Annotated in this window: 40 protein-coding genes and 1 riboswitch; of the genes, 12 read left to right on the plus strand and 28 right to left on the minus strand. The window is 68.3% G+C overall.

Going from position 1 to position 42,059, the window contains the following annotated elements; translation table 11 throughout:
* On the plus strand, positions 1 to 346 hold a 346-nt coding region (locus tag ZRA01_RS13050; protein ID WP_174851616.1), incomplete at its 5' end, for an Hpt domain-containing protein.
* Positions 347 to 415: 69 nt separating this feature from the next.
* Here ZRA01_RS13050 and ZRA01_RS13055 read toward each other — a convergent pair.
* Positions 416 to 1,912 carry a carbonic anhydrase gene (locus ZRA01_RS13055; RefSeq protein ID WP_141352882.1) on the minus strand — a complete coding sequence of 499 codons (1,497 nt, stop codon included), beginning with the start codon at positions 1,910 to 1,912 and terminating at the stop codon, positions 416 to 418.
* A 149-nt stretch (positions 1,913 to 2,061) separates the two neighbouring features.
* Positions 2,062 to 2,161, plus strand: a riboswitch (TPP riboswitch).
* A 33-nt stretch (positions 2,162 to 2,194) separates the two neighbouring features.
* Here ZRA01_RS13055 and thiC point away from each other — a divergent pair.
* The gene (gene thiC, locus ZRA01_RS13060; protein WP_141352884.1) at positions 2,195 to 4,111 is read left to right on the plus strand and encodes a phosphomethylpyrimidine synthase ThiC; all 1,917 of its coding nucleotides are present in this window, start codon (positions 2,195 to 2,197) and stop codon (positions 4,109 to 4,111) included.
* 97 nt (positions 4,112 to 4,208) lie between these two features.
* On the opposite strand, the gene ZRA01_RS13065 is transcribed toward thiC, so the two are convergent.
* Together ZRA01_RS13065 and ZRA01_RS13070 are read right to left on the minus strand one after the other, a co-directional pair.
* Entirely contained in the window at positions 4,209 to 5,390 is a 1,182-nt protein-coding gene (locus tag ZRA01_RS13065; protein WP_174851618.1) for a glycosyltransferase, read from the minus strand.
* Between the two features lie 90 nt (positions 5,391 to 5,480).
* Positions 5,481 to 6,278, minus strand: coding sequence for a UDP-2,3-diacylglucosamine diphosphatase (locus ZRA01_RS13070; protein WP_141352888.1), 798 nt, complete (start codon positions 6,276 to 6,278; stop codon positions 5,481 to 5,483).
* A 161-nt stretch (positions 6,279 to 6,439) separates the two neighbouring features.
* Between ZRA01_RS13070 and ZRA01_RS13075 the strand changes: the two genes are divergently transcribed.
* From ZRA01_RS13075 to ZRA01_RS13085, 3 genes are all read left to right on the plus strand, one after another.
* Positions 6,440 to 6,823: a DUF6394 family protein gene (locus ZRA01_RS13075; RefSeq protein ID WP_141352890.1), complete on the plus strand. Its 384-nt coding sequence runs from the start codon at positions 6,440 to 6,442 to the stop codon at positions 6,821 to 6,823.
* 13 nt (positions 6,824 to 6,836) lie between these two features.
* Positions 6,837 to 8,564 (plus strand): potassium channel family protein, encoded by a 1,728-nt coding sequence (locus tag ZRA01_RS13080; RefSeq protein WP_246093669.1) that lies wholly within the window; start codon positions 6,837 to 6,839, stop codon positions 8,562 to 8,564.
* Between the two features lie 182 nt (positions 8,565 to 8,746).
* Positions 8,747 to 9,118 carry a VanZ family protein gene (locus ZRA01_RS13085; protein ID WP_141352892.1) on the plus strand — a complete coding sequence of 124 codons (372 nt, stop codon included), beginning with the start codon at positions 8,747 to 8,749 and terminating at the stop codon, positions 9,116 to 9,118.
* Positions 9,119 to 9,510: 392 nt separating this feature from the next.
* On the opposite strand, the gene ZRA01_RS13090 is transcribed toward ZRA01_RS13085, so the two are convergent.
* Together ZRA01_RS13090 and purB are read right to left on the minus strand one after the other, a co-directional pair.
* A complete protein-coding gene (locus ZRA01_RS13090; protein ID WP_141352894.1) occupies positions 9,511 to 9,828 on the minus strand; it encodes a DUF2322 family protein in 318 nt (105 codons plus the stop codon).
* 69 nt (positions 9,829 to 9,897) lie between these two features.
* The gene (gene purB, locus ZRA01_RS13095; protein WP_141352896.1) at positions 9,898 to 11,265 is read right to left on the minus strand and encodes an adenylosuccinate lyase; all 1,368 of its coding nucleotides are present in this window, start codon (positions 11,263 to 11,265) and stop codon (positions 9,898 to 9,900) included.
* A gap of 105 nt (positions 11,266 to 11,370) precedes the next feature.
* Here purB and ZRA01_RS13100 point away from each other — a divergent pair, with 105 nt between their 5' ends.
* From ZRA01_RS13100 to ZRA01_RS13115, 4 genes are read left to right on the plus strand one after another with little or no spacing between them, the layout of a single operon-like run.
* Positions 11,371 to 11,901: a TIGR00645 family protein gene (locus ZRA01_RS13100; RefSeq protein WP_141352898.1), complete on the plus strand. Its 531-nt coding sequence runs from the start codon at positions 11,371 to 11,373 to the stop codon at positions 11,899 to 11,901.
* An 18-nt stretch (positions 11,902 to 11,919) separates the two neighbouring features.
* Positions 11,920 to 13,467 (plus strand): fumarate hydratase, encoded by a 1,548-nt coding sequence (locus ZRA01_RS13105; RefSeq protein ID WP_141352900.1) that lies wholly within the window; start codon positions 11,920 to 11,922, stop codon positions 13,465 to 13,467.
* A 55-nt stretch (positions 13,468 to 13,522) separates the two neighbouring features.
* The gene (locus ZRA01_RS13110) at positions 13,523 to 14,566 is read left to right on the plus strand and encodes an NAD(P)H-dependent flavin oxidoreductase (RefSeq protein ID WP_141352902.1); all 1,044 of its coding nucleotides are present in this window, start codon (positions 13,523 to 13,525) and stop codon (positions 14,564 to 14,566) included.
* 11 nt (positions 14,567 to 14,577) lie between these two features.
* A complete protein-coding gene (locus ZRA01_RS13115) occupies positions 14,578 to 15,351 on the plus strand; it encodes a hypothetical protein (RefSeq protein WP_141352904.1) in 774 nt (257 codons plus the stop codon).
* An 81-nt stretch (positions 15,352 to 15,432) separates the two neighbouring features.
* Here ZRA01_RS13115 and ZRA01_RS13120 read toward each other — a convergent pair whose 3' ends face one another.
* The 13 genes from ZRA01_RS13120 to flgB form a co-directional block, all read right to left on the minus strand.
* Positions 15,433 to 15,738, minus strand: coding sequence for a PilZ domain-containing protein (locus ZRA01_RS13120; protein WP_141352906.1), 306 nt, complete (start codon positions 15,736 to 15,738; stop codon positions 15,433 to 15,435).
* 84 nt (positions 15,739 to 15,822) lie between these two features.
* Entirely contained in the window at positions 15,823 to 16,275 is a 453-nt protein-coding gene (locus tag ZRA01_RS13125) for a hypothetical protein (RefSeq protein ID WP_141352908.1), read from the minus strand.
* Between the two features lie 2 nt (positions 16,276 to 16,277).
* On the minus strand, positions 16,278 to 17,465 hold the full coding sequence (gene flgL, locus ZRA01_RS13130; protein ID WP_141352910.1) for a flagellar hook-associated protein FlgL: 1,188 nt from the start codon (positions 17,463 to 17,465) through the stop codon (positions 16,278 to 16,280).
* A gap of 35 nt (positions 17,466 to 17,500) precedes the next feature.
* Positions 17,501 to 19,459 carry a flagellar hook-associated protein FlgK gene (gene flgK, locus ZRA01_RS13135; RefSeq protein WP_141352912.1) on the minus strand — a complete coding sequence of 653 codons (1,959 nt, stop codon included), beginning with the start codon at positions 19,457 to 19,459 and terminating at the stop codon, positions 17,501 to 17,503.
* A gap of 84 nt (positions 19,460 to 19,543) precedes the next feature.
* The gene (gene flgJ / locus ZRA01_RS13140) at positions 19,544 to 20,584 is read right to left on the minus strand and encodes a flagellar assembly peptidoglycan hydrolase FlgJ (protein WP_141352914.1); all 1,041 of its coding nucleotides are present in this window, start codon (positions 20,582 to 20,584) and stop codon (positions 19,544 to 19,546) included.
* Entirely contained in the window at positions 20,584 to 21,696 is a 1,113-nt protein-coding gene (locus ZRA01_RS13145) for a flagellar basal body P-ring protein FlgI (protein ID WP_141352916.1), read from the minus strand. The genes flgJ and ZRA01_RS13145 overlap by 1 nt, the downstream gene beginning before the upstream one ends.
* Before the next feature lie 11 nt (positions 21,697 to 21,707).
* Positions 21,708 to 22,382 (minus strand): flagellar basal body L-ring protein FlgH, encoded by a 675-nt coding sequence (locus tag ZRA01_RS13150; RefSeq protein WP_141352918.1) that lies wholly within the window; start codon positions 22,380 to 22,382, stop codon positions 21,708 to 21,710.
* 20 nt (positions 22,383 to 22,402) lie between these two features.
* Positions 22,403 to 23,185, minus strand: a complete 783-nt coding sequence (gene flgG / locus ZRA01_RS13155; protein ID WP_141352920.1) for a flagellar basal-body rod protein FlgG — start codon at positions 23,183 to 23,185, stop codon at positions 22,403 to 22,405.
* A gap of 597 nt (positions 23,186 to 23,782) precedes the next feature.
* Positions 23,783 to 24,523, minus strand: a complete 741-nt coding sequence (gene flgF, locus ZRA01_RS13160) for a flagellar basal-body rod protein FlgF (protein ID WP_141352923.1) — start codon at positions 24,521 to 24,523, stop codon at positions 23,783 to 23,785.
* Between the two features lie 19 nt (positions 24,524 to 24,542).
* Entirely contained in the window at positions 24,543 to 26,471 is a 1,929-nt protein-coding gene (locus tag ZRA01_RS21270; protein ID WP_141352925.1) for a flagellar hook protein FlgE, read from the minus strand.
* 13 nt (positions 26,472 to 26,484) lie between these two features.
* Entirely contained in the window at positions 26,485 to 27,162 is a 678-nt protein-coding gene (locus ZRA01_RS13170) for a flagellar hook assembly protein FlgD (RefSeq protein WP_141352927.1), read from the minus strand.
* Positions 27,163 to 27,184: 22 nt separating this feature from the next.
* Entirely contained in the window at positions 27,185 to 27,589 is a 405-nt protein-coding gene (flgC, locus tag ZRA01_RS13175; RefSeq protein WP_141352929.1) for a flagellar basal body rod protein FlgC, read from the minus strand.
* 10 nt (positions 27,590 to 27,599) lie between these two features.
* Positions 27,600 to 28,004, minus strand: a complete 405-nt coding sequence (gene flgB / locus ZRA01_RS13180) for a flagellar basal body rod protein FlgB (protein ID WP_141352931.1) — start codon at positions 28,002 to 28,004, stop codon at positions 27,600 to 27,602.
* Between the two features lie 322 nt (positions 28,005 to 28,326).
* On the opposite strand from flgB, the gene flgA reads away from it, so the two are divergent.
* The 3 genes from flgA to ZRA01_RS13195 all read left to right on the plus strand — a co-directional run bounded on the left by flgA (position 28,327) and on the right by ZRA01_RS13195 (position 29,923).
* Complete coding sequence (flgA, locus tag ZRA01_RS13185; RefSeq protein ID WP_141352933.1) at positions 28,327 to 29,025, plus strand: flagellar basal body P-ring formation chaperone FlgA; 699 nt, start codon at positions 28,327 to 28,329, stop codon at positions 29,023 to 29,025.
* Between the two features lie 96 nt (positions 29,026 to 29,121).
* The gene (flgM, locus tag ZRA01_RS13190; protein WP_141352935.1) at positions 29,122 to 29,439 is read left to right on the plus strand and encodes a flagellar biosynthesis anti-sigma factor FlgM; all 318 of its coding nucleotides are present in this window, start codon (positions 29,122 to 29,124) and stop codon (positions 29,437 to 29,439) included.
* Positions 29,440 to 29,446: 7 nt separating this feature from the next.
* Positions 29,447 to 29,923: a flagella synthesis protein FlgN gene (locus ZRA01_RS13195; protein ID WP_141352937.1), complete on the plus strand. Its 477-nt coding sequence runs from the start codon at positions 29,447 to 29,449 to the stop codon at positions 29,921 to 29,923.
* Positions 29,924 to 29,993: 70 nt separating this feature from the next.
* On the opposite strand, the gene motD is transcribed toward ZRA01_RS13195, so the two are convergent.
* The 10 genes from motD to ZRA01_RS13245 all read right to left on the minus strand — a co-directional run bounded on the left by motD (position 29,994) and on the right by ZRA01_RS13245 (position 41,969).
* The gene (gene motD, locus ZRA01_RS13200) at positions 29,994 to 30,857 is read right to left on the minus strand and encodes a flagellar motor protein MotD (RefSeq protein WP_141352939.1); all 864 of its coding nucleotides are present in this window, start codon (positions 30,855 to 30,857) and stop codon (positions 29,994 to 29,996) included.
* 4 nt (positions 30,858 to 30,861) lie between these two features.
* A complete protein-coding gene (locus ZRA01_RS13205) occupies positions 30,862 to 31,602 on the minus strand; it encodes a flagellar motor protein (RefSeq protein ID WP_141352941.1) in 741 nt (246 codons plus the stop codon).
* A gap of 19 nt (positions 31,603 to 31,621) precedes the next feature.
* Entirely contained in the window at positions 31,622 to 32,395 is a 774-nt protein-coding gene (locus tag ZRA01_RS13210; protein ID WP_141352943.1) for an RNA polymerase sigma factor FliA, read from the minus strand.
* A gap of 114 nt (positions 32,396 to 32,509) precedes the next feature.
* A complete protein-coding gene (locus ZRA01_RS13215) occupies positions 32,510 to 33,295 on the minus strand; it encodes a MinD/ParA family ATP-binding protein (RefSeq protein ID WP_141352945.1) in 786 nt (261 codons plus the stop codon).
* On the minus strand, positions 33,295 to 34,836 hold the full coding sequence (gene flhF, locus ZRA01_RS13220; protein WP_141352947.1) for a flagellar biosynthesis GTPase FlhF: 1,542 nt from the start codon (positions 34,834 to 34,836) through the stop codon (positions 33,295 to 33,297). Before flhF ends, ZRA01_RS13215 begins: the two co-directional genes overlap by 1 nt.
* A 156-nt stretch (positions 34,837 to 34,992) precedes the next feature.
* Positions 34,993 to 37,071, minus strand: coding sequence for a flagellar biosynthesis protein FlhA (flhA, locus tag ZRA01_RS13225; protein ID WP_141352949.1), 2,079 nt, complete (start codon positions 37,069 to 37,071; stop codon positions 34,993 to 34,995).
* Positions 37,072 to 37,209: 138 nt separating this feature from the next.
* Positions 37,210 to 38,061 carry an EAL domain-containing protein gene (locus ZRA01_RS13230; RefSeq protein ID WP_141352951.1) on the minus strand — a complete coding sequence of 284 codons (852 nt, stop codon included), beginning with the start codon at positions 38,059 to 38,061 and terminating at the stop codon, positions 37,210 to 37,212.
* Between the two features lie 191 nt (positions 38,062 to 38,252).
* Positions 38,253 to 39,395 carry a flagellar biosynthesis protein FlhB gene (flhB, locus tag ZRA01_RS13235; protein WP_141352953.1) on the minus strand — a complete coding sequence of 381 codons (1,143 nt, stop codon included), beginning with the start codon at positions 39,393 to 39,395 and terminating at the stop codon, positions 38,253 to 38,255.
* Positions 39,396 to 39,521: 126 nt separating this feature from the next.
* A complete protein-coding gene (locus tag ZRA01_RS13240) occupies positions 39,522 to 39,827 on the minus strand; it encodes a DUF3135 domain-containing protein (protein WP_141352955.1) in 306 nt (101 codons plus the stop codon).
* A 162-nt stretch (positions 39,828 to 39,989) separates the two neighbouring features.
* Positions 39,990 to 41,969: a chemotaxis protein CheA gene (locus tag ZRA01_RS13245; protein WP_174851617.1), complete on the minus strand. Its 1,980-nt coding sequence runs from the start codon at positions 41,967 to 41,969 to the stop codon at positions 39,990 to 39,992.
* Between the last annotated feature and the right edge of the window lie 90 nt (positions 41,970 to 42,059).

The following is a 42,059-nucleotide window of genomic DNA, read 5'->3' on the forward strand; positions in this document are numbered from 1 at the left end:
GCTAGAAGCCCTGTTCAAGGGCCGGCCGCAGTTCGTCGAGCGGGTCGTGCACAAGGCGCTGGCCACCTACCAAAATGAACTCGTCCGGCTCCGCGAGCTCGCCGACGGCAAGGGCGAGCTGGCCGCCCTCGCCTTTCTCGCCCATGGCATCAAGGGCTCGGCCGGCGCACTCCACGCCACCAGCGTCCATCAGCTGGCCACCGAGGTGGATGCCGCAGCCCGCGCCGGGAGCGCCGACGCCCGCGAACTGGCGGGCAAACTCGCCGACCAGCTCGAGGCGCTGCTGGGTGAGCTCGAGATGCGTGTCGCCGCCGACAGCACGCGGCCCCACGACTTCAGCGTCTGACTACAAAAACAAAGGGCGCCGACGGCGCCCTTTGAAACTCGCTACCAGGTCACGACAGCAGGCACCCGATCAACGGGATTCCTTGATCATCCGCCCCCGGATCGACTGGATCGGGCGGGCATTCATCGGATACATCCGCGCAAAGATCGCGATCTGCTCAGACGACAGCTGGGCCGGCTGCTTCATCACCATCCACATCACCCCCTCGCTGCACGGCGGGGTGGTCAGCGAACCCATGTAGGTGTAGTAGCTCCGGTCGGACGGCAGCAGCTGGTTGAGGTCGATGGAGACGCCCTCGGGCGAGTAATCCACGTTCTTCTCGAGGGGCAGGTTGTTCCACAGGGTCTGCACCAGCGGGTGCATCTGCCCGCGCTCCAGGAGCACCGCCACCACTGCCAGGCGGCCGTCGAGGTCTTTGTGCACCAGGTGCACCACCATTTCGAAGCCCTTGCCGTTGATGCGCTCCTCCGACGGGCGGTGGAAGTGGAACTGCACCAGGTCGTAGTAGCGCCCCATCACCTGCAGGCTGCTACCCGGGCCCACCGTCACCTGGACGGTGTGGCCGTTGTCGACGATGCGGAACTGGGACAGCTTGTAGTCGAAGCGGATCGGCTCGAGCTCCACCTTGATGCCGTCGCGGATGTCGATCGGCGACTGGCGCTCGCCAGTGTTGCACAGCTGCCACTCGGGCTTCAGGGTGCCCCAGTTGGCCGGCGCGCCTTCGCCGTCGTAGCTCCAGTGGATCTCGTGGTGGGCCAGCGGCGTTCCGGCCGCGGCCGGGCCGTGGGCGGCGTGGGATTCGACCCTCACCGGCGCGGTGCGCACCACCCGCGGCCGCGGGCGCGGCGCCACGTAGGCCGGCACGCGATGCACCTCCGGCGGGGCCTCGGCGTGGGCCCGCTTCTCGGCGACGCGCGGCGGCTCGGGGGCCCTCTCGGCCGGCTCGGCCTTGGGCGGCGGCGCCGGCTTGTCGATGAAGCTCTTCTTGATTGGCTGGGGCGCCTCGGCGGCGTGCTCGCCCTTGGCCTCCGCCACCTGGGTCACCGCGGCCTTCTCTGCGCCCCGGGCGGGGCGGTAGTCGGCGGTGCGCACCTCCGGTTTGGCGGCCGGCGTCGCCGGCGCGGCCTGGGCGCTCTGGGCCGCGCGGGAGGCATTCTTGGCCAGCTGGGAGATGTCGGCCGGCTTGCACACGTCGCGCCACAGCTTCTCGTCAACGCTGCCGATGGCGATCGGCATGTCTTTCTCGACCTTGACCTTCTCGTCCTTCACGACGGTGGAGTCGGCATCCAGATAGACCCGCTTGATCGTCGCGAAGGTCTGGTTGCGGCAGTCGTAACGGTTGAGCGCCTTCACCGTCATGTAGCCGGCGGCGGCGGCCTCGCTCTCGGAGAGCACGATGCGGCCCCAGGCCACCTTGGTGCCCGGGTCGGACTGCAGGATGCTGGCGCGGTCCAGCTCTATCGTGCGTTTCTTGTCGGACGCGACGGTCTGCCAGTCGGCGGCCATGGCGGCGGTGGAGCCAGCCAGTATCAGCACGGCGGCCAGGGGGTGCATGCGGTGGCGCATGGAGCTTCTCCGGGGGAAAGAGGTGGGCCGACAGGCGGCCAGATGCCCTTTATTTCGGCCCACGGCGGACAAAGCTTTAGCGCCCCCGCCCAAAGCCACGATAATCCTGCCAAATCTTGCATTTACCGCCTGCTTCCAGTACTTTTGCGCACGAACGTTAGGGGTGCCGGCGCACACGCGCACGGCTGAGACTTACCCTCCGAACCTGATCCGGGTCGTGCCGGCGTAGGGAAACGTGGCTCCTGCCGCATCCCACGCCCGCGGCCCTCCCAAGGAGCCTTCATGAACGCCAACGAAAAATTCCTCGCCTCGTCCGCCCAGGTCGACGAAGCCGCCGTCGCCCCGCTGCCCAATTCCCGCAAGATCTACGTCGAAGGCTCCCGCCCGGACATCCGCGTGCCGATGCGCGAAGTCAGCCAGGCCGACACCCCCACCGGCTTCGGTGGCGAGAAGAATCCGCCGATCTTCGTCTACGACTGCTCCGGCCCCTACACCGACCCGCAGGCGAAAATCGACATCCGCTCCGGCCTGCCGGCCCTGCGCCAGCGCTGGATCGAGGAGCGCGGCGACACCGAGGTGCTGCCCGACCTCAGCTCCGAGTTCGGCCGCCAGCGCGCCGCCGACCCGTCGCTCGACGAGCTGCGCTTCCCCGGCCTGCACCGCAAGCCGCGCCGCGCGCTGCCGGGCAAGAACGTCTCGCAGATGCACTACGCCCGCCAGGGCATCATCACCCCCGAGATGGAATACGTGGCGATCCGCGAGAACGTGAACCGCCAGCAATACCTCGAGAACCTGCGCAACACCGGCCCGATGGGCGAGAAGATGGTCAAGCTGCTGGGCCGCCAGCACAAGGGCCAGGACTTCGGCGCCAGCATCCCGGCCGAGATCACCCCCGAGTTCGTGCGCGCCGAAGTCGCCCGCGGCCGCGCCATCATCCCCAACAACATCAACCACCCCGAGTCCGAGCCGATGATCATCGGCCGCAACTTCCTGGTGAAGATCAACGCCAACATCGGCAACTCGGCGCTGGGCTCCTCGATCAACGAGGAAGTCGACAAGATGACCTGGGCCACCCGCTGGGGCGGCGACACGGTGATGGACCTGTCCACCGGCAAGAACATCCACGAGACCCGCGAGTGGATCATCCGCAACTCGCCCGTGCCGATCGGCACCGTGCCGATCTACCAGGCCCTCGAGAAGGTGAACGGCAAGGCCGAGGAGCTCACCTGGGAGATCTTCCGCGACACCCTCATCGAGCAGGCCGAGCAAGGCGTCGACTACTTCACCATCCACGCCGGCGTGCTGCTGCGCTACGTGCCGATGACCGCCAACCGCATGACCGGCATCGTCAGCCGCGGCGGCTCGATCATGGCCAAGTGGTGCCTGGCGCACCATAAAGAGAGCTTCCTCTACACCCACTTCGAGGACATCTGCGAAATCATGAAGGCCTACGACGTGGCCTTCAGCCTCGGCGACGGCCTGCGCCCCGGCTCGATCTACGACGCCAACGACGAAGCCCAGCTGGGCGAGCTCGAGACCCTGGGCGAGCTCACCGACATCGCCTGGAAGCACGACGTGCAGACCATCATCGAAGGCCCGGGCCATGTGCCGATGCACATGATCAAGGAGAACATGGACCTGCAGTTGAAGCACTGCAAGGAAGCTCCGTTCTACACCCTGGGGCCCCTGACCACCGACATCGCCCCCGGCTACGACCACATCACCAGCGGCATCGGCGCCGCCATGATCGGCTGGTACGGCACCGCGATGCTGTGCTACGTCACCCCCAAGGAGCACCTCGGCCTGCCCGACAAGAATGATGTGAAGGAAGGCATCATCACCTACAAGCTGGCCGCCCACGCCGCCGACCTGGCCAAGGGCCACCCGGGCGCGCAGATCCGCGACAACGCGCTGAGTAAAGCCCGCTACGAGTTCCGCTGGGACGACCAGTTCAACCTCGGCCTCGACCCGGACAAGGCGAAGAGCTTCCACGACGAGACCCTGCCCAAGGAGTCCGCCAAGGTCGCCCACTTCTGCTCGATGTGCGGCCCGCACTTCTGCTCGATGAAGATCACCCAGGACGTCCGCGACTACGCCGCCGCCCAGGGCCTCGGCGAAACCGAGGCGCTCGAGAAGGGCATGGAGACCAAGGCCATCGAGTTCGTCAAGACCGGCGCCGAGATCTACCACAAGGTGTAAGGGCGGGTACAAGACCGCGCAGGCTGCCAGGCCTGCACGCCAAAACAAACCGGGCCGCGCAAGCGGCCCGATTCGTTTATGGGTGAAGTCTCGCCGCTCAGGCCCCGGCCGCCGCCGGCAATGCCGCCGGGGCGTGCCGTTCGAGCAAGTCCCGGTACAACCAGGCCAGGCGCGCCGCCATCGCGGTGTCCGACCACTCCGCCGCATACGCGGGCGCATCCGCCGCCAGGCGCTGGCGGGCCGATGCGTCGCCCAGCAGCCGGCCCACCGCCTCGCCGAAGGCTTCAGGCTCCGGCGGCGGTGCCAGCGAGGCCCGCCGCGGGCCAAGGATGTCCACGGTGCCCATCTCCGCCAGCGCCACCACCGGCAGGCCGGCGGCCATCGCCTCCAGCAGCACCAGGCCCTGGGTCTCGGTGCGCGACGCGAAGACGAACACATCGGCCGCCGCGTAACAGGCCGGCAGCGCGTCGGCCCGGTCGAGGTAGCCGATGAAGCGCACCGCCTCGCCCAGCCCCTCCCGCCTCACCCGGGCCTCCAGCTCCGCCCGCGCTGGCCCCTCGCCGGCGATCAGCAGCAGCACGTCCGGCCGCCGGCGCAGCGCCTGCGGGAGCGCATCGAGCAGGAAGCCGATGTTCTTCTCGTGGGCCACCCGGCCGACGAAGAGCGCCACCGGGCGCTCCGGCGCGATGCCGTGCTGGGCGCGGAAGGCCGCGCCGTCGCAGCCCCGGAAGCGCTCGATGGGGATGCCCGTCGGCAGCACGTGCAGTGGCACCCCGACACCGTAGCCGAGCAGCCGCTCGCGCATCGCGGTGGACGGCACGATGACCCCGTCCAGCGCGTTGCACTGGCGCCGCGACAGGCCCCGCGCCCGGCGCTTCAGCCAGCCGGCGGGGAGCATCGGCGCGTAGTGCTGCAGATATTCCTCGAACAGGGTGTGGTAGGTGGCGATCACCGGCAGCCCCCGCCGGCGGGCCGCCGCGAGGCCGGCGTAGTGGGCGACGAAGGGCGTCTGGATATGCACCAGGTCGCAACCCTCGGCCGCGGCCAGCACGGCCCGGTGCATCGCCCGCCAGCCCACCAGGCGGTCTTCCCGGTCGCCCGGCACCGGCCAGCCGGGCACCCGCACAACGCCCGGCTCGTCGGGCTCGGCACCGTAGCGGGGCGCCACCAGGCGCAGCTCGACCCCCAACGCCGCCAGCGTGCGGCGGAAGGTTTCGATGGACGTGGACACCCCATTGACCCGGGGGAAATACACGTCGGACACCATCAGGATGCGCATCATCAAGCTTCCCGCGGGGCATGCCCGCCAGCCCCGGACCCGCCGGGTTTAGTGTGTGGATGCCGCCCCGGCGCCAGGCGCGGCGGCAGCTCAGACCTCGGCCGTGCCCGAGACTGCCTCGAGGCTCGCCCCGGTCGGCGGGGCGCTCACCTGCCGGGTGCCCCAGTGGATCAGCTCGAGCCGGCCGTCGAAGTGTTCGACGATGGCGGTGCACGAATCCACCCAGTCGCCGCAATTGACGTATTGCAGGCCGTCGATCTCGCGGATCGTGGCCCAGTGGATGTGGCCGCAGATCACCCCGTCGAGGCCGCGCTCGCGGGCCTGGTGCACCGCCGACGCCTCGAAATCGAAGATGAAGTTGAGCGCCGTCTTGACCTTGCGCTTGGCGTAGCCCGCCAGCGACCAGTAGCCCGAGATCCCCAGCTTGCGGCGCCCCCACGAGAACCAGCAGTTGAGCCGCACGAGCAGGTCGTAGGCCCGGTCGCCGAGCATCGCCACCCAGCGGTGATGGCGGGTCACCTGGTCGAACTGGTCGCCGTGGATCAGCAGGAAGCGCTTGCCGTCGGCGGTTTCGTGCACCAGCTCGCTCGCCACCTCGATGTCACCGAAGACCACGCCGCAGTAGTCGCGCAGGGCCTCGTCGTGGTTGCCGGGGATCAGCACCACCCGCTCGCCGCGCCGGGCCCGGCGCAGCAGCTTCTGGACCACCGTGTTGTGGGACGGCTTCCAGCAGATGCTGCGGCTCATCGCCCAGAAATCCACGATGTCGCCGATCAGGAAGATGTGCTCCGCCGCGTGTTCGCGCAGGAACTCCACCAGGCGCTCCGCCTGGCAGGCCCGCGTCCCCAGGTGGATGTCGGAGAGAAAGATTGATCTGACCCTTGGCATGGCGACACGATCGCCAAGCGCGGTGAATGCGTCGTGACACGCGGGTTAAGGGGTGATGACAGCGCGGGCCGCCGCCGCAACGTTTTTTCTGCGCCGCCGCAAGGCATGGGCCCGCCGGCCGGTGCTAGGATTCGGCCATCGACCACCCACCAGGCCCTGTGATGAACCTCGAAAAAGTCATCTTCGGTTTCTTCATCGTCTTTGCCGCCACGCTCAACTTCGGCTTCTTCATCGGCGACATCGACAACCCCGTCCACCACGAAATCTACGAGCTCTTTGCGGCGGTGGTGGTCAACCTGATCGCCACCGTACTCAAGTTCGGCGACCGCACCCAGATCGGCGCCATCCACCTGGCCACCAGCCTGGTGGCCGACCTGCAGCTGCTGGCCGCCGCCATGGTGTGGGGCTACGCGGTGCATGTAACGGGCGCAGGCCTCACCGGCTCCACCATGTCGAGCATCGTCTCGCTGTCGGGGGGCGCGCTGTTCGCCAACATCGTCTCGGTGATCATCCTGATCGCCGAGACCATCATGCAGCGGCGCTGACAGCCTCCTCGTCGTGACCCACACCAGCACGATCTTCCTGGTCCTGCGGCGGCTGCGCACGCCGCTGCTGGTGCTGATCACGCTGTTCGCGATCTCGGTGCTCGGCCTCACGCTGATGCCCGGCCCGCCCGACCCGAACGGCGGCCAGCTGCCGCGGATGAGCTTCTTCCACGCGGTGTACTTCATCAGCTACACCGCCACCACCATCGGCTTCGGCGAGATCCCCTACGCCTTCTCCGAGCAGCAGCGCCTGTGGACGGTGGTGTGCATCTACATGTCGGTGGTCGGCTGGGCCTATACCCTGGGCTCGGTGTTCGCGATGCTGCAGGACAAGAACTTCCTCAACGCGCTGGCCGTGCAGCGCTTCGCCCGGCAGGTCCGGCGCCTGCGGGAGCACTTCTTCCTGGTGTGCGGCTACGGCGAGGCCGGCCACCTTATCTGCCAGGCCCTCGACGAGCTCGGCTACCGGGCGGTGGTGATCGAGAAGGACGAGGTCAAGATCGGCGACCTCGAGCTGCAGAGCTACCAGGCCGACGTGCCGGCCCTGTGCGCCGACGCCGGCCAGCCCGACACGCTCATCTTCGCCGGCCTCACCAGCAAATACTGCCGCGGCGTGATGGCCCTCACCAACGACGACAGCACCAACCTCGCCGTCGCCATCGCGGCGCGCCTGCTGGCCCCGGCGCTGCCCGCCCTGTGCCGCGCCGAGCACGCCGACACGGTGGCCAACATGGCCTCCTTCGGCACCCGCCACATCATCAACCCCTTCGAGAAGTTCGCCGAATACATGGCCCTGGCGCTGCACTCGCCGGCGGCCTACAACCTGCTCCTGTGGCTCACCGGCCTGCCCGGCACCACCGTCGCCCGCCACCGGGAGCCGCCAAAGGGCAAGTGGGTGCTGTGCGGCTACGGCGCCTTCGGCAAGGTGATGACCCGGGCCCTCGAAAACGCCGGCCTGCCCGTCACCATCATCGACCGCGCCGCCCCCCTCGCCCCCGACCACACCTGGTACAAGGGCGACGGCACCGGCGCCGACGCCCTCGCCGCGGCGGGCATCAGCGACGCCGTCGGCATCGTCGCCGCCACCGCCAGCGATGTGAACAACCTGTCCACGGTGGTCACCGCCAAGCAGCTCAACCCGGCCCTGTTCACGGTGCTGCGCCAGAACCACGTGGCCAACCGCACGCTCTTCGACGCCTTCGAGTCCGACTTCGCCATGGTGCCGGCCGAGATCGTCGCCCACGAATGCCTGGCCATCCTCACCACGCCGCTGCTCACGCCCTTCCTCGATCGGGTGCGCTCCGCCGACGACGCCTGGGCCGGCGCGCTGCTCGAAGAGCTCACCGGGCGCTTCGGGTGGGACGTGCCCTGCGTCTGGAGCGTGTCGATCAACCTGCTCCAGAGCCCCGCCGTGTATCGCGTGATGATGCGCCACGAGGCCCGGCTGAGCCTGTCGGCGCTGCTGCGCGCCCCGGTCACCGACCGCCCGCCGCTGGCCTGCACGCCGCTCCTGCTGCTGCGCGAGGGCGACCCGCCCCGCTACCTGCCCGACGGCGAGCTCGAAATCCGGCTGGGTGACCAGCTGCTTTTCGCCGGCACCGAGGAGGCCCGCCGCGACCTGGGCATGACCCTCTTCAACGGCCACACCCTGCAGTTCGTCCTCACCGGCCGCGACCTGCCGGGCGGGCTGATCTGGGAATGGCTGGCGCAGCGGAGGGAAGCGCGGAGTAGGTCGAGTTAGCGCAGCGTAACCCGACGGCCTTGGGGTCATGGTTCTGCAGCCACGTGGCCATGCTCGCTTGTTTGCTGTTCGCCGATCTCCATCAACGAACAAAACGCCAACCCCGCCCCGGGCACCCCACCGTGCGCCCCCGCCCCCACGGCGGCTACAATGCCGCGCCGCAACGCCCCCGGAACCCCACCATGCTCACCCTCCTCTTCCGCCTTCCCCGGCCCCTGCTGAAAAGCGCCTTCATCGCCGCGGTGCTCGTCGTCTTCGCGCTGACGATGATGCCGCTACCCGAGATGACCCAGGTCGTGTCGTCCCAGGACAAGTTCGAGCACGCCATTGCCTTTCTGGTGCTGATGCTGCTGGGCGCCGGCGGCTGGCCGGGGCGGGGCGGGCGGATTGCCGTGGGGCTGAGCGCCTACGGGCTGCTGATCGAGATCTGCCAGCACACCCTCACCACCAACCGCTTCGGCGACCCCTGGGACTGGGTGGCCGATTCGGTGGGGGTGGCGATCGGCTGGCTGCTGGTACGCCGCGCCGCGCGGGGAGGCGTGGCCTCCGCCTGAGGGGCGGGCACAATTTGCTCCCGCCCCGAGCACCATTACTCCCGCCGCGAGAAACAGTACTACCGCGGATAGAAACATTGCTCCCGCCGGGAGAAACATTACCGCTCCGTGGAGAAACATTGCTCCCCGCAGCGGTAAATTTGCTCTCGCAGGTATTAATGTTTCTACGCCGGGGTAGAAACATTACTCGCCACAAGAGAAACATTGCTGCTTTTTGCAGCATCGTTACTACCCGGACCCACCAATGTTTCCGTTGGCGAGAGAAATTTTGGTGCACTCAGGTAGCAACATTTCTCCGGCCAACAGCAAATACCCCAAGCCTGCGGCTGCGGAAGCACCAAAAAACAAGGGCCGCCCGCAGGCAGCCCTCATCTCACTGGTGACAGCCGGGATCAGGTGGCGAAGACGTGCTTCACCCGCAGCGTCTCGCCGCGCTCGACCAGCCCGATCAGGCGGTCGATGTTGGGGTGCTTGCCCGGGTTGAGGCGCGCATCCTCGCTGTGCTCGGCGTAGATCTCGATGCCCTGGGTAGCGGCCTCGGGGGTGATCGCCCCGTGGAGCTGGCCGAGGTGGTTGTAGACCGCCAGCGAGCCGGCCTGGCCGGGCTTGTTCTCGATGGTGGCGACCACCTCGCCGGCGGCGTCGAGGAGCTGCAGCGCGGCCAGATGCGAGACGCCGGGCAGGGTCTTGAGTTTGTCGGCGAATGCCATGGAAAAATCTCCGGAGTAAAAACGGGAGCTGCAGGGGCGACCGAAGCCGGCCCTGCCGCCCCGCGGCGATCAGATGCGCTTGGCCAGCTCGGCGGCCTTGCCGATGTAGCTGCCCGGGGTCATGGTGAGCAGGCGGGCCTTTTCAGCTTCGGGGATCGCCAGGGTACCGATGAATTCCTGCAGGGCTTCCTTGGTGATGCCCTTGCCGCGGGTGAGCTCCTTGAGCTGCTCGTAGGGGTTGGGCACGGCGTAGCGGCGCATGACGGTCTGGATAGGCTCGGCGAGCACTTCCCAGCAGGCGTCGAGGTCGGCCGCCAGGCGGGCCGGTTCGGCCTCGAGCTTGCCCAGGCCGCGCAGGCAGGAATCATAGGCCAGCACCGCGTAGCCGAAGGCGACGCCCATGTTGCGCAGCACGGTGGAGTCGGTGAGGTCGCGCTGCATGCGCGACACCGGCAGCTTGTCGGCCAGGTGGCGCAGCACGCCGTTGGCGAGGCCCAGGTTGCCCTCGGCGTTCTCGAAGTCGATCGGGTTCACCTTGTGCGGCATGGTGGACGAGCCGATCTCGCCGGCCTTCAGCTTCTGCTTGAAGTAGCCCAGGGAGATGTACATCCAGATGTCGCGGCAGATATCCAGCACGATGGTGTTGGCGCGGGCGGTGGCGTCGAACAGCTCGGCCATCGCGTCGTGGGGTTCGATCTGGATGGTGTAGGGGTTGAAGGCGAGGCCCAGGGATTCGATGAAGCGGCCGTTGAAGCCTTCCCAGTCGAAGTCGGGGTAGGCCGACAGGTGGGCGTTGTAGTTGCCCACTGCGCCGTTGAACTTGGCGGTGAGCTCGACCGCGGCGATGGACTTGCGCACGCGGCGCAGGCGATACACCACGTTGGCCATTTCCTTGCCCAGGGTGGTCGGGCTGGCGGGCTGGCCGTGGGTGCGCGACAGCATCGGCAGCTCGGCGTGCTGGTGGGCCAGCTCGACGAGGCGGTTGATGATCTTGTCGAGGGCCGGCAGCAGCACGCCATCGCGGCCGTCACGCAGCATCAGCGCGTGGGAGACGTTGTTGATGTCCTCGGAGGTGCAGCCGAAGTGGATGAATTCGGTGACGCGGGTGACTTCGGGGTTGTGGCCGAGGCGTTCCTTGAGCCAGTACTCCATGGCCTTCACGTCGTGGTTGGTGGTGGCCTCGATGGCCTTCACCGCCTCGCCGTCGGCGACCGAGAAGTTGGCGATCACGGCGTCGAGCTCGGCCACGGTGGCCGCCGAGAAGGGGGCGATCTCGGCCAGCTCGGGGGCGGCGGCCAGGGCCTTCAGCCACTCGATCTCGACCTTGACCCGGTTGCGGATCAGGCCGAACTCGGAGAAGTGCTCGCGCAGCGCGGAAACCTTGGATTCGTAGCGGCCGTCGAGGGGCGACAGCGCGGTGATGGGTTGCAGGTTCATGGGGAAGGCCCTTGAGGCTAAAAAACAAAGGCGCACATTTTAGCGCCTTGGCCCCCGCTTCGCCGATGATAAAATCCGGCCTTCCCCAAACTGCAGTTCTCCAACATGAGCAAAGGTCCGCAACAACTCGAACGCTTCATCTTCTGGAGCCGCTGGCTCCAGGCCCCGCTCTACCTCGGCCTGATCGTCGCCCAGGGCATCTACGTGTGGCTGTTCATGGCCGAACTCGGCCACCTGCTGATGTCGGTCATCGACTCCGGCGGCCGCATCAGCGAAACCGAAACCATGCTGGTGGTGCTGGGCCTGATCGACGTGGTGATGATCGCCAACCTGCTGATCATGGTGATCATCGGCGGCTACGAGACCTTCGTCTCGCGGCTCGACCTGGACGGCCACCCCGACCAGCCCGAGTGGCTGTCCCATGTGAATGCGGGCGTGCTCAAGATCAAGCTGTCCACGGCAATCATCGGCATCTCGTCGATCCACCTGCTCAAAACCTTCATCAACGCCGCCAACATCGCCGAGCACACCATCATGTGGCAGGTGATCATCCATGTGGTGTTCCTGGTGTCGGCCCTCGCCATGGCGATGGTCGACAAGATGATGAACCAGACCGTTCTGCTGTCAAAACACTAAAGAGAGGGAGCTTCACCCATGACCGCCATCAAGCAGGAAGACCTGATCCAGTCCATCGCGGACGCCTTCCAGTACATCAGCTACTACCACCCGCTCGATTACATCAAGGCCCTGGGTGAAGCCTACGAGCGCGAGGAATCCCCCGCCGCGAAGGACGCCATCGCGCAGATCCTCACCAACTCGCGGATGGCCGCCGAGGGCCACCGCCCGATCTGCCAGGACACGGGCATCGGCATGGTGTTCATCAAGGTCGGCATGAACGTCACCTGGCCGGATGCCACCATGAGCATCCAGAAGATGATCGACGAGGGCGTGCGCCGCGCCTACGCCAACCCCGACAACCCGCTGCGCGCCTCGGTGCTGGCCGACCCGGCCGGCGCCCGCAAGAACACTAAGGACAACACCCCGGCCGTGGTGCACTTCGAGATCGTCGAAGGCCACCACGTCGAGGTGATCTGCGCGGCCAAGGGCGGCGGCTCCGAGGCCAAGTCCAAGTTCGCCATGCTCAACCCCTCCGACGACCTGGTGGATTGGGTGCTCAAGAAGATCCCCGAGATGGGCGCCGGCTGGTGCCCGCCGGGCATCATCGGCATCGGCATCGGCGGCACCCCCGAGAAGGCGATGCTGCTGGCCAAGGAATCCATCATGGCCCCGGTGGACATCCATGAGCTCAAGGCCAAGGCTGCCGACGCCGCCGCCAAGGGTGAAAAGCTGACCCGCGCCGAAGAGCTGCGCCTCGAGCTCTACGAAAAGGTCAATGCGCTGGGCGTCGGCGCCCAGGGCCTCGGCGGCCTCACCACCGTGCTCGACGTGAAGGTGCTCGACTACCCCTGCCACGCCGCCAACCTGCCGGTCGCGCTGGTGCCCAACTGCGCCGCCACCCGCCACTGCCACTTCCACCTGGATGGCTCCGGCCCCGCCAGGATCGAGCCGCCGAAGCTCGAAGACTGGCCCGCCGTCACCTGGACGCCGGACCTCAAGGCCGCCACCCAGGTCGACCTCAACACCCTCACCAAAGAGCAGGTTGCCGCCTGGAAGCCGGGCCAGAAGCTCCTGCTCAACGGCAAGATGCTCACCGGCCGCGACGCCGCCCACAAGCGCATTGCCGACATGCTGGCCAAGGGCGAGAAGCTGCCGGTCGACTTCACCAACCGCGTGATCTACTACGTCGGCCCGGTCGACCCTGTGCGTGACGAGGTCGTCGGCCCGGCCGGCCCGACCACCGCCACCCGCATGGACAAGTTCACCCGCATGATGCTCGAGCAGACCGGCCTGATCTCGATGGTCGGCAAGTCCGAGCGCGGCCCCACCGCCATCGAGGCGATCAAGGACAACAAGTCGGCCTACCTGATGGCCGTCGGCGGCGCCGCCTACCTGGTGGCCAAGGCCATCAAGTCGGCCAAGGTGGTCGGCTTTGCCGACCTGGGCATGGAAGCCATCTACGAGTTCGACGTGCAGGACATGCCCGTCACGGTGGCCGTCGACTCCTCCGGCATCAGCGTGCACAACACCGGGCCGAAGGAATGGCAGGCCAAGATCGGCAAGATCCAGGTCAAGGTCGCCTGATCGGCAGCAACACCCAGCCCGGCCCCGCGCCGGGCTTTTTTCGCCTGGAGCCCCCATGACTTTGCAGCAACTTCTTGGCATCAACCTCCCCCTCCTGCAGGCGCCGATGGCCGGCGTGCAGGGCAGCGCCCTCGCGGTGGCCGTCTGCGAAGCCGGCGGGCTCGGCGCCCTGCCCTGCGCGATGCTTTCGCCGGATGCCATCCGCGCCGAGGTGGCGGCGATCCGCGCCGGCACCGGCCGCCCCTTCAACCTCAACTTCTTCTGCCACCAGCCGCCCACCCCCGACGACGCCCGCGAGGCCGCCTGGCGCGCCAGCCTCGCCCCGTACTACCGCGAGCTCGGCCTCGACCCGGCGGCGATCCCCGCTGCGCCCGGCCGCGCCCCCTTCAGCGCGGCGCTGGCCGAGCTGGTCGAGGCGCTCCGCCCGCCGGTGGTGAGCTTCCACTTCGGCCTGCCGGCACCTGAGCTGCTGGCCCGCGTCAAGGCCAGCGGCGCCCGCGTGCTGAGTTCGGCCACCACCGTGGACGAAGCCCTTTGGCTGGAGGCCCGCGGCGTGGACGCGGTGATCGCCCAAGGCCTCGAGGCCGGCGGCCACCGGGGCATGTTCCTCACCGGCGACGTGACGACCCAGCTCGGCACCCTGGCGCTGGTGCCGCAGATCGTCGCAGCGGTGAAGCTGCCGGTGATCGCCGCCGGTGGTATTGCCGACGCCCACGGCGTGGCCGCCGCCCGGGCCCTGGGCGCCGCCGGCGTGCAGGTGGGCAGCGCCTACCTGCTATGCCCCGAAGCCAGCACCAGCGCGGTCCACCGGACCGCCCTCGTCAGCGACGCCGCCCGCCACACGGCCCTCACACACCTGTTCACCGGCCGCCCGGCGCGCGCCATCGTCAACCGCCTGATGCGCGAGCTCGGCCCCCTGGGCGGCCAGCCGCCGGCCTTTCCGTTGGCCACCACCGCCATCGCGCCCCTGCGCGCCGCCGCCGAGGCCGCCAGCAGCGGCGACTTCTCGCCCCTGTGGTGCGGCCAGAACGCGAGCGGCTGCCGGGCCATCCCGGCCGGCGAGATCACCCGCGCACTGGCGGCAGGCCTGGCCGGCTGAGAGGCGGGGTGATGTTCCGGAAGCTGCGCATCGCGGTGCTGCTGGTGATCCTCGCCACCGTCGCGCTGGGCGCGTGGCGCAGCGGCGCGCGGGCCACCGAATGGAAGCACACCCTGTACGCCACCGTGTATCCGATCGCCGCCGACGACTCGCCCCACACCCGGGCCGGCGTCGCCCGGCTCAGCGCCGACGACTTTGCGCCGATCACCGACTGGCTGCAGGACGAGGTGCGCCGCCACGGCCGCGACGTGCTGCGCCCGCTGGCGATCAGCGTGGCGCCGCCGCTCGAGTCGCAGCCGCCACCCTTCCCCGCCGACGGCGGCCCGGTGGCCGTGGGGCTGTGGAGCCTGCAGCTGCGTTTCTGGGCCTGGCGCCACGACGCCACGCCCGGGCCACGGCCGGACGTGCGCCTGTTCGTGCTCTACCACGACGCCACACGCACGCCGCAGCTCGACCATTCGGTGGGCCTGCGCAAGGGGCAGATCGGCATCGTGAAGGCTTTTGCAGGCCGCGACGATGGCCCGCGCAATGCGGTGGTGATCGCCCATGAGCTGCTCCACACCCTGGGCGCCAGCGACAAGTACGACCCGCAGAGCCTGGCGCCGATCTTCCCCGACGGCTACGCCGAGCCCGACCGCCAGCCCAGCCACCCCCAGCGAATGGCCGAGATCATGGCCGGGCGCTTCGCCCTTGCGGACGGCCAGCTGGCGATGCCCGAGCGACTGGGCCAGACCCTCATCGGCCCACGCACGGCAGCCGAGATCGGCCTGCGGCGGGCAAACTGAAGCCCCGGCTCCGCCAATGGCGGGCCAGGGCTTGGCTTTGGTATGGGAACCGGAGCGCCAGAAGGCCCCCTTCCCGGCCTGTTACTTGATGACCTCGACGATCTCGACGCCCATCGCGTAGAGGCCGGGCTGGGCCAGGCCGTCGCAGCGGCGCACCCGCACGCGGGCGTGAAGCGGCTGGTAGACGCCGCCCGGTTCGGGGGGCAGCACGGCGATCTCGAAGACCTCGTCCATCCGCGGAACGTGGCTGGAATGGATCGTCAGCCCCCCCACGCTCAGCTCGACGCAGGTGCCGACCACCGGGGCGGCCTGCCCCTCCAGCCTGATCCCCACCTTGCAGCCCAGCGGAATGCGGCGATCCCGCCGTCTTTCTGTCATGCGGTCCATGCGATTCACTCTTGCTTGCCAAGCCCCCACCTTACGAAAGTCGGCCGGGCCCCGCAAGGCTCAGAGACACTTGCAGGCAGGCCCTCAGGGGGTGGTGCGGGCGGTGGTGCTGCGCACCAGGCGGATCTCGCCGTAGGCGACCCGCCGCGGGAAGGGGCGAGCGCTCTCGATGCCGGTCTGCCAGGCGAGCACCTCGTAGCCCCCGAAGCCCGGCTGGGCGGCCAGGCGCGCGGCGTGGCGGGTGAACACCTGGCGGGCCTCGCCGTCACCACCGTTGTGGACGGCCTTCATGCGCATCGCGAGGATGTAGTGATCGTCCGCCGGCCGGGCTTCCTCGACAACCCAGTTGGGCGCAAGGGGGTCGGCCACCACGTAAAAGGCCAGCGCCGCGGCGGCCACCGGCAGCTTCAGGAGGCCGGCATCGGAGGCCAGCACCAACCCTGCCGGCAGCGCCAGCCAGTCCTGCCCGGGCGGCGCGGTGCTGCAGCCGGCGAGGAGAGCCAGGGCCAGGGCTGGCAGGAGGCGTCGTGGCTTCATGCTCAGAGGTAGTTGAACAGGGACAGGTTGGAGACCTTCAGGAAGCTTTGCTGGGCGGCCTCGAGGTAGGTCTTTTGCTGGGTGAGGTTGCTCACCGCTTCGGCGTAATCCACGTCCTGCAGGCGCGACAGGGTTTCCTCGTACTGCAGGTCCAGGCTGCCGTTGATGTTCTGCTGGGTTTCCACCTCGACCATCCGCGAGCCGACGCCCGAGCGGACCCGGGAGATGCTCTCCTGCGCTGCGTCCATGCCGGCGATGGCCTGATTGCCCCCGAAACGGGTGGCATCCGGGTTGCCGGAATTGAGGGCCGTGACGAAGTTGCCCAGCACGTCGAAGGTGCTGGCGACCTTGGCGACGCTGAACTCGTCGCCGCTGGCCGGCGTGCCGCTGAGGCTCAGGCTGACACTGCCGAAGGCCAGGGTCGTGCCGCTGCTGCTGCTGGTGACGGTCGGCGCGATCGGCGAGGCGCGATTCGGATCGGTGGTGGTGTCGAAAACCTGGTAGCTCGGGCCTGCGCCTACTTCCACCACGTAGTTGTGATCGTTGTAGCCCGACAGGGACAGCCCCGAGACCAGGGCCGAACCGGCATTGCTGGCGGCGCTGAGCGCGAAGGCTGAGCCCGAGCCGGCGCGGATGGTGTTGAAGATCTCCTCGCCGGAGCTGGTGATCGGCAGGTTGCGGGAGGCCGAGATCTGCAGCGTGCGGGCGCCCTGGTCGCCCTGGTACTGGACGCCGGCCGCCAGGCTGCCGCCGAAGGGCATGACGTTGCTGCGATAGCCGCCGAAGACGAACTCGCCGGTCGAATCCTGGCTGTTGGCGATGCCGAGCAGCGCATTGAACTGCTGGGTGATGTCGGCGCCGATGGCGGCCTGTTCGCGGGACGAGTAGGTGCCGTTGCCCGACTCGACCGCCCGGGTGCGCACGTAGGTGACGATGTCGGTGGCGGCGCCGAGCTTGCTGTCCACCAGCTTGAGGGCATCGTTGGCATAGCCCTGGTTGGCCGCGTAGAGGCTGTTGACGCTCTTCGACTGGGACACCTCGAGGGCCCGCGCCGAGGCGACCGGGTCGTCGGACGGACGGAGGATGCGGCGGCCGGTGGCGACCTGTTCCTGGGTGTCGAGCAGGCGGCTGTTCTGCTTCTGGATGGAAGCGAGGCCGGAGTCGAAGATCATGCCGGTGGTGACACGCATGATGGCTTTTCCTTTGTGCTGGCTGGCCGACGGGCTTAACGGCCGAGGGCGAGAACTTCGTCGAAGAGCTTGGAGGCGATGGTCATCACCTTGCTCGACGCCTGGTATGCCTGTTGATAACGGATCAGGTTGGCCGCTTCTTCATCGAGATTCACCCCGGCGATCGACTGCTGGGCCTCGTAGGCCTGACCGACCAGGCTTTCCTGGGCGTCGCGGTTGACTTGCACTTCCCGTGCCTTGTTGCCCACCGAGCTGACCAGCTGCGAATACACCGACTGGAGGGTGGCCGAGGGCTGGCCGTTGGCCGAGAGCATCAGCTTGGATGTCTGAAGCTGGCCGAGGGCCACCGCGTTGCGGCTGTCGGAGACGCCGCCGGCGTTGGGGCCGAGGGTGAAGCTGTCCTGATCCTTCAGGGCGCCGGCGATCGAGAAGGACACGCCGCCCACCGCGATGGTCATGCCGCTCTGGTAAGGCACCGACGCCACCGGCGACGGGAGGGTGATCGGGCTGCTGTTGAGCAGGGTGTAGGTCACCGACTGCCCGGCGGGGAAGCCGGTGAGGCTGCCCCCGGCATGGGTGAGCTTGAGGGGCGCGCTGCTGGTGCCGAAGGCGCCGCCGGTGATGCCAGCGGTGCTGCTCACCACCGGCGCGGTGATGCTGCCGGTGCCGAGGTTGGAGGCGGTGGCGGCTGCGGTAATCGGGGCGCCGGCGGCGATCATGCGGGTGTCGGTGATCGTCAGGCCGAGGTTGGACGCGGCATGGCGGGTGGGCTGGATCAGGAAGCTGTCGCCCACCCAGGACGTAGCCGCCGGAGTGATCGACAGGCCCACGTCGGCCGCGCTCACCGAGCGGCCGTCGGACACCCGGGTCAGCGCGTAACCACCGACGGTGTCGGTGAAAGTGAGCCGGTAGTCTTCGCCGACGAGCTTGGAGACATCGCCATACTGCACGTCCGGCATGGCGGTGGTGGCGTTGGTGTAGCGCTGGACGCCGATACTGGGGATGGTGAAGAAATCGGTGCCCAGGTTTCCGTTGAGATCCTGGCCGAGCTTGTGCTGGGCGTTGAAGGCGGTGCTCAGGCCGACGGCCATGAGGCCGAGCTGGTTCTGGGTTGAGTCCAGCGCGGTGGCGCGCATGTTGAGGAGGCCGCCGAGCTTGCCGCCACCGAGCAGGCTCTCGGGGATGGTGATCGTGCCGCCGTTCTGGGTGAGGATGTTGACCGCCAGGCGGCTCTGGTCGGCGATGGACGGCAGCGCCTCGAGGCGGGTCGGGGTGGTGCCGATCACCAGCGGCTGGCCGGTGCCGATGAACACCGACATCGAGCCGTCGGCGTCGGTGCTGGTGGACACGCGCACCAGCTGGTTGAGCTCCTTCACCAGCTGGTCGCGGGTGTCGAGGAGGTCGTTGGCGGGCTGGGCGGAGCCGGCTTGCTGGGCGATGGTGATCTTGTTGTTCACCTCGGCGATGTTTTTCGCGTAGGTGCTGATCTGGCTGACGGTTTCCTTGATCTGGCCTTCGACGCCGGCGCGGATCTCGCCGATGCGGTCGGACAGGTTGTGCAGGCGCGACACCAGGCTCTCGGCGGTGGACAGCATCGATTGCCGGGCCGGGACACTGGCGGGGTTGGCCGCCACTTCCTCGATGCCGCCGAAGAAATCCTGCAGCGCCGGGGTGAGGCCGACGGTGGGGTCGGCCAGCATGTTGTCGACCTGGCTGATCTCGGTGCTGAAGGTGTCGTACTCGCTGAACTTGGTGTCGGCCGCCAGCACCTGACTGGTCAGGAAGGTGTTGTAGGCGCGCTTGACGGTGTCGACCTTGGTGCCTTCGCCGAAGAAGCCCGCGCCGGTGAACATCGCCGGGTTGGTGCTCTGCTCGATGCGCTGGCGGCTGTAGCCCGTGGTCCCGGCGTTCGAGATGTTGTGGCTGGTCGTCGAGAGGCCCGCCTGGGCGGCGTTGAGTCCGGTGAGACCGATGCTGAAGAGGCTGGCGCCCATGATCCGCGTCCTTGGTTCATGTATCTAAACGATGAACAGCAAGTTCTTTGCCAGTTTGCGCGCCCTGGCGCAAAACAGCGGAAATCAGGCGCTGCGGGCGCTGCTTGCCGACAGGGCGGTGCGCAGGGTGTTGCCGTTGATGATGCGCGCCAGCTTGTCGGCGTAGTTGGGGTCGGTGGCGTAGCCGGCCGCCTGCAGGCCGCGGGCGAAGGCGGTGGCGTCGTCCTGGCCGACCACCGCGGCGTAGCGCGGGTTGGTGCCGATCAGCCGGGCGTAGTCGCGGAAGGAGTCGGCATACGAGCCGTAGCTGCGGAAGCGCGCGTTCTCGCGGCTGGCGACGCCGTTGCTGTATTCGGTGGTGGCGGTGCTCACCGTGTCGCCCCCCCAGCGCTTGCCGGCCTTGATGTTGAAGAGGTTGTGGCTGGGGCTGCCGTCGGCGTTCTTCAGTTCAAACTTGCCCCAGCCGGTCTCCAGGGCCGCCTGAGCCACCAGAAAGCGCGCCGGGATGCCGGTGGCGCGGCTGGCCTCGACGGCCTGGGGCCACACCTTCTCGACGAAGGCCCGCGGCCCGGCACCGGCCGGTAGATTGGGGAAGGAAGCGGCAATACCGCTTGCCGCCCCGGCAGCCGGCGCCGCTGCGGCAGATTTTGCCGCATTGATTGCCGACGGGGCTGCAGACGAGTTTGCCAGCGGAGCGGGCAGCAGCTCAGCCCCCAGGCCTGTCGGCCCGCCGAGCGCGGTCCGCGCCCCGGCGGCGTCAAACCCGCGGCGGATCGGCGCATCCAGCGCCACCCCGCCCTCCGGCGGCGTCACCGCCGCGTCGCGGTTGCCGCCGAGCTGGCGTTCGATGACCCGCGCCAGGCCGATGCCGCCGCTGCGGGTGGCGAGCTGCATGGCCAGCTGCTGGTCGAGCAGCGACTGGTACATGCGTGATTCGTCGCTGTCGAACATGCCACCCTTGGGCGTCGCGTCGCGCATGGATTTGAGCACCTGCTGGAGCAGCAGCGCCTCGAACTGCTTGGCGGCCTCCTTGGTGGCGGCCGGCGAGCCATCCTTCGAGACGCGGCGCAGGCCCGACAGGGAGTTGGGGTCGAGGGCGTTGATCTGGCTGAAGTCGGAGGCCATCAGATCACCTCCAGTTCGGCCCGCAGCGCGCCGCTGGCCTTCATGGCCTGGAGGATGGCGATCAGCTCGAGGGGGTTGGCGCCCAGGGTGTTGAGGGCCTTGACCACGTCGGCCAGGTTGGTGCCGCCCTTCACGTTGAAGATGTTGCCGCCGTCCTGCTTGATGTCGACGCCGCCCTTGTTGGTGACCGCGGTCTGACCCTGGCCGAAGGGGTTGGGCTGGCTGACCTGCTGCTCGTTGGTGACGGTGACGGTGAGGCTGCCGTGGGAGACCGCGCAGTTCTGCAGGGCCACCTTCTGGTTCATCACCACCGAGCCGGTGCGGGAGTTGATGATGACCTTGGCGGCCTGCACCGCCGGGGTCACGTCGAGGCTTTCGAGGCGGCCGAGGAAGGCCACCCGCTGGTTCACGTCGTCCGGCGCGCGCACCTGCACCTGGCGCCCGTCGAGGGCGCGGGCGGTGCCGGGGGCCATGGCGTTGATCGCGTCGACGACCTTCTGGGCGGTGCCGAAGTCGGCGTCGTTGAGCTCGACGAAGACCGAGTCGCCCTGCCCCACCGCGGTGGGCACCGAGCGCTCGACGGTGGCACCGCCGGGGATGCGCCCGGCCGAGAGGTGGTTGACCGTGACCTTGCCGCCGGAGGGCGCCGCACCGCTGGCGCCGCTCACCGCCAGGCTGCCCTGGGCCATCGCGTACACCTGGCCGTCCACGCCCTTGAGGGGCGTCATCACCAGGGTGCCGCCCTTGAGGGAGCGGGCGTTGCCCATCGACGACACGGTGACGTCGATCTGCTGGCCCGGCCGCGCGAAGGGCGGCAGGCTGGCGGTGACCATCACCGCGGCGACGTTCTTGAGCTGCAGTGACTGGCCCGGCGGCAGCGTGACGCCGAGGTTGCCGAGCATGTTGATGATGCTCTGCACCGTGAAGGGGGTCTGGGTGGTCTGGTCGCCGGAGCCGTCGAGGCCGACCACGAGGCCGTAGCCGACCAGCTGGTTGTGACGCACGCCGCCGATGCTGGCGAGATCCTTGAGGCGTTCGGCGCTGGCCGGGGTGCTGGCCAGCAGCCCGAGCGCACAGGCGCAGGCGGCGGCGAGGCGGAAGAGGCGCGACATGGCGGGGTTCCTCAGAAAGGCAGCACGTTTACAAAGAAGCGCTGCAGCCAGCCCATCTGCTGGGTTTCGTCGATGTAGCCGTTGGCCCGGTATTCGATGCGGGCGTCGGCGACCTGGGTGGACTGCACGGTGTTGGCGCCGGTGACGCTGACCGGATTGACGATGCCCGAGAAGCGGATGAACTCGTTGCCCTGGTTGATGGCGATCTGCTTTTCGCCCGACACCAGCAGGTTGCCGTTGGGCAGCACCTCGATGACGGTGGTGGTGATGGTGCCGGTGAAGGCGTTGTTGGCCGCCGCGTCGCCCTTTCCGCCGAACTTGCTGGCGTCGGAGGCGGTCGCATCGAGCCCGTTGAGGCCGCCCAGCGGCAGCTTGGCCAGCGCGGTGATGGAGGCGGCGAGGCTGGCGTTGCGCTCGGCGTTGGCCGACGACTTCTTGCTGGCGGCGGTCTGCTCGACGAGGTTGACGGTGATGATGTCGCCGACGAAGCGGGCGCGACGGTCTTCGAACAGGGGCCGGGTGAAGCTGGGCTGGTAGATCGAGCCCGAGCCGGAGGCCTGGGCGGCGCGGGCGTCGGGGCGCACGCTCATGGGCTGGTGCACCGCGGTCGGCGGGGTGGCCTGCAGGGCCGCGCAGCCGGTGAGGCCGGCGAGGAGCAGGGCGGGCAGGCAGTGAAGTGTGCGCATGATGGGTGTCCGCGGCCCGCTTACAGCGAGGTGAGCTTGCCGAGCATGTTGTCGGAGGTGGAGATGGCCCGGGAGTTGAGCTCGTAGGCGCGCTGGGTCTGGATCATCAGCACCAGCTCTTCGGCCACGTTGACGTTGGAGGTTTCCACATAGGTCTGGTTGAGGCTGCCGACGCCGTTGGTGCCCGGGGTGTTGGGGTTGGCGGTGCCGCTGGCGGCGGTCTCGAGGAAGAGGTTTTCGCCCACGCTCTGCAGGCCGCCCGGGTTGACGAAGCTGGCCAGCTGGATGTTGCCGATCTGCGCCGCGGCGGCCTGGTTGGGCAGGGTCACCGAGACCACGCCGTCCTTGCCGATGGTGACCGACAGGGCGTTGGCGGGGATGGTGATGGCCGGCTGCAGCGGGTAGCCGCTGGAGGTGACGATCTGGCCGTTGGCGTCTTTCTGGAAGGCGCCGTCGCGGGTGTAGGCGGTGGTGCCGTCGGGGGTGAGGATCTGGAAGAAGCCTTCGCCCTGGATCGCCACGTCGAGGGCGTTGCCGGTCTGGGTGAGGTTGCCCTGGGTGTGGATGCGCTCGGTGGCGATGGGGCGCACGCCGGTGCCGATCTGCAGGCCCGAGGGGATGGTGGTCTGCTGTGTGGACTGGGCGCCGGGCTGGCGCAGGTTCTGGTATAGCAGGTCTTCGAACACCGCCCGCGCGCGCTTGAAGCCATTGGTGGAGACGTTGGCGAGGTTGTTGGAGATGACGTCGAGCTGGGTCTGCTGGGCTTCGAGGCCGGTGCGGGCAATCCACAGGGAGCGGATCATGGTGGGCTCCAGAATTTCGGTGTCGCCCGGGGGGCGAGGGGTTGGCCGCCGACAGAAGATGAATACACGGGCAGCAGGGTCATCCTAAGCTCAGCAAGTCCCGTTCCAGGCCCGGAGGAAGTGGTGAAAAGGCGGCCTATTTGCCGCCGGGGCGGCAGTGGCCAGGGGAAACACGGCAGCGGCGGCCGGCGGTGCGGAAAAATTTGCCGGACGGCAGGCCCACGGCGAGGCACATCGGGCCGGCGGGATGGGTGTACGGGTCGCTGCGATGGGTGTGCGGGTCGCGGCGATGGCTTTGCGGGTCGCCGTGGCGGGAGCGCGGGTCGCGGCGATGGGCAGGCGCATCACGGCAATGGGTGCACGCATCTCCGGGATGGCTGCGCGCATTGTTGCGATGGGAGGACGGGTCCGCCGCGACGGGTGCGGGCATTGCAGCGACAGGCCTTGGCGTCGCTGCGATGGGAACACGCATCGCAGCGATGGGTGCGAGGGTCGCCACGATGGGCGCGTGCATCCCGGCGATGGGAGAGGCTGTCGCTGCGATGGAAACAGTGGCTGGCGGCGTGGGGGCGCCCTTGGCGGGCCGGCCGCTGGCCGTCAGCCCTTGGCGACCAGCTGGCCGGCGGAGCGGTCCATCTCCTGGGCGGTGGACAGCATCCGGGTCTGCATCTCGTACTGGCGGGCCAGGGAGATCATCGACACCATCTGCTCGACCACGTTGACGTTGCTGCCCTCGAGGTAGCCGGCGGCCACCTTGACGGTGGGGTCGGCCGGGGCGGCACCACCGGCGGCGAGGCGGAAGAAGCCGTCGGGGCCGCGGCGCAGGTCGGCCTCGGGCGGGTTGACCAGCTTGAGCTGGTCGACGGCGCTGGTGCTGTTGCGGGCGCCGGTGCGGGCCACAGTGGATACGGTGCCGTCGACACCGATCGCCACCTCGACGTCGGGGGGCACCGTGATCGGGCCGCCGCTGCCCATCACCGGCAGGCCGCCGCGGGTCTGCAGGATGCCGTTGGCGCTGACCTCGAAGTTGCCGTTGCGGGTGTAGCCCTCGGTGCCGTCGGGCATCTGCACCGCAAACCAGCCCTTGCCCTGCACCGCCACGTCGAAGGGGCGGTTGGTGTGCTGCAGCGGCCCGGTGGAGAGGTCGTCCTGCACGCTGGCGTCGACGACGAAGGCGCGGGTGGGCATCAGCGCGTTCTGAACCGGCACCGCGCGCAGGCGGTGCAGCTCGGCCTTGAAGCCGGTGCTGGTGGCGTTGGCCAGGTTGTGGGAGACGGCCGCCTCCTGCCCCATGGTGGCGGAGGCGCCGGTCATCGCGGTGTAGATCAGGCGGTCCATGGTTCAGGCTCCTCGGCGCTCAGCGCAGGTTGACCAGGGTTTGCAGGATTTGGTCCTGGGTCTTGATCGACTGGGCGTTGGCCTGGTAGGCGCGCTGCTGGGTGATCATGTTGACCAGCTCGGAGGTGAGGTCGACGTTGGACTCTTCGATCGCGGCCGACTGCAGCACGCCGAGGGTGCCGGTCCCCGGGGGGGCACCGGCGCCATCCACGGCGCCCGCCTCGGGCGTCCATTGCCACTGGTTGCCGCCCACCGAGACGAGGCCGTTGGGGTTGCGGAAGTTGGTGAGCAGCACCTGGCCCATGGTGCGCGACTGGCCGTTGCTGAAGTTGCCGAGGATGGTGCCGTCGGCCTCGACGGTGAGGCCGCTGAGGGTGCCGGGCTTGTAGCCGTCCTGGCTGAGGGACGAGACGCCGAAGCTGTTGCCGAACTGGGTGGAGTTGTTCAGGTCGATGGTGATCGTCAGGTCTTTGGTGGCGCCGGTGGTGACGGTGTAGGTGGTGGCGATGGTCTTGGGCGTGAGCAGGCCGCCGTTGCTGTCGAAGCTCACGGTGGTCGGGCTGTGCAGGCCGGTGATCGGGTCGATCTCGGGCGGGAAGCCGCCGTCGAGGCTGGTGTACACGTCCCACTTGTTGGCCTGGGCGGTCTTCACGAAGTACAGCGACTGGGTGTGCGGGTTGCCCAGGGAGTCATACACCGTCTGGGAGGTGGTGCTGGTGTAGCTGGTGGGGTCGGTGATGCTGAAGCCGCCGCTGTTGGCGGTGGCGGTGAAGGTGGGTATCGCCAGGTCGGTGGCGACGCCGCCGGTGACCGCCATCGACGACTGGCCGCCGGCCAGGGTGGAGCTGAAGGTGATGCGGCCATCGGCGTCGGCGCCGACGACGACCTTGCCGTTGAGGGCGGTGGCATTGACGGCGGTCTGCAGCGCGGCGACCAGCGAGGTGGAGTCGGGGTAGGTGGCGGCGTTGATGGTGACCGGGATGGCGGCGGCGCCATCGACGGCGATCGACAGGGTGCTGGTGGTGCCGGCGGCCGGCACCGGGGCGATCGTGAAGGGGGCGACCGAGGCGCTGGAAAGTGTGGCGACCACGGCGTTGCTGCCATTCACGGTGGTGCCGCTGGGGATCTTCAGGCCGGCGGCGGCGGTGCCGCCCACGAGCAGGCTGGAGAGCCGCCCACCCCGCTCGGAGGCCAGGCTGAGCACGCCGTTGCTGTCGCTGGAGGCGACCAAACGGCCCTTGAGCGAGGTCTGGTCGATGGCGGTCTGCAGCGCGGCGACCAGGGAGCTGGAGTCGGCGTAGCTGCCCACCGGGATCGTCACGGTGGCACTGGCTTCGCCGTCCACCGCGACGGTGAGCCGGTTGTTGGCGGCGGTGAGCACCAGCGGCGTGCCGACGGTGGCCGGGACGCCGGTGCCGTAGAGGGTGGCGACGGTGAGCGCCGCGGGCGAGCTGGAGCGGGAGTCGAGGTTGACGTTGTAGCCGGCCTCGGTGGTGGCCTTCGGGTCGGCATCGCCGTAGCTGAGGCGAATGTCGCCGCCGACGCCGTTGGGCAGGCCCTTGGCGTCGAAGGTGTTGCCGGTGAGGCGCAGGCCGCTGCTATTGACCACGTAGCCGTTCTTGTCGACGTGGAACTGGCCGTTGCGGGTGTAGGTGATGGAGCCGTTGTCGCTCATCCGGAAGAAGCCCTGGCCATTGACCGCCAGATCGAGCGTGCTGCTGCTGGTGGAGATGTTGCCCTGGGTGAATTGCTGGGCCACGGTGGCCACCGAGGCGCCGATACCGACCTGGGTGGAGCTGCCGGCCGACAGCGACGCGGCGAACACGTCGGCAAACTGGGCGCCGGCCTGCTTGTAGCCGACGGTGCCCGAGTTGGACACGTTGTTGCTGATGGCGTCGAGCGCCTTGGAAGCGATGGAGAGGCCGCTCAAACCTTGCTGGAATGCCATTTTGGGTCTCCGCTCAGAGAATCTGCTTGATATCGGACAGGGTGACCAACTTGCCGCCGCCCACGTCGATGGACACGCTGCCGGCGCTGGTGCGCAGCACGCTGTTCACCGAGCCGAGCTGCAGGGCCGTCGGGCTGAGGCTGGTGTCGCCGCGGGTGGCCTTGACCGACAGGCTGTAGCTGCCATCGACGGCCTTGGAGCCGTTGTTGGTGAGGCCGTCCCACGCAAAATTGAACACACCGGCGTCGTAGTCGCCGAGCTCGAGGGTGCGCACCTCGAGGCCATTGGAATCCTTGATCGTCACGCTGACCTTGTCGGCCGGGCTGGTGAGCTCGAAGCCACCGTAGGCCTTGCCGCTCGACAGCGAGAGGCCGTTGCCGCTCACCATCACGCCCTTGCCCACCAGCGCGGCGGCCTGCATGGCCTCGCCCGACTGGGAGCTCTCGAGCAGCGTGGAGAGGGTGGTGTTGAGCTTGCCGAGGCCATCCACGGTGCTGATCTGGGCCAGCTGGGAGGTCATCTGGGCGTTGTCCATCGGGGACAGCGGGTCCTGGTTCTTGAGCTGCTCGGTGAGCAGCCGGAGAAAGCTGGACTGGGTGCCCATCTCCATCGCCTTGGGCGAACCCGACGACGAGGTCTTCTGGAGGTTATTGATGACCTCGGAGCTGGTGGCGGAATTGACTGTGCTCATGATCTGGCTTCCGGAGATTCGATTACTGGCCGATGGCCAGGGTCTTTTCCATCAGGGTCTTGGCCGTGCCCATCACGTCGGCGTTGGTCTGGTAGGCCCGCGAGGCGGAGATCATGTTGGTCATCTCCTCGACGACATTGACGTTGGGCATCGTCACGTAGCCCTCGGCATTGGCAGCCGGGCTCTTCGGGTCGTAGACCAGGCGCATCGGCGCGGCGCTCTCGACCACCTGGGTCACGCGGACGCCCTGGGCCGCCGGGCCGGCCATCGGCGTGGCGGCAAACACCACCTGCTTGGCGCGGTAGGGCTGGCCGTCGCTGGAGACGAGGCTGTCGGCGTTGGCCAGGTTGCTGGCGGTGGTGTTGAGCCGCAGGGACTGCGCGTGAAGCGCGCTGCCGGCAACCTGGAAGACATTGAGCATGCTCATGATGTGCCCCTTACTGGTTCTGGATCGCCCGCTGCATGGTGGTCAGCATGCCGTTGATGAAGGTCAGGCTGGCCTGGTAATGCACCGAGTTCTCGGCAAAGGCGCTGCGCTCGACGTCCATGTTGACGGTGTTGCCATCGACGGCGCCCTGCTCCTCGTTGCGATACTTGAGGGCGGCCTCCAGCGGGTTGGTGGCGGCACCGGCAATGTGGCGCTGCGAGGTGGTCTTGAGGGCCAGGGCGTCACCCTTGGCGCCTAGCGCGCCGGCCAGGGCCTGGCGGAAATCCAGGTCACGAGCCTTGAAGTTCGGCGTGTCGGCATTCGCGATATTCGAGGCGATCACCTGCTGGCGGTAAGCGCGGGCGTTCAGCGCCGTCTGGTGAAAACGCATCGTGGCATCGAGTCTGTCGGTCATTCCGGTCACCTTTTGGGGCTGTGGCTGCAATGACTCCATTGCAGCTTCCATGCCAGCCATCCTACCCGGGGCCCCAGGCCAGCCATGGGCCGAACAGGCGGCAATTTCCACCCCATTCCACCTCGCCGCACGCCGCCTTTACGCTCCGCCGCTTGCCGCAGCGGCAAACTTTGCCGGCCATTCCGTGCCGAGCGGCGGAGTTGCCGGAGCGGCGCAAAATTGAACCGCGAAAGCGCCGTTATTTCCGGCGGCATCGAGGGCGCCTACATGTTCCAATGGCAGCCACGACTCCCGCGCAGGATGCGCCCCGCGCCCTCCCCCGATGAAATCCGCCCACACCTTCACCGCCCTGCTCATGATCGCCCTGGCGAGCTTCGCCGGCCTCTGCCAGGCCCGCCAGGACCCGGCCGCCGTACGCAGCGAGGTGACACGTTTTCTGCGGCTGCAGACGATCAGCCTGCCCGGCGAGGTGAGCATCCAGGTCGGCGAATTCGCCCCCGACAACGCCCTGCCGCCCTGCGTCCAGCTCGAAGCCTTCCTGCCCCCCGGCGCCCGCGCCTGGGGCCGCGTCTCGGTGGGCGTCCGCTGCCTCGCCCCGAGCCCCTGGTCGGCCTGGGTGCCGGCCGAAGTGCGGGTGAAGGGCTTGTACCTCGTCACCTCCGGCCCCCTCACAGCCGGCCAGCTGATCGGCCCCGGCGACATCCGCCGCGAGGCGGGCGAACTCACCGCCCTGGCCGCCGACGTCCTCACCGACCCGACCCAGGCCGTCGGCTACGCCGCCCGCGTCGGGCTGGCCGCCGGCCGGCCGCTGGCCGCCAGCCACCTGCGGCTGCCGCCCGTGGTGGTGCAAGGCCAGCCGGTGAAGGTCGTCACCCGCGGCGGCGGTTTCCAGGTGACCAACGACGGCACCGCCCTCAGCACCGCCGGCGACGGCCAGGCGGCCCAGGTGCGGCTCAGCAGCGGCCAGGTGCTGCGCGGCACGGCGCGCAACGGAGGCGTGGTGGAAGTCACGCTGCCATGAAGATGAAGTTAGCCCTCCCGGCGGCTTGCGAATAAGCTAAAGTTTCATGCACATGGGTCGTAAATCTTCTCGACTTATGGAAGAAAGGGCTAAGCCGTGAAGATCGATAACTCAGTCAAGGCAACCGGAAGCCTGCCGTCCAACGACGGGCGAGCGCGTTCCGCCAAGGAATCCCCCAAGGCCGAAAGCAGCAACGCCGGCAGCGAACGGGTCGAGCTCTCGTCCCTGTCCTCCCGCATGCTGCAGATGGAAGAAGCCATCTCCAACACCCCCGTGGTCGATAGCGCCAAGGTGGACGAGATCAAGCAGGCCATGAGCGAGGGGCGCTTCAAGGTAAACACCGAAAAGGTGGCCGACGGCCTCATCGAAAGCGTCCGCCAGATGCTGTCCACCCAGCAGGCCAGCCAGGCCTGATGCCGCAATGGCGATCGACCCCGGCTTCGCCCAGCGCCTCGCTCTCCTGATCCAGGACGAGCGGGCCGGCCTGCAGGGCTTCATCGCGCTGCTGCAGCGTGAAGAAGCGCTGCTGGTCGCGACCCAGATCGACGCCCTTTCGGCCCTGGCCGAGAAAAAGACCGCCCTTTACCGCGCCCTGCAGCGGCTCTCCGACGAGCGGGTGGTGATGTTTGCGCGCCTGGGCGCCAAGGTGAGCGACGAGAACATCCGCATCGTGCTGGCCGACCTGCCCGAGGCTCTCTCGGCCTGGCAGGACGTCGTCAGCCTCGCCGCCGAAGCCAAGGAGCGCAACCGCATCAACGGCCAGCTGATCACCGAGCGTCTGCAGAACAACCAGCAGGCCCTCAGCGTGCTGCTCGCGGCAGCCGAACATCCACAGATTTACGGGCCCGACGGCCAGTCCCGCCCGACGGCTTCGCGGCGCCTCTTCGGCGCGGCTTGAGTTCCCCCGCCCCCGCGGCCACCTTCCAGCTCCATCACGTCAAACGTCGGGCCGGGTTTGTCCGGAACCGTCAGGGCTTCGTTTCGACTCCGCTCGTCGGCGTGGACGCCGGTGCCGGTGCCGGCGGCGCAGCATCTGCCGGCAGGATCGAATCGGCCACCCCGGAGGCCCTCACCGGTGCCGTCACCGCGGGCTCGACCAGACGCGACTCGACGAGAATCGTGACCCGCCGGTTGCGGGCCCGCCCCTCCGCGGTGGCATTGTCGGCCACCGGCCGCTGGTCGCCGTAGCCCGCCGCGGTGAGCCGCGACGGACGCACGCCACCCTCCACGAACAGCCTCACCACGCTCGACGCACGCACCGCAGAAAGCTCCCAGTTGGACGGGAACATGGCGCTGGCGATCGGCATCACGTCGGTGTGCCCTTCAACGGTGATCGGAAATTCCGCCTCCGCCACCACCTGGGCCACAGCCCGCAGGGCACGCACGGCGTCGGGCCCGAGCTGGGCCTCGCCGGGCGCAAAGAGCACCGCCGCGTTGATCTCGACGGTGATGCCGAAGGCGCCCTCGGTGACCCGCACCTGGCCATCGGCCACCAGCGGAGCGAGCACCTTGCGGATCTCCTCGGCCATGTTGCGCACGCGCTCGGCCTTGGCCCGACGCTGCTCCTCGGCTTCCGCGCTGGTGGCAGGAGCCGGCCGGATCGACGGAATCGGCGCGATCGCGACGACCTGCCGCCCGGCGTCATGGGTGCCGATGCTGCGGAAAGCCTGGACCACCGAGTCGGACATCACCCGGTATTTGCCTTCGTTGAGGGACGACAGGGAATACATCACCACGAAGAACGCGAACAGCAGGGTGATGAAGTCGGCGTACGAAACCATCCACCGCTCGTGGTTCTCGTGCTCTTCTTCCTTCTTTCTGCGTCTTGCCACCGCCCTACCCCGCGTAGCCCTTGAGGCGGCTTTCGATGATGCGCGGATTGTCGCCGTTGGCGATGCCGACGAGGCCATCCACCAGCATCTCGCGCATCGAGACCAGCGTGCCGATCACCCCCAGCAGCTTCTTGGAAACCGGCAGGAAGACCAGGTTGGCCGTGCCCACGCCATAGATCGTCGCGACGAAGGCCACCGCGATGCCGGCCCCGAGCTTGCCCGGGTCGGAGAGGTTCTCCATAACGTGGATCAAGCCCAGCACCGCGCCGAGGATGCCGATCGTCGGCGCGTAGCCGCCGGCCGCTTCCCAGATCTTGGCGCCCTGCTTGAGCTGGGCTTCCCAGGTGTCGATCTCGACTTCAAGGACTTCCCGCAGCCGCTCGGGCTCGACGCCATCCACCAGCAACTGCAGGCCCTTCTGGATGAAAGGGTCTTCCATCTGGGGGATCCGGCTCTCGAGGGCCAGCAGCCCCTCCTTGCGGGCCACGTTGCTCCAGCTCACCACCTCGGCGATCAGCGCGTCGTGGTCGAGGTTGGGCGGTGTGAACACCCAGCGGAACATCTGCATCCCAGTGCGAAACACTTTCATCGAACTCTGCAGCATCACCGCCCCGAGGGTGCCGCCGATGACGATCAGGAACGCGGTAGGCTGGACCAGGGACCCGATATGCCCTCCCTCGAGCACCTGCCCCACCAGGATTGCCGCAAAGCCGAGGGTGATGCCGACGAGACTGATGCTGTCCATTGAGATGTGCCCCTAGGGGTCAGGATGCGGCAGGGCGCCGGCCCCGCCCCCGGCCCTCTCCCTTGGCCTTGGGTGCGACCTGCATGGCACCGGAAATGCGCGAGCGCAGCCGGGCGATGGCCTGGCTGTGGAGCTGGCACACGCGGGACTCGGAGACGCCCAGCACTTCGCCGATCTCGCGCAGGTTCATGTCCTGTTCGTAGTAGAGGCCCATCACGGTCTTTTCGCGCTCGGGCAGGTCGTCGATGGATTTGATCAGCACGTCACGCATGTTGCTGTCGAGCAGCAGCGTGAGCGGGTCGTTGCCCTCCAGGGTGATGTGGCGCTCGAGGTAATCCTCTTCGCCGTCGCCGCTGAAATCTTCAAAGTACACCAACTGGTAACCGCGGGCCTCCTGCAGCATGTGCTGGTATTCGGCCAGCGGCACGCCGAGGGATTCGGCGAGCTCGGTCTCGGTGGGGTGACGCCCCTTTTGCTGCTCGAGCTGATGCACGGCCGCCTCGATGCGGCGCATGTCGCGGCGCAGGCTGCGCGGCAGCCAGTCGTTCTCGCGCAGGCCGTCGAGCATCGAGCCGCGGATGCGCTGCACTGCGTAGGTCTCGAACTGGGCGCCGAGGCCCTCCTCGTAGCGGTTGATGGCATCCAGCAGGCCCATCATGCCGTTCTGGATGATGTCCTCCACCTGCACGCTGGCCGGCAGTTTGGCCATGAGGTGATAGGCAATGCGCTTGACCAGCGGCGCATACTGGACGACGAGCTGCTCTTTATCGAGGGTACCGGAGGCGGTGTACATCTTTGATCAGCTTTCTGGTCTGGATATCTGGGGTGCGACTCGCTGCAATGCTTTCAACGGCAACGACAGGCTTTCATGCAGGGCGCGACACACTTTTTAACAGAGCCTCGCTGCTCAACCGCTCACGCCGGCCCGGGACGACCACGCCCGCAGGCGGCGGATGAAAGCCTGGGCGCCTTCGGCCGGGTGGCGCTCGCCCATCGGCGTGCACATCGCCTCCGCCAGCCCATCCCGCTCGATCTCACCGCGCCAAACCAGCGGCAAACCCACATGGCGGGAGGTGAAGTCCTGCAGGCTGGCAAACAGCGCCGTGGCGTCGGCCCGATCACGGGCGCCGCTGACTGCAACTTCAAGCGACCCGGCCCCCGCCGCGGCGAGCCCCTTGACCCACTGGCAGGCGCCCCGGGCGCCGACGCCGCTGGCCTCTACAACCAGCAGGCGCCGCCCGGCCGCGCGGGCGAAGGGGGTGAGATGGCGGGCATCGCCGACGGTGTGGATCGCCAGCAGGTCGGCGCGCCGCTGCAGCTCGGCTATCCCGGCCTCCAGGCGGGCATGGTGCGCATCGCCCAGGAGCGCAACTGACTGCACGGTGGCCGCGGCCGGCACCACCCACAGCCCGTCGGCGACTTCCCGCATGGTTTCGGTCACATCCATGCGGCCCTCCAGGGCACCCAGCAGATCACCGCCTTCGGGGTAACCAAAGGCGGCCAGCAGCGACCCGTGCTCCGGCGCGTGCTCGTCGATGGCGACCACCCGACGGGCACCTTCAGTGAGGGCCATGAGTGTCCGCACGGCGAGCTGGCGAGGCGCCCGACCGGACGTGAACAAGGCCACGACGGCCGACGGGGCGCGGCGGAAGAGGCGGCGCAGGCCGGCGGCCTGATCGGAGGCGTGCAGCATCAGAGACCTCCCCGCGCGTGGGCAACTTCGGTCTGGCCCGCCGAAGCCATGATCAGGCCGGCCTCCAGCGCGTCGAGGCGAAACGGCGACGCGGCGGGCAGCTCGCGCAGGGCCTGGTCGATGAGGGCCTCCCGGTCGGGCAGGTGCAGGTCTTCCGGGACCCGCTGGCCGTTGGCCACGTAGAACACGTCGAGCTGGTGGCGGATGGCCACATCGACCACCGGCGCGAGGGACATCGCCTCGTCCATCTTGGAGAGGATCACCCCGGCCAGATCGTCGCCGCCGTAGGCCTTGATCACGTCGTCGAGGGTGTCGCCGCGGCAGGTGGCGTTGAGCAGCAGCAGGCGCGACAGCTTGCCGGCGCCGGTGAGCATGGCGCTCTGCTCGGCGACCATCTTGTCGCGCTGGCTCATGCCCATCGTGTCGATGAGCACCATGAACTTGTCGCGCAGGCTGACCAGGGTTTCGCGCAGCTCGGTGGCGTCGCGCACCACATACACGGGCACGCCGAGGATGCGGCCGTAGATGCGCAGCTGTTCGTGAGCGCCGATCCGGTAGCTGTCGGTGGTGATCAGGGCCAGCTTGTCGGCGCCGTGGCGCACCACGCAGCGGGCCGCCAGCTTGGCGGTGGTGGTGGTCTTGCCGACGCCGGTGGGGCCGACCAGGGCGAACACGCCGCCACGATCAACGATGTCGTCCTCGCCGCCCATCGAGCGGAAACGCCCGGACAGCGCCCTGTGCAGCAGGCGGTGGGCGTTTTCGGGGCTTTCTTCTTCGGGCACCTCTTCGGCAAGCTCGCGGGCGAGGCTGGCCGAGAAGCCGGCCTCCAGCAGGTCGCCGATCAGGCGGGTGCGGCCGGGGCTGCTGCGGCTCATCTCGCCCCAGGCAAAGCCGGCCAGCTGACGTTCGATCATCCCGCGGATGGCCGCCAGTTCGCTGGCCATGTGGGAGTTGGCCGATTCGAGGGCGCGGATGCGGGCCTCCTCTTCGACGCCGGTGGGGCGCTGGCGCTGGGGAGCCTCAGGCTGGCGGGGCGCCTCGCTGCGCAGGGGCGAACGGGCAGCCGGCGGCGCGGCGGGCTCAACCGGCGGGCGGCGGACCTGGGCCGAGGCGGCGTTGAAAACCTCGCGGCTGAGTTCGACCCGGGGCGGGTTGAAGGGCTGCATCTCGGGGGCACGGGCCGGCGCGGGGCGCGGGGCCGGCTGGGGAGCCGGCGGCACCGGCGCCCGCTGGGTGGCAGCGCGGGACAGGCTGACCCGGAAATCGTCATCGAAGAAATCGGCTGCCGGAGCCGGGCGCGGAGCAGGCGCCGGCATCGGGGGCTTGGGCGCCGCTGCGGCTACGGCAGCGGCCTGGGCTTGAGCCTGGGCCTGGCTGCGGGCGCGCTGCAGGCTGGCCACGTCACCGGCCGGCAAGGCAAGGATCTCGACACCGCCGTTGGCAGCCCGATTGGAGAGCACCACGGCATCCGGCCCGAGCTCGTCCTTCAGCATGCGAAGGGCCTCGCGGGCGGTTTTGGCAAAGTAGCGCTTGACGTTCATGCTCCTGTCTCCGGGTACGAAGGCCTGGCTGGGTCGGCACGGGCACTTCGGTAGCGTTGATTATCACCGGCCGGTCATCTTTCGATGGCCGGGATAAGACAGGTTTTAGCCGGCTATTCCCCGGACAGGAGTGCGTGCATTTGCGCGCGAGGAGGCTCAGGAGGTCGGGGCGATCATCGCCGAGACGCGGATCAGGCGGGTCTCGGGCACTTCGGAGTTGGCGATCACCTTGAGGCTGGGCACGCTGCGGCGCAGGAAGCGCGACAGCAGCCAGCGCAGCGGCGCGGGCACCAGCAGCACCGCCGGCAGGCCGGTGTCCTCCATGCGCTGGGCCGCAGCGGCGGTTTCGCGCAGCAGGGTGTCGGCGAGGCCCGGCTCGATGGCGCCGTCGCCACCACCACCCATGGCCTGCATCAGGACCCGCTCGAGGCCCGGGTCGAGGGCCATCACCTGCACCTCGCCGTTGCCCGGAAAGAGCCCCTGGACAATGGCCCGGCCAAGAGCCTGGCGCACCCGCGAGGTGAGCTCCAGGGCGTCCTGAATGCGCGGCGCGTGCTCGGCCAGCACCTCGACGATGCTCCGCATGTCGCGGATATTGACGCCCTCGTCGAGCAGGTTCTGCAGCACCCGCTGCACGGTGGCCAGGGGCAGCAGCTTGGGCACCAGGTCTTCCACCAGCTTGGGGCTTTCCTTGGCGATGTGTTCGAGGAGGGCCTGGGTCTCGGTGCGGCCGAGGAGCTCGGAGGCGTGGCTGAGGATGAGGTGGTTGATGTGGGTCGCCACCACGGTGCTGGCATCCACCACCGTGTAGCCGAGGGCGTGGGCCTGCTCGCGCTGGCTGGCGTCGATCCACACGGCGGGCAAGCCGAAGGCCGGGTCGGTGGTCTCGCGGCCAGTGAGCGGCCCCGACACGCGGCCCGGGTTGATGGCCATGAACTGCCCCGGGAAGGCGCTGCCGGTGCCGATCTCGACACCCTTCATCACGATCCGGTAGTCGTTGGGCTTGAGCTCGAGGTTGTCGCGGATATGCACCGGCGCAGCGAGGAAGCCGATGTCGCGGGCGAACTTCTTGCGCAGGCCGCGGATTCGCTTGAGGAGTTCGCCGTCCTGGCCCTTGTCCACCATCGGGATCAGCCGGTAGCCCACCTCGAGGCCGAGCACATCCACCGGGGTCACGTCGGACCAGCTCGCCTCCAGGCTCTCCGGCGGGACCACCGGAGCGGCGGCCGGCGCTTCCTCCTCCGCAGCCTCCGCCTTCAGGCCGCCCCTCCAGGCCATGTAGCCCAGCCCGGAGGCCAGCAGCAGGAACACGAAGTTGGGCATGCCCGGGATCAGGCCGAGGATGCCCAGGATCGCCGCGGTGAGCACCAGCACCTGCGGGTTGGAGAACACCTGCCCGATGACCTGGGTGCCCATGTCACCCTCGTCGCCGACCCGCGACACCACCAGGCCCGCCGCCACCGAGATGATCAGCGCCGGCAGCTGGGCCACCAGGCCGTCGCCGATGGTCAGCAGGGTGTAGTTGGTGGCCGCCTGGCCCAGCTCCATGTTGTGCTGGAGCACGCCGACGATCAGCCCGCCGATCACGTTGATGCCGAGGATGAGGATGCCCGCCACCGCGTCGCCGCGGACGAACTTGGAGGCACCGTCCATCGCCCCGTAGAAGTCGGCCTCCTGGGAGGTTTCGGCGCGGCGCTTCTTGGCCTCTTTTTCGTCGATCAGGCCGGCGTTGAGGTCGGCGTCGATGGCCATCTGCTTGCCAGGCATGGCGTCGAGGGTGAAGCGGGCGCCCACCTCGGCGATCCGCCCGGCGCCCTTGGTGATCACCACGAAGTTGATCACCGTGAGGATGATGAACACCACCAGGCCGACCGCGGTGTTGCCACCCACCAGGAAGTGGCCGAAGGCCTCGATCACCTTGCCCGCGGCGTCCGGGCCCGTGTGGCCTTCAAGCAGCACGATACGTGTCGACGCCACGTTGAGGGACAGGCGCAGCAGCGTGGTGACCAGCAGGATGGTGGGGAAGACCGAGAAATCCAGCGGCTTGCGGGTGTACATCGCCACCAGCATCACCATCACCGACACCGCGATGTTGAAGGTGAACATCAGGTCGAGCACAAACGCCGGCAGCGGCAGCACCATCATCGCCAGGATGAGGATGATGAGCAGCGGCCCGGCAAGCTGGCGGATGTTGCCCGGGGCGAAGAGGGTGCGCAGGTTGAGACTACCGTTCATGCTGCCCATGGTCGCGCATCAGGGGCCCGGGGAAAGGGCGGAAGAACGGGGGAAAGCGGGGGTAATTCATGGAGCGCGGAGACGCCGGAGGGGCCGCCGATCGAGCGACACTTCCGGCTCAGGCTCAGCCTGCCGCCCTCAGGCCGACAGCTCGTAACCCCGGGCCGCGGGCTGCCCGAGGGGGAGGCACAGCGGCGCCGGGCGGCCGATGAGGTAGCCCTGAAAGATGTCCACCCCGCTCGCCATGGCGGCCTGGAGCTGCTGACGGCTTTCGATGGACTGGCTGACGAGCTGGATGCCGAGGCGGCGGACTTCGGCGCACAGCTCGGCCAGCACCCGCCGGGCGAAGCCCAGGTGGCCAGCGTGCCCGATGAGGCAGCGGTCGAGCTTGACGATGTCGGGCGCCAGGGCCTCGAGGCGCTCGATGTCGCACGAGAAACGCCCGAAATTGTCAATGGCGACCCGGTAGCCCCTGCCACGGCAGCGGGCGATGGCGGCGGCAAGGCTGGCGCAATCCTCGAAGCCGTGGTCGGCCACCTCCAGCACCACCTGGCGGGGCAGGAGCCCGCTGTCGGCCAGCACGGCCTCGAAGAGTCCATCCCGGTCATCGACCAAGGCCAGCAAGGCCTCGGGGCTGAGGTTGAGGGCAAGGAGGCCCGCCTGCCAGCCGCGCTGACGGACGAAGTTGAGCACATGCAGCTTGCGGGCCATGCGGTCGAGGGCGATGGCGTCGTCGTCGCCGGCCTGCTCGAAGATCGTCTGGGGCGACGCCCCTACCCCATCGCGGGCAAGCACCTGCAGAAAGGCCTCGTGGCAGATCACCTCGCCACCGCGCCGGATCTGGGGCTGGAACACGCTGCGGAAGATCCGCCCACGGAAATGGGCCTGCACCTCCCGGACGCCGGCGAGTTCGAAATGGTCGTCACCCTCGGAGCCAGGCCGTGCGCGGAGCCGGGCGTTCAAATGACGGATGAGATCGGGCTGTGGCATGGATAGTCTCCTCCAGCTTCGGGCTGGTTCCGGGCGGGCAATTTTTGCCTCTGAAAACCCCCGGAGAGCGCCGAGCTTTTATATTATTTTTTAGTATCTCACACCTTTATTCACCATCCGTTTCAATCAACACGGGGGTTTGACCCACGGCAAGACGCACTGGCCCAGCTAAAGGCGGGTGGGTGTACGCCTCAGCCCTCGCCCGGCCCCGGGTCCATGCCCTCGGGCACGCTGAGCGCCGTGGGCTCTTCCGGCGGCAGGCCACCTTCGGCAAGCCAGTGGTTGAGCTGCATCACCCAGGCCATCACCTCGGCGACGGTGGTGTACAACGCCGCGGGGATCATCTCGTCGAGCTCGCAGTGGGCATACAGCGCCCGGGCCAGGGGTGGCGCCTCGAGGATGGGTACGTTGTTGTCGCGGGCCAGTTCGCGGATGTTCATCGCGATGGTGTTCATGCCCTTGGCCACCACGATGGGGGCGCCGGCCTTGTCCGGGTCGTACTTGAGGGCCACCGCATAGCGGGTCGGGTTGGTGACCACCACGTCGGCGGTGGGCACGTTGCTCATCATCCGGCGGCGGGACATCTCCCGCTGGGCGGCGCGGATGCGCGCCTTGATCTGCGGGTCGCCCTCCTGCTCCTTCATTTCCTGGCGCACCTCTTCCTTGGTCATGCGCAAGCGGCGGTTGTACTCCCACAGCTGGAAGGGGACGTCGATGGCGGCGATCAGCGCGAGGCTGGCGACGATCAGCAGGGACGACAGCAGCACCAGGCTGGCGAAGTCGTCCATGCTGGTGGCGAGGGGCTGGTGCATCAGCGCGAACAGGTGGTCGCGCTCCCGCCACACCACCCACACACCGACGACGGCCACCAACACGGCCTTGAGGCTGGCCTTGACCAGCTCGACGAGGCCATGGGTCGAAAACATCCGGCCCAAGCCCTGCAGGGGGTCGAGGCGGGTGAGATCAAAGCGCAGCACTTTGGTGGTGAACACCCAGCCGCCCACCAGGAAGGGCGTGACCAGGGCTGCGACAACCGTGGCAATAAGAAGCGGCGCGACGGTTAACAAGGCGTCGCCCGCGAGGTTTTCGAGCATCCGACCCATGGCGCCGGGCTCGAAGGCCAGGCTGCGGGGCAGGCTGAGCCCGGTCTTCATGATGTCCATCAGGCGGTGCCCGCCCCAGCGCCCGAGCACATACAGGGCGACGACACCGACCATCAGCGAGATGAAGGTGGCAAGCTCCCGCGAGTGGGGAACCTGGCCCTCCTCGCGCGCCTGCTCCAGCCGTCGTGGTGAGGCTGATTCGCTCTTTTCGAGATCGCTGTCTTCGGCCACGCCCTGCCCGCCGCTGGTTCAGATGCCTGCACGATACGCGGCCGGCGGGCTGGCGAGCGCAGCGAAAAGACAGGGTTTGCCGGGCCTATTCGGACGAGGCGGCAGCCCGCGCCAGAAAACGGCGGGTCAGGGGCTTGCGCGGCCAAGGATCAGGGCACGTAGGGAGTCGGTTTCGTGCTGGAGCTCGGCCAGCTTGTCGCCGAGCTCGCTCAGATGCTCGTGCATCATGCCCATCAGCACCCGGCTGGCCTGCAACGGCGTGCCGGCAAGGGCCCGGGTTGCGTCGATGCGGGCCTGCAGCCCGGCGAGCAGGAGCCCCTGGTCGGGGTGACGGGCAAGCCATTCGCGGAGCGCCTCGTCGCGGGCCTGGAAGAAGCCGGCCGGGTCGCTCTCGGCGAGGTGTTTCCAGTGATCGAAGTCGAAACCGCCCATGCCATCTCCCGCTGCCGGACCGACGTCGCAGTGCCGGAATGGCGCAGGGCGGGGGCAGTCGGAAAAATCCTAACCGTCCCCGCCCTGGGAGATGAGCGGTTTAATTCACGCACCAGTGTTGCAGAGTGTCACGCCAGGGTGGATGGCGTGCACTCCGTTACGTTACGCGGCGAGAGCCGGACGCGTCAGGTGCGCCAGCAGGATGCGGCGGGACACACCGCGGGTTTCACCGAGGGCGCCGAGCAGCTCCTTCATGTCGAGGATGAGCACGATCTGGCCGTTGGACAGGGTGGTGACACCCGCAACACCCTTCGGCCGGAAGTCGTCGAGGGACTTGATCACCGCGTCTTCGCGCCCGGCAAAGCTGTCGATGGCGAGGATGAAGCTTTGTTCGGCGCTCTGCATCAGCACGCCGTATTCGGGAGTCTGCACCTGATCCCAGCCCAGCAGGGTGGACAGGGGCATGATGGGCAGCACTTCGCCGCGCACGACCATCGTCGCGCGGCCGCCCACCTCCTGAACCTCGGAGGGTTCGATGGGGAGGATCTCGCGCACCATCGACAGCGGCACCGCGAAGGGCTGGTCGCCCAGGCGCACCAGCAGCACCGGCAGGATCGCCAGCGTGAGGGGCAGGCTGATGATGAAGGTGGTGCCCTTGCCGAGGCTGGAGCGGATGTCGATGGAGCCGTTGAGCTTCTGGATGTTGGTTCGCACCACGTCCATGCCGACCCCGCGGCCGGAGACGTCGGAGATCTGGCTGGCCATCGAGAAGCCGGGCAGGAACACCAGGTTGTAGCTCTGGCGCTCGTCCATGGTGTTGGCCTCCTCGTCGGTGATCAGGCCCTTGTCGACTGCCTTGGCGCGCAACTTCTCGGCGTTCATGCCGCGGCCGTCATCGGCCACCAGGATCACGATGTGGTCACCCTCCTGGCGCGCCTCGAGGCGGACGATGGACTTTTCGGGCTTGCCGTTGGCGAGGCGCTCCTGGGTTTCCTCGACGCCGTGATCGACCGCGTTGCGGATCAGGTGAATGATTGGATCGGAGAGATCCTCGATCATCGTCTTGTCGATCTCGGTGTCCTCGCCCGAGAGCACCAGCTCGACGTCCTTGCCCAGGTTGCGGGCCAGGTCGCGGGCGATCCGCGGGTATTTCTGGAACAGGCGGCCGATGGGCTGCATGCGGGTCTTCATGACCGCGTTCTGCAGGTCGGACACCAGCAGGTCGAGCTGGCTCACGGCCAGGTCGAGGGCGTGCAGGGTTTCGGTGTCGCTGCGGCCGTTGAGGATGTCGCTGCGCAGGGCGTTGAGGCGGTTCTTGGTGAGGCCGATCTCGCCGGACAGGTTGAGCACCTGATCGAGACGCGCGGTGTCGACCCGGATCGAGTTGTCGCGCTGCTTTTCGGTATCGCGCCGGCCCACCGGCCCGGTGGCGCCGGGCTTGTCGGTGGAGCGCCGGCCGACGGCGGCCTTGATGACCTCTTCGGGCGTCTTGCTGGCGAGCTCGGCGTCGCTCTGATGCATCACGACTGGCTCGGGCGGGGCAACCGCCACGGGCAGCGATGGGGCTGACTGCGGGGCGGCCGGGGCGCCGGTGACGGATTCGAAGAGCATGTTCCAGTCGAGGCCGTCTGGGGAGGCCTCCACCGGCGCGGGGGCAGGGGCGGGCGCAGGAGCGGGAGCCGCCACGGCCACCACGGGCGCAGGTGCGGGTGCCGGCCTGGGTGCAGCGACGGGCGCGCCGACGCCGAGCTCGCCGGCCAGGGCTTCACGCAGCTTGTCCATCAGGCTCGGATCGGCCGGCGCAGGCTGCACGCCCTGCTCGAGGCTGTCGAACATGTCGCGCACCGCCGCCGTGGAGAACAGGATGACGTCCATCACCTCGGGGGTGATCTCCAGCTCGCCGTTGCGCAGCTTGTCGAAGAGGTTCTCGGTGAGGTGACACAGGGAAACCAACTCGGTCGCGTTGAGGAAGCCAGCTCCACCCTTGATGGTGTGGAAGCCGCGAAAGATGTCGTTGAGCAAGCCCTTGTCGCCCGGGGTACGCTCCAGGTCCACCAGCTTGTTGTCGACGCCCGACAGGAGATCCCCCGCTTCAACGAGGAAGTCCTGCAACAAATCTTCCATCCCGGCAAAATCGCTCATTGCTCTAACTCCTTGCGGGCACCGCCCGCGATCCGTCTGCTTTGGTGGAAACGCCGGCCCGGCCGGGTTTCCCTTGTCCCTGGGGCGCGA

Origin of the sequence: Zoogloea ramigera, assembly GCF_006539865.1 — a bacterium.
GTDB classification, from domain to species: Bacteria; Pseudomonadota; Gammaproteobacteria; order Burkholderiales; family Rhodocyclaceae; genus Zoogloea; species Zoogloea ramigera.

Bases quoted from the DNA above. Each gene is read 5' to 3' on its own strand.
- thiC (WP_141352884.1), top strand. From the start codon at position 2,195: ATGAACGCCAACGAAAAATTCCTCGCCTCGTCCGCCCAGGTCGACGAA.
- flhF (WP_141352947.1), bottom strand. From the start codon at position 34,836: ATGAACGTCAAGCGCTACTTTGCCAAAACCGCCCGCGAGGCCCTTCGC.
- flgG (WP_141352920.1), bottom strand. From the start codon at position 23,185: ATGATCCGCTCCCTGTGGATTGCCCGCACCGGCCTCGAAGCCCAGCAG.
- flgC (WP_141352929.1), bottom strand. From the start codon at position 27,589: ATGAGCATGCTCAATGTCTTCCAGGTTGCCGGCAGCGCGCTTCACGCG.
- flgF (WP_141352923.1), bottom strand. From the start codon at position 24,523: ATGGACCGCCTGATCTACACCGCGATGACCGGCGCCTCCGCCACCATG.
- ZRA01_RS13065 (WP_174851618.1), bottom strand. From the start codon at position 5,390: ATGCGCATCCTGATGGTGTCCGACGTGTATTTCCCCCGGGTCAATGGG.
- ZRA01_RS13110 (WP_141352902.1), top strand. From the start codon at position 13,523: ATGACTTTGCAGCAACTTCTTGGCATCAACCTCCCCCTCCTGCAGGCG.
- ZRA01_RS13085 (WP_141352892.1), top strand. From the start codon at position 8,747: ATGCTCACCCTCCTCTTCCGCCTTCCCCGGCCCCTGCTGAAAAGCGCC.
- ZRA01_RS13245 (WP_174851617.1), bottom strand. From the start codon at position 41,969: ATGAGCGATTTTGCCGGGATGGAAGATTTGTTGCAGGACTTCCTCGTT.
- flgB (WP_141352931.1), bottom strand. From the start codon at position 28,004: ATGACCGACAGACTCGATGCCACGATGCGTTTTCACCAGACGGCGCTG.
- ZRA01_RS13120 (WP_141352906.1), bottom strand. From the start codon at position 15,738: ATGGACCGCATGACAGAAAGACGGCGGGATCGCCGCATTCCGCTGGGC.
- ZRA01_RS13230 (WP_141352951.1), bottom strand. From the start codon at position 38,061: ATGCCACAGCCCGATCTCATCCGTCATTTGAACGCCCGGCTCCGCGCA.
- ZRA01_RS13115 (WP_141352904.1), top strand. From the start codon at position 14,578: ATGTTCCGGAAGCTGCGCATCGCGGTGCTGCTGGTGATCCTCGCCACC.
- flgK (WP_141352912.1), bottom strand. From the start codon at position 19,459: ATGGGCGCCAGCCTCTTCAGCATCGGTCTCACCGGACTCAACGCCGCC.
- ZRA01_RS13125 (WP_141352908.1), bottom strand. From the start codon at position 16,275: ATGAAGCCACGACGCCTCCTGCCAGCCCTGGCCCTGGCTCTCCTCGCC.
- flhA (WP_141352949.1), bottom strand. From the start codon at position 37,071: ATGAACGGTAGTCTCAACCTGCGCACCCTCTTCGCCCCGGGCAACATC.
- ZRA01_RS13145 (WP_141352916.1), bottom strand. From the start codon at position 21,696: ATGTCGCGCCTCTTCCGCCTCGCCGCCGCCTGCGCCTGTGCGCTCGGG.
- purB (WP_141352896.1), bottom strand. From the start codon at position 11,265: ATGAACCTGCAACCCATCACCGCGCTGTCGCCCCTCGACGGCCGCTAC.
- ZRA01_RS13070 (WP_141352888.1), bottom strand. From the start codon at position 6,278: ATGCCAAGGGTCAGATCAATCTTTCTCTCCGACATCCACCTGGGGACG.
- ZRA01_RS13210 (WP_141352943.1), bottom strand. From the start codon at position 32,395: ATGTACACCGCCTCCGGTACCCTCGATAAAGAGCAGCTCGTCGTCCAG.
- ZRA01_RS13170 (WP_141352927.1), bottom strand. From the start codon at position 27,162: ATGAGCACAGTCAATTCCGCCACCAGCTCCGAGGTCATCAATAACCTC.
- flgA (WP_141352933.1), top strand. From the start codon at position 28,327: ATGAAATCCGCCCACACCTTCACCGCCCTGCTCATGATCGCCCTGGCG.
- ZRA01_RS13075 (WP_141352890.1), top strand. From the start codon at position 6,440: ATGAACCTCGAAAAAGTCATCTTCGGTTTCTTCATCGTCTTTGCCGCC.
- ZRA01_RS13195 (WP_141352937.1), top strand. From the start codon at position 29,447: ATGGCGATCGACCCCGGCTTCGCCCAGCGCCTCGCTCTCCTGATCCAG.
- flgL (WP_141352910.1), bottom strand. From the start codon at position 17,465: ATGCGTGTCACCACCGGCATGATCTTCGACTCCGGCCTCGCTTCCATC.
- ZRA01_RS13090 (WP_141352894.1), bottom strand. From the start codon at position 9,828: ATGGCATTCGCCGACAAACTCAAGACCCTGCCCGGCGTCTCGCATCTG.
- ZRA01_RS13150 (WP_141352918.1), bottom strand. From the start codon at position 22,382: ATGCGCACACTTCACTGCCTGCCCGCCCTGCTCCTCGCCGGCCTCACC.
- ZRA01_RS13205 (WP_141352941.1), bottom strand. From the start codon at position 31,602: ATGGACAGCATCAGTCTCGTCGGCATCACCCTCGGCTTTGCGGCAATC.
- ZRA01_RS13055 (WP_141352882.1), bottom strand. From the start codon at position 1,912: ATGCGCCACCGCATGCACCCCCTGGCCGCCGTGCTGATACTGGCTGGC.
- ZRA01_RS13105 (WP_141352900.1), top strand. From the start codon at position 11,920: ATGACCGCCATCAAGCAGGAAGACCTGATCCAGTCCATCGCGGACGCC.
- ZRA01_RS13215 (WP_141352945.1), bottom strand. From the start codon at position 33,295: ATGCTGCACGCCTCCGATCAGGCCGCCGGCCTGCGCCGCCTCTTCCGC.
- ZRA01_RS13100 (WP_141352898.1), top strand. From the start codon at position 11,371: ATGAGCAAAGGTCCGCAACAACTCGAACGCTTCATCTTCTGGAGCCGC.
- ZRA01_RS13240 (WP_141352955.1), bottom strand. From the start codon at position 39,827: ATGGGCGGTTTCGACTTCGATCACTGGAAACACCTCGCCGAGAGCGAC.
- flgJ (WP_141352914.1), bottom strand. From the start codon at position 20,584: ATGGCCTCCGACTTCAGCCAGATCAACGCCCTCGACCCCAACTCCCTG.
- ZRA01_RS21270 (WP_141352925.1), bottom strand. From the start codon at position 26,471: ATGGCATTCCAGCAAGGTTTGAGCGGCCTCTCCATCGCTTCCAAGGCG.